We start from the raw sequence: 57,671 nt of genomic DNA on the forward strand, positions 1-57,671 counted from the left end.
GACAGTTTTTTTAGGCATAGCTGTAAATGTAGAATATGTATTTTCCTGTTTCGATTTTGTGAGGATCTCTCAGGGCTTGTCCGCGGGATCCAGTAATTATAAGCGAGCATTGGATCCTGCAGACAAGTCTCAGGACCGAGGAAAAAGCGTAAATCTCTTAACTTAATGGCAGGCTTCTTCGCCGCAGCCGCACAGAATTATACTTTTTCTTCTATTTCATATTTCTGAATTAATGCAGGATTTTCTGGTGATAAAGTAAAACTGACTTTAAGATTGGCTTTTTCTCCTTGGATAATAAAATATCCTCGTAATTGATTTTCTGGGATTACATCACCTACATGAAGGATTTTACCCGCTTTAGTGAAAAGATTTTGAGTTTTCTTTTGCAGTGAAGCAACCGGTGAGTCAAGAAAAAAATTCAGTGCGAACAACCCGCTTGTTTTTGCATTCTTCCATTCAGGAAGTAATTTCATCAATGCTTTTTGTCGTTCATGCAAAATTTTTGAAGGGGGTAACTCTCTTGGTTTCAATTGAGCTTCTTTAATAAGTTTATTCACAGCTTGGACATTAATTACCTCCGCGGCAGCATAAGTCACATTTGTTAATAGAACTACGCCCACCCCATACTCAGGCAACATGAGCCAATTACTACCAAAACCAGGAAGTCCACCACTATGTCCTACCGATATTTTTTCGTCACAATCTCTGGACCATCTTAAGCCATAACCGTAAGCACTCATTGTCGGACACTCTTTGCCATTTACTTTAGCCTTTGAATTCACAGCATAATATCGCCACGGTTGATGCATTTCACGTAGGGAACTTCTTTTTATTGGACCTGTTTCCGCATCATCACGAGCAGGCCATGCATATTGATGTAATGCAACATAATGACTGAATGATTCAATGGAGGTAATCATCCCTCCCATAGAAGCATAACTTCCATCATGTAATAAGGGTTCTTCTTGCCAATCTCCATTTACCCATTGATAACCATGTGCTAATTGCTTCGCAGGAACTTGTGCAAATTCCCATGCGGCCTGTTTCATACCTAAAGGCTGCCAAATATGTGCAGCAATATATTCCTGATAGGAAACCCCTGATACTTTTTTAACAATCAATCCCAGAAGTGCAAACCCTAGATTACTGTATTCAAATGAGGTTCCAGAAGTATTGGATAAAGAAATTCCTTGTTTTATTAGGTCGATTAATTCTTCATCTGTCTTATTTAAATTTCTATCGCCCCATGGATTATCTTCAGGAAATCCCGCAGAATGGGTTAATAAATCACGAATCGTAATCTCTGAAGCATCTTGGGTTAATTTCTGACTTTTTAGTTCAGGAATATAAAAAAAGGCTGGATCATCCAGTCTTAATTTACCCTCATCGCGAAGTTTTAAAACAGCCATAGCTGTGAAACTTTTAGTCATCGATGCGATGCGAAACATGGATTGAGTAGTAACCGGAGTTTTTTTTGCCACATCGGTGAAACCACCGCTTCCAGTATGCACCAGACGCCCATCTAAAATAATCCCATACGCATAACCAGGAACATGATTTTTTTCAGCATAGTTCTGGTACATTTTATCGATGGCTGGAAACACTGGCTGAATTTTTGTAAGCCTGTGACTCTCAATAAAAACAGGAGGAAGATAGGAGGAATTATTTTGACTAATCGCCGCCAAAGGAATCATTGCTGTGAGAAAAAAAAATTTTTTTACGATGAAGCGACACATAAAGAGAACCTTAATAATCCGATATAAAAGCACAATGAAGTATATAATATTTATTGACTGAAATTGACAGAAAATGAAAAATAGAATCCGGCCCTCTATTTTATATTGGAACTATTTGCATGAAACTCGCAACATTATTAAGAATGATACGGTTTTGGCCGCCTTTCTGGGGCGCAGGAATCAGTGTAAAAAAATTTCATTCTGATGGTACTTATATTGTCGTCCAAATGAAGATGCGTTTTTGGAATAAAAATTATGTGGGGACGCATTTTGGCGGTTCCATGTACTCTATGACTGATCCATTTTATATGTTGATGCTCATACATTCGTTAGGAAAGGGGTATATTGTCTGGGATAAATCCGCTTCCATTCGCTATAAAATCCCCGCTAAAGGTACCCTTTATGCACAATTTGAATTATCCCCAGAACACGTTGAAAGAATTCGACTCGAAGTCAATGAGGCAAAAAAAATTGACTCAGAATTTATTATCCCTATAACCGATGAAGAGGGAAAAATTGTTGCTGAAGTAAAAAAGATTCTTTCTATTATCAAAAAATAAAAACAGCAAAATCAGTAGTTTCTCTACACTTATTCTAAAGGGGAAATGTCATGCCAATACAGCCTTTTTCAGAGGAAGAACAGGCTCTCATTCTGGATAACTTCAACAAAACCAAGAATGATAATAATAAAATTCCATCATCCCTTCGCAATTACAATTCAGGTTGGCCACTCTTACAAGTAAGCCTGTTCACCATTGCCAGTGACACAACCGAACCAATAAAATATGAGCATGTTTTAGGTGGTGGAAATTGTCATTTTTTTCATATTGGCGCCTTTAATTTTGCAAGTCTCTTAACAAAAATCCCTGGTAATATGGACATTATGACGTCATATCCCATAACCCCGAAAAGAGAGCTCGTCAAAGCAGATAATGTACTTTTATTTTTAAAATCGTTTAGTGTGCATCACAAAAAATTGGGCATTAAAATTTCCAGTAAAGCCAATGCGTATGGGAGAAACCTACTTGTTGAGCTTCCTGTAGACAATTCAGCAAAATTTCGCGATGCATTGGCTGATAGTTTTTCATTTGCATTAAAAGAACATTTTTCAATCAAAGCAATTGGAGGATACAACGACTCTGGGTACACTGAAAAACAAATTATGGAGGCAATTAATCCCGAAGTTGCTGTTTTTATCAACGGGCAAATCTTTATTGACTTAGGAATGCTCTTAGAGCAACACGTTAAAGATAAAGAGATTATTGAATTATTTAAGCTTCTATTTAAGGTTGAAGCATTTTTGGAACTAAAAAAGGAATATGCGCAATTCAAACCTGCTTCAATCAAAAGCAGTGGAGCCACTCCAAAAAATCCTGCGCCTCCCTTCGAACTCCGTGCCGCAAACCCCGCCGCTTTCTTCCAGAAAGGAAAAGAAACAATACTTCTTGATGAACTAACAATCGGGAGTAGTTCCGAGCTGCACGCTTCAAAACCAAACATCAACTCCCAAAAGTAAACGTATATACTTTAACTCCAGGCTCACTCACTATAATCTGCAGGTAGCCACTGATAAATTTCTTTTCTGAAATCAACTCATAAATGGAATATTTATCAATTAGAATACTACGTTCCTGCAGTTTTTTACCTGATTGTTCATCAGTTAAAATTACTTTAACCTTAATGGGTTTAGCAATACTGTTTCCCATAACAGCATATACTTTGCGTGCATTAAAGTGTATTTTAATCGCCGCATTTGCTTCTTCTGCGACAATATTTTCCGCATTGATTTGCCATAATCCCTGCAAGCTCCAGGCATTAGCAGATAATTCATCGGAAAAATGGTAACGAGTGATTTTATCTTTTATGAGTTCGGGACTGTAATAGGAATCGGCCTTCGCATATCCCAAATAAATTTCTGGTGTTTGTGCGATACTCACCGAAGCATCTTTTAACGATTTTAAAGTGCTTAAGTCTTTGATTTCTAATAAAAAGCGAATGTTATTCTCCATAACGTCATATTCCCCTTCACCAAAACGCTTATAAACCACATCGCCTTTTTTATTAATTAAATAGTGAGCAGGCCAATAATGATTCTTATAGTTCCTCCAGGTAATAAACTGATTATCAAGTGCTACAGGATATAAAATTCCATATCGCTTCACCGCAGCTTTGACATTATCTAAATTTTTTTCAAAATCAAATTCAGGCGTATGAATACCAATAATAACAAGCCCTTTATCATGATAGCGCTTATACCAATCATTAAGATAAGGCAGGGTGCGCAAACAATTAATACATGAATAAGTCCAAAAATCGATTAAGACTACTTTTCCATGTAAATCAGTCAAGCGTAAAGGAGGTGAATTAATCCAGGCATCGATACCTTGTATCGGTGGAGCTTGATAAGTAAACCATAAGCCATTAATAAGTGAATTTGACGTTTTAATCCCTGTTTGAGGATTTACTGAAGAAGAAATCACTTCTCCTTCAAAGTAAACCATATAGATTACGCTTGCAATAATTACTCCCCCTAAAAATTTACGAAAAAGAGTGGCGCGTTTTTTAAAAAAGGAGAAGGTGTTTATTAACTTTTTTCCGTATAGGGAAATAATAAACATGGGAATTGCCGCACCCAGAGCAAACGCCATCAAAGTAAAAAAACTGATTATTGTCGTTTGCTGTACCGCAGTCTGCACGATAATCGCCGCCAAAATAGGCCCAGCGCAAGGGGTCCAAATGATTGCAATAATTCCCCCCAAGAAAAGTCCATTCCAAAATCCTCCTTCTGGTTTATTGGCTGAAGAAAAAAAGGTACTTATTCGAGTAAATCCCTGAGTTATTTTGCCAAATTGCTCTGTTAAATAATTCGAGATCATGATGGCCCCCAAAAGGAGTAAAATGACATAACCAATCTCGCGAACTAAATTAAAATCTACATCTAAGTAACGTACTAATTGATGGGAAAAGAACACCAATAAGGAAAAAAACAAAGTAAAACCGACAATAATCCCCATCGGTCGTTTTTTGGATCCAGTCAGTGACCCTGCTAGAAAAATAGGTAAGATAGGCAAAATACAAGGAGAAATAATTAGAGCGAACCCTTCTATAAATCCCAATATAATATTAATAAAATTCGTTTCCATTTTATTTCCGGAAATCGCAATTTCAACTTCGTTCGCTATTCGCTAGCTCACGCAATCATTGTTTTTGACGTAATCGATCAAGACTCATTTTTTGTCCTATTGCAAAAAATGAACTCCAAACAATGGCTATGTTTTACAAACGCACATGAGCACCACTTTCTTGTAACCGTTTGGCAACAACCAACTGAATGTTGTCGCGCGCACGCGCAGGAAAATATTGATAAACTGCCAAAAAGTCACTTGCGCTAATCGTCAGAAACTGGCAAGGAGTGATCGTGCTAATACGCGCCGTTCTGCGAATATTGCGTAAAATGGCAATTTCCCCAAACACATCACCGGCCCCCAAAGTATTAATGCGTTTCCACCCCATGGACTGAGTTTTTATAGAAACTTGCACAGTACCTCGAATAATAATATAAAGCTTGTCCCCTATTTCACCCTGTTCAATAACGATTTCTTCAGGTCTATAGTTTTCAATAACACACTTATCTGCAAGCATTTTTTGCTCAATGTGACCGATGCCTGTAAAAATAGTTGCATGAGAAAGTATGGGTATTAAATCTAATTGAGTTTGAGATAAATGATTACTCGGCTCCATATCCTTTCTCCCTATTCAAAACGAATTACCTTATAAATGAAATATCTTACAATTATAGTATAGTTGTTTTTTCTAAAGTTTTTTAAGACCGGAGTAATCGCGTAATTGATCACAGAATAATTGACCTAAAAAGAGTAAGACACTGATCAAATCTGCTACTCCTCCTGGACTAATCCCTGTTTCAGAAAAAAGTTGATGCAACTCCAGTGCCTTTTTTTGACGCGTGTGAACACATCGAATTGTTAATAATTCTGCTACCCTGTTTTTTGCATAATCCAGCGCTAGCTTACCTTTTCTATAAAGAATATTCGTATCATCCATATGCAGTAAAAGCTCTGAGTACGCAAACAAACAGACGGTATCCAGTGAATGGGTCTCAATAAAAAGCGAAATAAAATCAGGAAGTAATTGGAAAATTAAATCATACCCATGTATTGCCATTTGCTTGGCATCAACAACCTTATATCTTTGTCGTACTAAAGCACCATGGCTTTCAGGACTCCCAAGATGGTTCACCAAATGCCTTGGCCAGTCTTTCAATATTTGCCGACGAACATCCTCAGGAGTGAATTGCATTTTTTCCTGAGCCAGCCTTATTACAGAAACACAGACTAGACCCAAAGCAAAAATAGCACCGCGATGGGTATTTACTCCCTGGGTTTTTCCAAGCATGCGCTGTTCTGCATCAATAGCTACTTGTTTTAACTCTTCAAAAGAATCATTTACTAATCCTTTTTTTGTAATTTGATAAAAATAATGACGTAAGGTAAATAAACTACGATAAAATGTTTCACCATTCATGTCATGATGCGCGCCTGCATCGGTAAAGCTGACCAAACCTGGCTTTGGATATGCTTTGACTTCAAAATAAAGTGCTCTAACCGCCATTTTGGCAAGCGTTCTTTCACAGCAATGGATAGTATTCATAAAGCTCCGTTCTTGATAATAACGTAACTTTGTCTTTACTCTTACACAACAGTTTTTTTGCAGATAAATCGAGTAATTCTTTGATCGGAATATCACCAAAATCAGGGAAGCGAACTTCACCATCAATAGTTCGATTAAATTTTTTTGTTAAAACGCTCACTGATTCATATAAATCTGCCAAAGAGTGCCCGCAGTAATTGATGAGCAAATCAAGATCCGAATCATGGTCAACGAAAGAGTACCCTGATAAATAGTGAAATAAAAATGAGCCGTATACAGCAATATCAGAAATTGGATACAACTCAATAATACGATTTAATCCGTTTATCCCATAATTGCATGAAAAAAAATCCTGCATCTCGATGAGTTGAGGAAGTAACTTTTGATTTTGCACACAGGATGGTGCGACCCGTAAACCAACCCGGTGCTTTTTATTAGCATACAAAAGTGTTAACCCCAGATTCATTGTTTCTTGATGCCCCCCTTGTTTGGCATAAATACAAGGCAAGCCTTTTGCAAGCCAGAGGGATACGTGTTCTTCAATCATTTTTTTATCTTCATGAATCGAAGCAACAGCAAAATCTGCATCAGGCTGAAGATAAATTAAATGATGTCTTTGTAAACTCATAAATGATTGGCTACTTTATTGATAATTGAGTATGCAAGCGTTCTACCCCCTCGCTTACTACCCAAGAGCGCGCGATCATCTTGAGTACTTTTCTTTTGGATTGCCCAATCGATTTTTTCAGCAATTTCAGATGGGCTTACAATCTCGTGTATTCCACCAAGCTCGTAAAAATTTTTTACGCCTGGTGCAAAAACGGGAAATGTCTTACTGAGTTCTTGAAGGGTACTTAATTCTATTTTGGTGACCTTTGCAATACCTTCCAGCCACATCACAGCCAATGCGGCATCGGGTAAGGCTAAAATTGTATCTGCCATCAAGCCGTAGGCAATAAAAGCACCACCTAATGCTTGATTATACACCAGTGATATCAAAGCATTTCCCTGTAGGCGTAAGCACTCCAAACATTCAAGTAAATGGCCAAAATATTGTTGCATCCCTAACCATTCATCACGCATTGTTAACCCTTGTCCAGCAACATCAACTAATAAAAGGACTGGTTCTTTTGATTGACGCTCAAGAATGTCGATTACATATTGTGCCATAATCAACGCTTGCTCCGCCCCTAAAAATGTTGATTCCTTAACACCAAGAATATGTATCAATTGATTATTTAACATCGCTTGCCCAGATACAACGGATTGGTTCTCAGTCAATTTGACTTCCTGAGAAAAGATCTGTTTGAGAAGCTCTTTTATTGCAACCATTTTCTTATTCCTTTTGTATCATCGCCGACTCAATGCTTCGTAGCCTGGGTGCAGCGCAGTGGAACCCGGGATCGGTATGATTACATTCCCGGGTTCCGCTGCGCTGCACCCAGGTTCCAATGAATTACGATTTACTTTTTATATTTTTTGCTGCTTTTAAAAATTCTTGCTCGTCCATATCAAAAAGAGTCGCGGCATATTTTGGAGCAACTTTATTGAGATAAGCTCCCTCTTCCCGATACCCTTGAGTATCCTGAAAACGCTTTTTTAATAATGTTTGCTTTTGTTTTAGGGAATTAAGATCCAAGGGAACATTCTTATCAAGAGCAGAAATGAGTTTCGTGCGTATCGCTGTAACATCAGAGCCCACATAGCTTTGAGCAACATTCTGTAAATAGCGAGTTTTTCCACCATATACACGCCACACTAGAGCCCTATCCTGAGAGTTAAATGCTTTGACACCAGCAACTGCCTGGATCACTTCAGGGCCGGATACTCCAATACGTCCTACTTCATTAATCACAAGATAATCCAAACATGCAGAAATAATTCCCATGCCACCAAAAGCACCATTTTTCCCACAAATAACACCTACAGTAGTTACTCCATGACGCCTTGCTTCAAAAATAGCACGAATCGTTTCTGAAATTGATATTTCTCCTGCATTGGCTTCATGTAAACGCACACCACCACTGTCAATGAGAAGAATTACCGCCTTGGCTTGGGTTGCGATCGCGGCTTTAAATAAACCCGTAAGTTTTGCTCCATGAATTTCACCCACTGCCCCACCCATAAAATCCTTTTGCTGGGCTGCAACAAGTACTTTACTCTTTTGTAACAGGGCTGAACCAATAACGATGCCATCATCTGCTTCCCCTGGCAAATTTAAAGCAGCTAAATAGGGGCTATACAGCTTTTCATCAGCAAGCCACTCAATGAAGGAATCTTTATCAAAAATGACCTGGACTCGTTCCCGTGCATCAAGTTCTTCATAATTACTTCCTATTTTGTAATTACCTTGAAACTCTTCCATCGCCTGGGCTAAGCGCAATAAAACAACCGCGGGTGTCGCCCCATTATCATTAAGCGTAAATTGCAACCCGACAGGTTTGTGTTGATCCACGAAATCACCAATCACCATTTTCCAAACTGGTTTATAATGGTCAATTGCAGTCTGAATCACAAAAATTGTTTCAGAAGTAGTGTTTTCTTCGATAATGACTTCTAAATTCCCTGAGCCAACAACACCACAAACCGTTTTTTTGCCTTGCAAACGTTTTCCGGGAAGTGTAAAACGAAACTCCATGTTTTCCATATTCTTTGCCCTACCTCACCAGTTTCTAAATTTTACAGGTGGCTCATATAAACCCTTTGAACAATCAACAAGCTCACGAATTGACTTAGCTGCCAATAAATCTCGGGTCGCATCGGACACTTTAATTCCTAAATCCTCAGGGCGATTAATGACTCCTCGATGACGCAATTCCTCAACTTTTTTCCTGTCGCGCATTATTCCGACCTCTGTATATCCTGCGATTCCGCGAATGGCTTGTTCGCGCTCTGCGAGATTGCGACACATCAAAAGATTGGCGATACCTTCTTCGGTAACGACATGACTCACATCATCACCATAAATCATCACTGCAGGCAAATCGGCATTCATCGATTTTTGCAAGGCCCAGGCATCCAGTTTTTCTACAAAGGTAGGTTGTGCTGAGCTTTGGAATGTTTCTACCATTTGAATCACTAACTTTCTTCCGCGCGGCATTTTTGTCCCCAGTGCCTCACTACGTTCTTGGCCTGCTTTCAACCAGGCATAGGAAGAATGACGTCGGCCAGGAGCATCACAGCCCATATTGGGAGCACCACCAAAACCCGCAATACGTCCTTCAACTGCTGTAGAGCTATTTCCCTCAAGATCCATCTGCAACGTTGCCCCAATGAACACATCACACGCATAATGCCCTGCTAACTGACCTAACATACGATTCGAACGCAAACTCCCCTCTTTTCCTGTAAAAAAAATATCGGGACGAGCCGCTGCGTAGCGATTCATTCCTACTTCACCCCCGAATGGATAAATTGTTTTTACAAATCCTGCTTCGATGGCGGGTATTAAGGTAGGTAAAGGATTAACAACCCAGTACTGACATATTTTTCCCTTTAACCCCAATGATTCGCCATAAGTAGGTAACAGTAATTCAATGGCACATGTGTTAAAGCCTACGCCATGATTTAAGATATTTACTTGATAAGGGGCGTATATCCCTTTGATCACCATCATGGCCATTAATATTTTCACTTCATCTATTTGCGCAGGATCGCGGGTAAAAAGAGGTTCCATGTAGGATGGTTCTGGACCTTGAACAATGACATCAACCCAATCTGCAGAAATATCAACTCGCGGTAAATGCTCCACCACCTCATTGACTTGAACAACAACCACGCCGTTTTTAAAATTGGTCGCTTCAATGAGTGCTGGGGTGTCTTCTGTATTTGCCCCGGTAAATAAATTACCCTGCTTGTCTGCCTTATCTGCCATCAACAAACAAACATTTGGCGTCAAATCTGCTACTAATCGTCCAAAAAGTTCATTATAGGTATGAATATTACCGATTTCGATCTTTTTATTTTTTACCATATCAGCAAGACGGGTTGATTGTGGACCTGAATAGGCAAAATCAATTCGGCTTGCAATCCCTTTTTCAAACACATCAAGATGCTCTGGTAACGCAATAGCTGATTGGATCATATGTAAGCGATTTATTTTAGCAGGATTTAATTGAGTCATGGCGGCAGCCAAAAAACTAGCCTGCTTTTGATTATCTCCTTCAATGCATACTCGATCACCTGAGTGAATGAGATGTGAAAGGATTGTTATTATGTCATTCGCCGCAACAAATTTATTGTTCTTAAGGTAAGGCTTAATCTTGGACAGACGTTTTAAATATTCTTTTTTATTCTGATCCCACATTATTGCTTCCTACCTTATAATTTTTCGATTTTACTTTATACCATTTTTTTGCATGAAACAAAGAGAAGATGGAACGTCGGATTTGAGTTCAGGTTGAATGAAAAAATACGCTGAGAAAGCGCAGCGTACGTCAGTATGTAAGCATTTATCAGCGTATTTTTTCATTTAAGATGAACCAAATATGGCATTCCAGCCCTTAGTGCAACTTAAGTCTCGGCTTCACTCTACGACTTAACAAATTCGATAGAGTGAGCAAACAAACCCGCCACCAACCATATAAAGAAATTTGATGTTGTTTGTATAAAGACAAATAAAATAAACGCGCCAGTTTGCCTTCTATCATTAAATTCTTAGTAATTTTACCCATTAAATTACCCACTACATGGTGACTTAATGTAACTAAGGAGCCATGATCTCGATAATGATATACAGGTAAAGGCTTACCTTCTAAATATTTATCCAAATTTTTATACAGAAAACGGGCTTGCTGATGTGCTGCCTGTGCACGAGGTGGTACCGTTTTATCCGAATGAGTTTGTGGGCAACTCGCACAATCACCTAAAACAAAAATAGAATCATCCAAGGTTGTTTGTAATGTTTGCTTTACTAATAATTGGTTGATTTGATTCACCTCCAAGCCATCTAAATGACGCAAAAAATCTGGGGCTTTAATACCAGCAGTCCAAACAACCAGATCAGCAGGAATAAATTGTGCTGATTTAGTATGCAAGCCTTTTTCTGTCACTTCATTAACTTGTTCGTTAACACAAACTTTTACACCCATACGCGTTAGTTCTGCAAATACATTTTCTGAGAGCTCTTCCGGAAGCGCAGTCAACAATCTGCTTGCAGCCTCGATTAGAGTAAAAGAAATAACTTCAGATTGAATACCAATTCCATAATTTATAATTTCGTGGATTGCATTATTCAATTCTGCGATTAATTCAATCCCGGTAGCACCGCCACCTACGATGACTACATTAAATTGACTCTGTTGTGATTGCTGGGAAAGAAGCATGAAATGATTTAATAATTCGCGATGAAAATAGACTGCTTGATGAATGTTATCTAAAAACAAACAATGTTCACGCACTCCGGGGATATTGAAATCATTAGCAACACTTCCCACGGCAATAATTAAAATATCAAATGAAAGTGCTCGCTTTGGAAGAATTTCTCGTTCATGGCTGTAAAATGGAGATAAATAGATTTCTTTTTTACTCCGGTCTAACCCTTCAAGCGCTCCTAAAACAAAATGAAAATAATGCGTAGCAGCATAAGCAAGGTAGTCAATTTCATTTTCATTGGTAAACAAACTCCCTGCAGCAACCTCATGTAACAGCGGTTTCCAAATATGAGTAGGCGTACAATCCACCAGAGTAATGGCAGCTTTATCCCCTTTTCCATATTTATTTCCAAGCAATGCAGCCAGTTCCATTCCTCCTGCACCACCACCTACAATAACGATATTGGGTACATGAATTTTATTTGGCATAAAAACGCTTCCTTGGAATAAATCATTATTACTATAAATATACCAACAATTTATTACTTTTTAAGTAAGTATTCAGCTTATTATTAATTTATATTGTTCCTGGACGTAGGCGAAAAAAATTAAAGACAGCTGCTACTCATTCGCTATCAAGTACGATTACGTACCACAGGTAATTCAGACCAGCATGTAGTGTAACGAGGCGAGCGCATTTGTAAACGTGCATCCCAAGGCTTACCGTTGCACCCTTCTGCAGCAAGATATAAGGTATTTCTACCGAATTTTTGATTCACTTTATCAAAAATTCCCATAAAATCTTCTGTTGCTTGCAGCTCCTTATGACTGACATCATGAAATAAATCCAATTGACGTGATTCTTTGGAGATAAGATCCACAAGACACACCCCTGTCTTTTTATAATAATATCCTTGCTTGAAGATTTGCGATAACCCTTTTTTTGCCAGATGAGTAATTATTCTCAAGTCATCAGTAGGGTAAGCAAAACGCACTTCAATGGATTGAGTATGTTGCGCCATGTCTTCTCGGAATCGATTGGTGTAGATAAAAAGATGCATACCGTGTGTTAATGAGCGTTGCGCCCGTAATTTTTCAACCGCCCGTGCACAATGACTGCTCAGAGCTTCTGCGACCGCTGAATATTCAGTTTGCATCGTACCAAAACTTTTTGAGGATAAAATACTTTGTTTGGCTTCCTGTACTTCCAAATCATGACAAGGAATACCTTGCAATTCCAAAGCCGTTCGCATCATAACCACATTAAACTGCTTCTTTAACACATGTATATTCGTTGTTGCCAAATCAAACGCTGTACTCATACCATAATCAATAAGTTTCTGACTCCACTTTCTGCCAATTCCCCATACTTCGCCAATAGCAACTTTTTTAAGCCATTCCTGTTGACCATTCATATTAAAAACAGGCGTTTTTAATACTTTTTTACACAAATGATTCGCAAACTTTGCCAGAGTTTTAGTTTGACCAATACCTATAGAAGTAGGAATACCTGTATTCTTTAAAATCTTTTTTTGCAACATCATACAAAATGAATCATGCAAATGCGTAGGCATACTGCTTAAATCAAGAAAAGCCTCATCAATGGAATAAATTTCCATATGCGGCCATTCTTGCTCTATGGTCGACATGACGCGCTGAGATAAATCACCATATAAAGTAAAATTAGAAGAAAATACCTGAATCTGATGCCGGGTACATAAAGCCTTAACCTTAAAATAAGGTTCCCCCATGCCAATACCCAAGGCTTTGGCCTCATTAGAGCGCGCAATGACGCAACCATCATTACTTGAAAGCACAATTATAGGCTTCCCTCGTAAGTCAGGACGAAAAAGACGCTCACAGGATGCATAAAAATTATTGCAGTCAATTAATGCATACATGTTTAAGTACTTTTGATTTGTGTACATAAATCAAAATATAGGCTGAATGAGATACCTTTGTAAATTATTATTTTGAGAAAATCTTAGAATCTCTTTACATTTCGCTAGCTTGAGCCAAAATGGCCTGATTTTTCGAGCACCGAAGCGCAGCATACATAAAGTATGTGAGCATCGGAGCACAGAAAATCAGGGCAGTTTGGCCAAGATGGTAGAAATGTGGATAGAATCTAGTCAAATTTACACTCATGCAAAGGTATAATTCTGGTCTTTTTTATCCATTTATGTCCGATCCAGATCATTAAAAAAAGTGGCACACCAATATAAGAAATAAGCAAACCATACCAATCTTTGGGAGTTGTTGTTAAAGCAGAATAATTCTGGCCACTAATCACAATCATACATACACCAAAAGCAAACAAAGGACCAAAAGGATATCCCCTAGCCAAATAAGGAAGTTGAGCTGGGTCTTTTCCTTGACGCAAATAGGCTTTGCGAAAACGATAATGACTCATTGCTATTCCCATCCAAGCAATAAATCCGGACAAGCTTGTTGCATTGAGTAACCAAAAATAAACGGTACCATTACCAAAAATAGAAGATAAAAAAGCCAACATCGCAACAACACTTGTTAAGGCTAAAGCATAGATTGGTATTCCTCTTTGATTCACGACGGCAAAAATTCGAGGAACATGACCTTCCTTGGCAAGATGCCAAAGCATTCTGCTGCCAACATACATGCTTGAATTGGCTGTTGATATAATTGCAACAAGAATCACCGCATTCATAATCATTGCCGCAAAAGCTTTATCATATTGTTGAAAAACCAAGGTAAAAGGACTCGTTACTACATCAGAACTGATTAATTGTGACGAAGTATAGGGTATTAAAAGACTGATAATAAAAAGTGATAAAATAAAGAATATTAAAATCCGCCAAAAAACCATTTTTATCGCTTTGGGAATTGTTTTATCAGGATGAACACTCTCTCCTGCAGCAACGCCAATCAACTCCGTACCTTGGAAAGAAAAACCTGCTGCAACAAAAGCGCCAAGAACACCAATCCATCCACTATGAAATGGTGCATCGCCAATACGCCAATTTTGGAATCCACCTGCTTTATAATCTGTGAAACCGAGAGCAAGCAAGGATCCGGTCACAATAAATAGAACAATGACCGAGATTTTAATAAATGAAAGCCAATATTCTACTTCACCAAATGCTTTGGTTGATATCGCATTAAATCCTATGATCAGAAAGAGAGAGACTGAGCACCAAAGAAATGAAGAACTCTCAGGAAACCAAAAATGCATAATCAATGCAGAAGCTGAGATTTCTGAAGCAATATAAATGGCGCAACTATACCAATAATTCCATCCTAGCGCGTATCCTAAGGAGGGATCGAAAAAACGAGCAGCATAAACATAAAATGATCCACTCGTTGGCATGAATGCCGCCATTTCACCAAGACCCGTCATCAAAAAATAGACCATGATCCCCATAATCAAGTAGGCAAGCAATGTACCACCAGGACCAGCCAAGGATAAAGCACTGCCACTCGCTAAGAAAATGCCCGTTCCAATAGAACCACCCAATGTGATCATTCCCAATATACGTGCATTAAGCTTGCGTTGCAGCGAAGGCTCTTGAGCTAAATCATGCATCATTCAATCCTTGAATTTGGGAAAAGAGCAGTCCCCACCCTACCATTAACATCTAATCCTTAATGACGCCTTCCGGATGCCCTCTAACAGTTATTTTAAGATATAAGTTTTGGAGGATCAGAGCGAGTCTCACCGTTTTGTGACAGCGGCAAACTTGCTGTGGAATTTGCTCCTGATGCTTTTGTTAGAAAAGCATGTCTCATTAATTCCTTCCATCTCTTTATTGCAGCCTTTCTTCGTTCTTCAATCGCATGTAATTCCTTTGTAAATTTTTCCATATCGATAGTTGATTGCATTGGATCAACGCGTATAAAATCAAGGTTCGCATTTCTTGCCATTTCTCCATCTAAATCATCTCTGTCGCCAACATATGCGATGGGTTTATCTTTTACATTGTACATTTTGCGAAACTCATGAAACATTGCCGGATTTGGTTTTTTCGGTAAATTATTATCGTGATTAATGTATCCATCAATATCAACTCCATAAACTTCTTTAATCTTAGGAACTTTACTCTCGAAAGCTGAACCATCGGTTATGATACCAATTCTATATTTATTTCTTAGAATTAAAAAATCTTCTTTGCTCATTTTGGGTGCAAATGGTTCCGCATTTTTATGCTCTTGATACGTTTTAGTTATTTCTTCGCAAGAAATTTGAACGCTAGGATTATATTGTCTTATGAAATCTAATAGCATCTGTTGATATTGATATTGTCCACTATCTTTCAAGGCTTGACGCTTTTCTTTAATTGTTTCAATCGGTATTTCTATGCCAGAATATATTTTTATAATATCTTGAAAAATGATAAAAGTACTATTATTCAAGTTATGCAGAGTATCATCAAAATCAAATAATAACCAAGGGAGGCCCGCCCTTTTGTCGATTTCTTTTCTAATATTTTGTCCCTCTTCATCTGATAGCACAATTTGTTTTTCGTACGACACCGTATACCTGCCTTTTTTTATTGCTGCCAATAACTCACTTTCAAAATGTGCGAATTCTACTTTTGGTTTTTCAAATTCTTCCATTAAGCTATCTTTTTGATGTTCAAAAAGCGAATGATTAATCTTGTCTGATGCATCATATTTTTGAAGTAACGTTTGAAAAGCTGATCTATGTTCTGGATTATTTGAGTCAGACAGAATTGAGATTAATATCATACCTTCAATATTAGTCAATGTTTCAATACCTAATCCGACAAGTCTTAGTATTTCGTTTAATCGAGGAAGATCTTTTGACGTATTAGGTAACAAACTTATGATAAATTTTTTAACGTCCGGCTGTATATTAAAAAACAGATTATTTTTATGTGCTGTGATACAGACTACGCTAAGCAAATTTGCGTTGTTATCCATAATTTCATCCGCTGCACAGGATATAGCTGAACCCGCTTGAATGTGATCGTCTACCATAATCACTTTTTCATTTGGAATTATTTTTTCTTCAATATTTCTTGATTGGTAAAGAACTAATGCCTGTTGTGCAATTCGATGGATACCATAAGATTCGGCACGCGATGTGCGCTGCTTTAAAGCAAGTACTCTATCTAATTCTACTTTCCAAGGATCATTATTTTGAGCAATTTTCTTTCTTAATTCTGTAAGTAACAAGGTACTGAATTCTGCAGTTAATCGATTTTTACCAGACTCCGGCTCAGAAAGATCCCGTTCCATTGTAGCGAAATGAATCACTTCATCTTGACTCGGATAAGAATTTTTTATTATCTGGTATAATCGATTTACCATTATCTCCAAATAAGTATTCTCGTTATTCTCTTTAGTTGGAGCTTTTAATACTTTTTCCAAATAGGCATTTGTTTTTGCTTTGAGAAGAGAAAAAAGCGCTTCATTTTGCATAATGGATACAGGAGACATTTGCCGTGGTTTTCCAAAAAGGGTAATGCTATTACTCGCAAGTCCTATGATTTTTGTGGTAGGTTGTTTGCCATTGTAGCCAAACAATTTTCCTTTTTTTATAAATAACTGCAGCCTGGAAAATTGTTTTTCTTCTTCAGCCATATTGAAATGATTTTCTGGCTGAGAAAGCTCTTCTGAAGTAGCAGCAATGATAATAGGTATTTTGGCCCCTATATCATTTAACCTAGCAAATAAAACCTGTTGTCTTTGATGAAATCCATTTTCTTTAGGCATTTTTATTTTCCTGATATGCGTTATTTTTAAAAGAGGCAATATGTGTCGCCTTAAGTAAAAGACATCCCCAAATGGCTGAAAAATTGATACGATTTTATGGTAAAAGTATTTAAAATTCAATGAGATAAATATATAAATGGAATAAAAATATATATGAAATAAACAAGACCTCTTCGCGAAGAATCGTACAATTTAACGCCATTGACCGAGTAGAAATAGGAGATAAGTCGATCATGAACATTTTAGCATTAAAAAAGTTACTCAATCTGTTGGATGCTGATGCTTTGAAATCAACTGCTGATCATATTGCAATCGGAAAAATCAAAGATTATTTAAAAGAACTAAATGATGAAGATGAAATAGAAGCAGCTTATCTATTCCAAATAGTGCAATTTATCTCTTTTGATGATCAATCCACATTATTTGCTGTGATTAAAAAAGAATTGGGGCATCACTTTCTTTTTGATCTATGCGACATATTATATGCCAATGATTGCCTAGAAGAACCTATCTTTAAATATGCCTACAATAATATGGCTGCTTTTGAATCTAATGAAGCAGATTCAAGAAGAGTTGAGTTCAAGCGAACCCTCGTTAATTTAGCAAATGCAAAATTATTAAATGAACATTCATTTAAGGCAGCTTTTGCAAGAATTACTGAAAAATCCCCCCCAGTTGAAGTCTTAACTATTCAGAAAGAAAGCAGAAAAGACACCAAGGAAGCTCGCACTCATATCAAATCAATCGATGGAAAGTATAATTTTTTTATGGGTGCTGATAAGCAAAGTGTAAAAGGTGGGTTTAGTGTGGTTAAAAAAGGATATGACACGATGACCACCAATGAGGCTTCTTATGGAATTAAAAAAATTACGGGTTCGGTACGGCGTGAAAATGACGATGGACATCGCGATGCGGCACGAGAAGTTAAATGCAATCGATTACTAATGCGTGATGCTGATTATTATGCAACTCCTGATAGTAGTATTTCTCGCAGCCATTTTTACCGGGTGATTACACCCTGGCAAGAAGGGAAAGATTTAAGAAAATATACGCCGCTAGAACTCAAGCAAGCAACATATGAGGACAAATTCCAATGTCTTTCTCAGGCGCTTGAAGAACTCAATACATTACACCAACATAATCGTATTCATGGTGATCTAAAACCAGCAAATTTTATCTTAAATTTAAACGCAAAAACGCTGAAAATAATCGACTTTGGAGGATCAATTAAATTTGGTTCGGGTAAAAAACCCGCTCATACCCGATTTTATGGTGATCCTCATAAAGATGCTGCACATTTTTATTCTGATGTTTACTCTATGGCTGGGATAGCAAAAATTTTATTTCCCGAATTATATTTTTATGTCAATCAATACAGCAAAACGTTTTTACCAGGTGAGTTTGCTACTTTTACTCTTGTAAAAAAAGACCATTTATCAGTCATTGAAAAAGCCATCATCCAATTAATTGATGCCATGCAACATCCAGATACAAGTCTTCGCTGTACTAGTGCAGATGCTGCTGGGTATTGTAAAAAAATACTTGAGAATCTGTCCGAGCTGGATGAGAATATGTTGCGTGAAATTACAGAATCGACTATTGCGCGGACAAATACGACAGTTGAAGATATTTTGCGTGAAGCCAGAATAAACCAATACTCGTTTAAATGAGAAATATACTGAAGCAGGAAAACGTTCCGGCGATGTCGTGCTACAGCAAGCCTCGATCAATGGGGTCAGACTCGATTGTTTAGCAACTTTTCCCTCTGTATCAATCGAGTCTGACCCCATTGATTCTGTGTCAATAAATTAAGGAAAGTTATGATTGTTATCTTCGTCCATGGCTGGAGCGTCACACATACCAATACTTATGGAGAGCTTCCTCAATGGCTTGAAAGTCAGAGCAAGGACGGAAAGCTGAATATTCAAGTTGGTAATATCTATCTTGGACGCTATATCAGCTTTGACGATACAGTAGCAGTCGACGATATAGCACGTGCATTTGATCATGCAATGCGCGATGAAATTGCTGATAAACTGCGAGATGGGGAGCGTTTTGCTTGTATTACTCACTCTACCGGCGGCCCCATTGTTCGTAAATGGATGGATTTATACTTTAAAAATAATCTTGCAAAATGTCCATTGAGTCATCTTATCATGCTGGCTCCCACCAACCATGGTTCTGCGCTTGCTCAACTTGGTAAATCCCGGCTAGGTCGTATAAAAAGTTTTTTTGAAGGGATTGAACCAGGACAGCATGTGCTTGATTGGCTTGAGCTCGGAAGCAATATGAGCTGGCAACTTAATGAAAGTTGGCTTGATTACGATTGTACTGCTGATGGCATCTATTCGTTTGTACTTACAGGCCAGAAAATTGATCACCAACTTTATGATGCTCTTAACTCCTACACGGGAGAAGCCGGGTCTGATGGAGTTGTACGTGTAACTGCTGCAAATATGAATTACAGTCTATTAAAGTTACATCAGGAGGGGAATAACGGTGAAAATCTTGTTGTCTCCAAAATGACACGCACAAAACAAATGGCATTTGGGGTTCTGCCAGGGTGTTCGCATTCCGGTAAAAAAATGGGAATCATCCGCAGCGTTACCATGGCCAATGCTGCTACTCATCCTACAGCTATATGGGTCTTGCAATGTCTCCAGGTAAGAAACCGTGACTCCTATAGTAAATTGACAAAAGATCTAGATGAGCTTACCAAAGAAACCCAAAAAAATGAGCATATAGAACGTGTGAAGACATTTATGCATCAACGTGAATATATCACCAATCGCTACTCTATGATTATATTCCGACTTATTGATGATCGCGGCAATCATCTTGACGATTATGATCTCTATCTAACTGCTGGCCCCAAATATAGTGAGTATGCGCTTCCCGTAGGTTTCTTTGCAGACCGTCAGCGTAACCAACATGATCGGGGAAAGCTGACTTATTTTCTTGACTACGATATCATGGAATCCGGGATTAATACCCCAAAAATGCAGGGTAATCTGGGGTTTCGTATTAAAGCCTACCCTGAGTCAAGTGACCAAGCCCTTGCCTATTACAAGCTACTTGATTTTCATTCCTCGCTCGCTGACATTAACAAAATTCTTCATCCGAATGAAACAGTAATGGTTGAAATCATGCTTCAGCGACGAGTAGATAGAACTGTTTCTCGCATCACCAACAACCTTAGCCCAGCAAAAATCAGTGCGAAACCGACTGGCGAAAAGGTAGATTAACATCCCTTCTGTTTTATGTATTTGTGATCAATCGAGTCTGACCCTATTGATCCAAAAAGATATAGCCTGGAAAAACGCTTTTTATTTTATCCAGGCTGCTCCCTGATTAAGGAGTAAGGTTTTTACCGACAATATCCTGGATTATTTCAGCTTTTTCAACTTCTCTACCAATATCCTCCATCCATATCTCAATATGATCATTTTTTGTCTCAGCCGCTTTACTTAAACGGTTAATCTCTACTTCTGACAACCCCTCGATCTCTTTGTAGTCGGCAGCAGAATTCTCATAAGTTCCCACATTTATAAATAACCTATCTTTCCTAACTTCAATTCTATTTCCATCTAGCCCGAGTATGGTTAGAGTATTATTTTGTGCCAGTGCTTTGGCTCCCTCAACTCCAATGTTAGGAAGAACCACACTTTCTCCACATATATAGAGACATTCCAGAGTATTATTTTGCGCCAGTGCTTTTGCCCCCGCAACTCCAATGTTATTACCACCCACATCGAGGTACCTTATGTTTTCATTTTTTGCTAATTTTTCGGTTCCAGTAGAATTAAGAAAAGTTCTAAACATATTGAGCACTTTCAATTTTGTGTTTTGTGCCAATGCGGTTGCTGCAACTGATCCACCCAGGTTATTCATGCTCACATCTAGCCATTCCAAGTGGCTGTGTTTGGCCAATGCTGCGGCTCCCTCAGACCTAATTGAGTTTAAACTAAGACCTAGCCTAATCAGGGTTGTATTTTCTGCCAATGCCTTGGCTCCCGCTTCTGTAATTTCATTAAAGGTCAGAATAAGCGTAGAAAGATTCTTATTTTTTGCTAGTATTTTGGCTCCTTCATTTTTAACTTTATTACGACTCGCATCGAGATAAATCAAGGTAGTGTTTTCTGCTAACGCCTCGAGCTCTTCCTTCACAAGTGAACATGCGCACAGATTGAGCTTTTTCAAGGTAGTGTTTTCTGCCAACTCCTCGACTCCTATCTGAAGGAAGTTGTAACTTAGATCTAACGATTTCAGGTTTTTGTTGTATGCCAGAGGTATGGCATTGTTAATGTTACAATTACTGAGATTAAGTGATTTCAGGATGGTGTTTTTTGCAAGTATTTGAGCTCCCACATCGCCAATTGGGCTGCCACTTAAATCGAGTGAATCCAAGCTTCTGATTTTTGCCAATGCCCTCACTGCTCCTGGACTCGTAATATGGCTTCCATGAAGATTAAGTATCGTAATTTCACGGTGCTTCTCTAAAAACGGAACAATGGAAAAGTAAACTTCTTCGTTCAATATAAATTGGTTAGATAAATCTAACTTATTTCCAGTGACAAACTTAGTATAATCGATATTTCTCCTTCCAGATTCAAAAAAGTTTGAAGACTTAAAATAATAAGCATCAGCTGCTGCTTTTTCTTGCTTTTCTCTGTCCTCTAAATGAAAAAGTTCCTCCTTCATTCTCTCCAATTCCGAGGGATTCTCTATCTCTTCTTTTATTAATGTTTCAATGAGCTTAAGCTTCTTTTTTGTTTTTTTCATCGATGCCATTATTTCAATATTTGGTTCATATCCTAAAATGGCATATCGTGTTATAGGGTCATGGGTTTGTTTAGTTCTTTCATATTCATTTTTAGTTTTTAAAGAAATTACTGTTTGAACTTTATCGCCAGTCAAAATAGTATAAGCAGGATCGTCGACTGAAAAACAATCCAAACTGATAGGACAAGAAAATGAATACTTAACTTTGTTTTTAAATCCTAGAAGTAGATCATTTAAGTAGTCAGTCGTGTCTTTACCAAATCTGGTGCTTGCAATTAGATTTTCTATGTCATTTATTAGTTCTTCTAATGTTCTCTTTTGTTTATGTGCTTCTATTTGCGCTTCTATTTCTTTATCTATTATTTTCGCTTCCATTATTACCTCGCTTTTTGAGCATAAAAATATAAAAATTTATTGTAGACCCTACATTTTTTAGATAATGGCTTTCATTTCTCGCTTTCTGTGAATACCATCTCTTCCTTTTAATTGTCTGAAATGGACGTGCCGTAATTCATTACTTAAAAGGGTGTACAAATGTAATACTGGGCGTTTATTACAACCGGAAAATAGTAATATTTTTGACTTAACTGATCATTAATGGCTCATGAAATTATGTATTTAGTTCTATTCCTGATAATGAAAGATTTTTTGTATTCGGGGACACGAGGTGTGGACTTCCTAAATCCTGGTGATTGCTATTTTGGACAAAAACTTATTCCGCTACCGGTAAATGCGTAAATGAAAAGTGCCTTTCCAATTAAAAAGAATAAGCAAGTGAGCTAATTAAACAACGATAGTTTACAGTTTCACTTTTTTGAGGGTCTTTAATGCCTTTCCCATGAAAAGAAAAAAGGATTTTTCTCTTCCTGAATTAAAGTTTAGAGATGCACCTTAAAGCTTACTAGCTCAGATGCCTCAAAGTTAGTTTGGCTTATTATCCGTTTTAAACAAAACCATATCTAACATTCAATCAGCAATCAATTGGGCAGCAAATAGCTAAACCAGTATTTGCATTATACGCTTGTAAAGACAAAATTAATGAGGGTCTATATTTACCTATTTCCTTACCTTTAGTGGGTTCAAAATCTAATAAAACGATATCGCTTATGTCGGGTATATAATTCTATCCATTACTCTATCTCATTTGATAATGGATTGGTTAATAACTCAGAATGGGACGTTGTTTGATTTAAACCCTCTAATAACTGAGCCTCACTATACTATATTGAAAAAGATGGATTTTTTGAATAAAGATTTTTTTACTAAGAATCCCTCGTCAAAAATCTCCACCTATTCTACTTCTGTTCCTTCTTCAAAATGAGGAATATCACGCATTCATCCACTGACGCTTAAAGCAAGCCCATTTCCCCATTTTTGAATTTTAGTGTGAATTATCATTATCACTCCGTATATACTATGTATCTACATTGTCAATAGCGAGGAAGGATAACGGGTGTAAACAGCCAAATTAAATTGCCGACACTGGCCACATTATTTTGCCGTTCAATAAACATTTCTGCTTCTAAAATCCCCATAAAATAGTCTTATTAATATTCAAGAAAAATAATTAATGTACATTAAGTTTGTTTTTTTTATATAATACGAGCTTATCATAATTCATGAGCTAACAATGGCTAAATCAAAAAATAGTTTTTATACTTTTTTTACACAACAAAAAATACTCTCTCCTCAATCATTGAGAAATTCGCAAAGTAGCCGTTGAAAATGATGGGTCCCCTGTTCTTTTGTGGGAGAAAAACGACCTGCTTCATAAAAACGGGAACGAATTCCCCGTTGAACCGACTCCACAACTGCTTCATCTTCACGCTCCACTTTATCCAAGTCACCACCCGCTCCTTTACCTAACTTAGTTTCATCAAGCACATAAGTTAAAAATGAAACTTTTGTTAATTCAGGTCCTAATGGCTTCACTACATTTACAGAACATCCCCAAGGATAAAAATTAAGCATTGTGTTTGGAAAAATCCAATAATAATAAGCCGCTACGTGTTTGCCATAGTCAGGAGAGTCTTTGGGTAAGGCAAAGCTCTCTTCTCCATGACTGGCTAAAGCTAATTGCAAATTACAATAACGATAAAGCTCTGTGGTATAAGTGGTACAATCAATCACCTTTCTTAATGAATGATGGACAAAAGGGATGTGCAATGCTTCAAGATAATTTTCGCAATACAACGCCCAATGCGCTTTTACTAAATAGTCGCGTGAACGATTTAGATCGAGACGCATTTTTTCCATGGGCAACCAGAAAAGACGTTCTTTAATATCAGCAAACACCTCCTGAAAAGGTACTTGAGGTGATAATGAGGCGAAAAGAAATGGCTCAAGACAATCAAATGGAATTTGCGACAAATTGTCCTTTGCGGTTGGGAAATTGCAAGTCTTTTCAAATTCGGGCATATGCAGGAATTCGCCGCAAAGATTAAATCGACGTCCGTGGTAGGAGCACTTAATTTTCTCAGCAGAACACGGTGCCTCAATCAAAATATTACCTCTATGGGTGCATACATTACTGAGGCAACGAAAGCGGTCTTGTTCATCACGAACAAATAATAAAGGTTCATCCAACAATCCTGGCAATAACGTAAAAGGCACCAATTGCCCATCCAATCGCAGGCTTTCTGTACTGCAACAAAACTGCCAAGTCCTGGCAAATATTTTTTCTTTTATGTGCTCGAAACACTCCGGAGATGTATAAAAATGTGCAGGTAACGTGGAGGCTTTTGCTATATCGGGATCTACATAGAACTTATACATGATCAACTTCCTTTTAAATATTCCAAAAACAACTTTGGCGATATTAAATCACCAATCATTCTTGTTATCCATATATCTTATATATTCAGGAGAAAACACTACTGACAAAAACTGTCAGCATGATCTTTTAAACTCAACTCTCCGTTAAATTAAAAGGAGTTCTTTATGTATCTTGATCCCAATTTAATTATTTTGTATGTTGATGCTCCTCTGATTAGTGCATCGTTTTATGAGCAGTTACTCAAGAGTCAACCTGTTGAATCGTCGCCTACTTTTGTCATGTTTTTATTAAAATCCGGTATGCGTCTTGGTCTATGGTCAAAGCACTCTGTTGAACCTCGTGCAACAGCTCTTGGTGGTGGAGGAGAGCTTTCATTGCAAGTGCAAAATGATCCCATGATCGACGAACTTTATACGCTCTGGCAACAACAGGGGATCCAGATTGCACAACCCCCGACGATGATGGATTTTGGCTATACTTTTGTAGCACTTGATCCCGATCATCATCGTCTTCGCATTTTTTCATTGAATCCAGAGAAAAGTGTCTCTTAATCCAAACTTAGTCTGAACGATCCTTATAAATTTTTTCACCCTATCTACCGCGCGCATCAAGCGCGGTACGTAGGGGATTATAAAAAATTATCGATTCTCTTTAGAAAGATGAACCGGCTGAAAAAAAGCCCCATATAAATTATGATGGTATCATTGAGTAGATGATTAAGGATCTGCAATGAATGTATTGGTTACTGGTGCTTCAGGTTTTATTGCGTCACATATTGTGAGCAGGCTTATTGCGACCAATCATACAGTGACATGTTGCGTGCGTGATGTGGCCTTCACCAAAAAATTGTTTCCCGCAGCACAGGTGATTCCTTGTGATTTTATCAATGACAAATCCATTAGCCTCTGGTTTGAACGTTTACAAAAGATTGATGTAGTGATTAATTGTGTAGGAATTCTCTATCATCCCAATAATAAAGTAATATGGTCAATTCATTATGAGACCCCACGGGTATTATTTGATGCATGTGTGAAAGCTAAGGTAAAAAAGATTATTCAAATCTCGGCTCTTGGGATAGAGACCTCTGATGTCGCATATGCTCAAAGTAAGAAAGCAGCAGATGACTATTTGCTTACGCTACCGATTCAATCCATTATTTTGCGCCCATCCCTAGTTTATGGTCGAGGTTCGTATGGTGGCACCTCTTTATTTCGTGGTCTTTGTGGACTTCCCTGGATTACTCCTGTACCCGGTAAGGGTACCCAGGAATTTCAACCCATTCACGTTGAAGATTTATCCAAAGCAGTGAGCCAACTTATTGATCTACCCTCAGATAAAAATGTGCTGTTAAACGCTGTAAGTGCAAAACGCATCAATTTAAACAATATTCTAATCCAAATGCGATCCTGGCTTGGTTTCGCCAAAGCAAAATTATTTTTTGTGCCTGCAGGACTTATCCGACTCGCATCGCTTGTCGGAGATTTTATCCCTTATTCTGTCTTAAATACGAACTCTTATAAATTACTCATTCAGAATAATACAACGAGCCCCGAAGAGACCCAAAAATTCCAAGATAAAATTGGTTTTACTCCCCAAGAGTTTACTGAGGGAATCTATCGTTACCCCAGTTCGATTCAAGATCGTTGGCATGCTCGACTTTATTTTCTTAAACCCGTTTTAAAGTTTAGCATTGCGTTTATTTGGTTATTTACTGCAATAAGCTGTCTCTTTTTTTATCCCAAAGCGAATTCCTACGAACTTTTGGCACAAATTGGAGTCAATGCATTCTGGCAACCTATCTTATTTTATAGCGCCAGCATTCTTGATGGAGTTATAGGTTTAGCCGTATTGTTTATGAATCACCTAAAAAAAGTGAGTTTCTTACAAATCCTAATCATTTTAGGTTATAGTTCCATTTTAACGTGGAAACTTCCTAATTTATGGTTTGAACCTTTTGCACCTTTAGCGAAAAATATTCCACTTTTGGCTGCCATACTTGTTTCTTTAGCCCTGGAGTCTGATCGATAATGCTCTACTTTTGGCTTAAATTTATTCATGTTATCAGTTCGACAATTCTTTTTGGTACCGGAATAGGAACTGCTTGTACGATGTTATATGGACACCGTACTGGCAAAACTCAGATCATTGCTGCTACGACGCGCTATGTTGTACTTGCAGATTGGATTTTTACTGGAACTTCCGGCTTTATTCAACCGGTTACTGGGCTTTGGATGGTTTATTTAGCAGGTTATGCTTGGACTTCATTATGGGTAATGGGATCGATTATTGGCTATTTAATTGCAGCTTTTTGTTGGTTTCCGGTAGTGTATCTCCAGATTAAAATGCGTGATTTTGCCGTAGAAGCCGAACAAAAAAATATGCCTTTACCCCCCATCTATTTTCGTTATTTTAAATACTGGTTTTGCTTAGGTTGGCCAGCATTTATTAGTCTGATTATTGTTTTTTATCTAATGACTAACAAACCTGCTGGTTTTTAAATATGTAGCCTGCAGCGAAGCGGAACCCGGGTTACGGCTTCACTATCACCCAGGCTACAATTGCAGTTTTGTGACCTACATTTCGGGTGTCCCGCTTCGCGTCCCAAATTAATAAGCCCACTTTACTCTTCTACGGTGATATTAATTTTTTTCTCAACTGCAATTTCCTTTTTAGGAATCGAAATTTCCAACACTCCTTGCTTGTATTTAGCGCTTATTTTTGTATCGTCAGCGGTTTGCGGTAAGCTAAAGCGACGATAAAACTGACCTTGTGAACGCTCCGTACGCGTGTAGCCATTTTTGTTTTCTGTTTTCTCGAAGTGACGCTCTCCGCGAAGTGTTAAGATATTATGTTCCAAGGATATTTGAATGTCTTCCTTATTCACACCAGGAATATCTGCCAGTACTAAAAAGCGCTCTTTTTCTTCTTTAATATCTACAGGAGTCGTCCATGTACTTGTATCTACTATAGAAGAATCTGATGATTGCCCTCTGAAAAAATTATCTAAGAATGAACCCAGTTCATTGTATACAGGAAAATAATCGCGTCTTACGATACTCATAAATACTACCTCCTAATCATTATTCTACATCCTTATAGATAGAGGCACTTTATTAAAATTCAAGGGATAGTGTATGAATTGTAAGTTTAAGTTATTATCTATAAAAGGGAACGATTTCTAATTAAAAAACGGAGTATCATAATGCAGCATCTAATAAAGATCTTGGCTTTAATATTGGGTTTTACGTGTACATTTACCGGCTTTGCAAGTTCTGCTACAGAGATGCCAATTTTAGGCAAAACAATAACTCAAGAAAAACAACAAAAAATGACTCCAAAAGAAGCCCTACACCGATTGAAAGAGGGAAATCAACGTTTTTTAAGCCATACCCAAATATCCAGAGATTATTTAAAGCAAGCATATCAATCTTCTTATGGACAATATCCCTTTGCAGTAATTCTCAATTGTATGGATTCACGTAGCGTTCCTGAATTCTTTTTTGATCAAGGTTTAGCTGACTTATTTACCTTACGTGTAGCCGGAAATGTGCTCAATGATGATATTTTGGGAAGCATGGAGTTTGCAACTAAAGTAGTTGGATCCCGCCTTATTGTAGTCTTGGCACATACCTCATGCGGTGCTGTAGTAGGTGCATGTGAGGGTGCTCAGCTCGGACATTTAACTGATGTCTTAGACAAAATTAAGCCCGTTGTGCAAACAAGTATGGAAGAGCAAGGAACAAAAAATTGTGCGGATCCTAAATTAATTGATGCCATCGCTAAAGCCAATGCTTTAAGAGTTGTCAAAGAAATACAAGAAAGAAGCCCGATACTCAGAGATTTAATTAGCAAAAAACAAGTAGGGATTGTAGCAGGTGTACATGATATCAAGACAGGTAAGGTACAGTTTTTTGAAGAGAAACGTTCTGTTCCCAATTAATATACTGTAGCCTGGGCCATACCGCGCTTTATGCGCGGTATCCAAAGACATCAATTACTTTTCTCTTCCAGCCATTGTATCGATTGTTTTCTAATATCTTTGAAACCTTTTTGGGCAGTGTAAAGTGCTTCGAGTGTATAATACAGAGGCTGTTTTTGATCTGCGTCGTTGATCAACCAAAACCCTTGTTGTTCATTATTTTCCACTTCATTATTATACATTTCCCAATAAAGTATAAACGGAACATTAGTCTGTAAGAACTTTATAAAGATATCACGATTCACTTTTTCATGTTTTTGGGGATTAAAACCAACACGTTTAGCTTGAATGCCACATTCACCTATAAAGACTCTGCGACCGCTAATACCTGCCTTTTCAGGTAATTTATCTTCAATATAATTGAGCGTTTGCTTTATCACATCTACTGGTTCTTGTTGTACATCGTAGCTTGAATAAGAAACATAATCCACATTAGTCTTAGGCAATACCTTATTAACCACGCGATCTTTGTTAAAAACCATCGCATCTCGCACCCGATTTACCTCAGCATACAGGTAAACCTTTGCTAAAGTATTTTTCCCCACATCATTGCGAGCATCTTCAACTGCTTTCTGTCTTATATTAAACCAATCAATCATTCCTTGTATTTTCTTTTGACTTGGTTCTATTGGATTTTTAGGGTTTATCAGATACCAATCTCCCTCCCAATTACCTAAATAGAATGTTTGCTCAAGCTGGGCATTACGAGTGAGCAATTTTTTGGCGAAATCATAAGTTGCTTTATATTCCTTTGCCTTATCAGACTCAGATAAACCATTCTCCCAGATTTTTCCATCAGAGCGCCACCAGAAGAAATAAATTTCGAAAGGCATATCCAAAATAGCATCGAGTACAGGTCCCTCTTTAGCGGATATTTTGATCATTTTAGAACCCATATCCAGAATTTTTTTCGCCTGCTCGACTACTGGATCATCGCTGGTAAAATGATATTTTGCACCAATAGCTTGTGTACCAATAATTTGTTGTTTTAATAAGGAATCTATCTCACTATCATTCGGAACTGCCTGGCTTTTAAATGATAATAATCCTAGAAACAATAAGAATAAATATCCTGACTTGCTCATATAAGTCTCCCCAGTTTAGATGTTTTTAACGCGTGATATAAAAATTAACCGTCAGCAATTCCCTGGGGTTAGCATAGATAAAAATAGAATAGGAGTGTTTAAGAGTCCTGATGAAGTTTTATCATATCGCTGAATTAAAAGCTCAATCAAGGTCCACCTTAAACCTTTCCTAATCCTTTATCTCAGCGACTTTAATAATTTATAACTAGTTGCTGAACCAGTTCTCCAAATTATCCTGTGGAGAAGATAAGCCGCGAACATTGCTATCATTTATAATCTCAATGATCAACAATCAGACAAATATAGGTGTAATTATAAATGTTTGCAAGTACACTTTGGGTTGATGCTGATACCAAACTTCTGATGTATGCAATCTCCCGAACTCATGATGAAGCCTCCGTTTCCACATAGAGTTTTTTAACAGTCAATACTGCGATAAAACAAAGAATTGCACTCAGAGTTAGATAAAAGCTGGGGGCTAGATTGTTGTTTAATGCGTCAATTAAATAAGTAGCAATAAAGGGAGTTAAACCTCCGAAAAAAGCAAATGCGAGATTATAAGAAATAGCAATGCCGGTGTAACGAATAGAGACTGGGAATAGTTCAACCAGTATGCTGGGATAAACCATGATGGCGCTACTTAAAATAGCAAAAATAAATAAGGCAACAATAAGTGATACAGTCGTTTGTCTGGATAAAGTAACAAATAAAATATAACTTAATAAAATAAAACCAGCTGATCCAATTAAAAGAATCAACTTACGACCCAAACGATCACCGCACCAGCAAAAAAATATAAGTAACAAGGAATAAAAACCCAAATTAATCGTATTGAATAAGGTCGCTTGCTGTTTTGGATAAGCAAGGATCGTTGAAAGATACGTAGGCATATATAAAAATAATAAATTAATCTTTACAGAACCCAAGCACGTTATACCAATACCTTGTAAAATCTTTCGCCAGTATAAAGTAATTGCTTCGACAAAGGGCATTCGCGTATTTTCTGTTGAATTCTTAAATGCAAGAAATAAGGGGCTCTCAGCCAATTGTTTACGAATATAGAAACTGAATATCCCAAGTAATCCACCAAGTATAAATGGAATACGCCAACCGAAACTTAATAATTGTGCGTTTGAAAGTTCATTCGTCAGAATCAAACTAATCATTGCGCCCAGAAAAATACCTACATTGAGGCAAGAAAAAATAACGCCGCACGCAAGTGCTCTGGAGCGAGGATTTACGTGTTCGCAAGTAAAAGTTAATGCTCCTGGAATTTCACCGCCAATCGATAATCCTTGCAATAGCCGTAAAAAAATCAAAAGGATACTCGAAAAAATTCCTATATGTTGATACGTTGGTAAAACGCCAATAAGAACCGTTGGAACAGCCATTAAGATGACCGAAAAAATAAACGTTTTTTTACGACCGTATTTATCTCCAAAATGGCTAAAAGCGACACCTCCTAGTGGACGAATCAAATAGCCAATGGCAAACACGGCATATACACTCATCAATGAAGCCAATTTGTCGGTTTCTGGGAAAAAAACCTGGCTGATTATCGGTGCGAAAATAACGTAAATGACAAAATCATAAAATTCCAAGGCCCCGCCCAAAGAAGCAAGAAAAATAATTTTTCGTTCACTGGGTTTTAATTTCAACTCATGCACCTGCAAATCCTTTTTCATGACAAAGCTGTAAAATAGCATAACTTTCAATTGCACACATGATTTTTTTAAATCAGGAGATTGTCACTCTCTTATTTAAGAAATGGCTCTTTATCTTGAGTTTTAGTAACATCAATGAAACAACTCATTTTTACCAAAGATGAAAAACCATTCTATTTCAGAGCAGATTATTCAGCGTGTTGAAGCAGTTGTTACTCAAGCTCAAATTAATGCTTATAAAAAAGATGGCGCGGTGTGTATTCGTCAAATTCTCAGTCCTGTAGAAATAGAACTACTTCGAACCGGCATTGAACTCAACCTGAAATCCCCTAGCCCTAGAGTTAAAATTGCAAGTAAGAATGATGATCCCGGGCGATTTATTGAGGATTTTTGCACTTGGCAAACGAATCCTCATTATCAACAATTTATTTTTGAATCACCAGTTAGCCTTATTGCCGGTAAACTCATGGAGAGTAAAAAAACAAGACTTTATCATGATCATCTTCTGGTTAAAGAGCCAGGTACGCGGCAACGAACCCCATGGCATCAAGATCAACCCTATTACAATATTGAAGGAATGCAAAATTGCAGTTTATGGATACCTGTTGATCGAGTACCTCATGCATCCACTTTAGAGTTTATTGCAGGCTCTCATTTGGGGCCTTGGCTCATGCCTCGTTCTTTTATGAATAACCAAGCAAAATGGTTTCCGGAAGGGAGCCTCGCTGATCTTCCTGATATTGACTCAAAACAGGAAAATTACCCCATTATTGGCTGGGAAACAACTCCTGGCGACATCGTTTGCTTTCATATGCTCACGCTTCATTCTGCAGGTGGAGTGAGTTGCAATCAACGACGAAGAGTATTCTCTGTGCGTTTTCTCGGTGACGACATCACTCATGCACCACGAAAATGGGTAACATCACCCGATTTCCCAGGGTTGAGCGAACAGCTTCCAGCAGGAGCACAAATGGAACACCCTTTATTTCCTGTCATTTGGGAGTATTGAGCCGAGTAGCTCCGAATCAGTTTAACATCCTAAAAAGATCTCCTGTATAAACCTCACACCAGAAATCCTGGCCCAATAGCTGATTCAAGAATTGTAGTCATTTAATCTCGATCTTCTTTAGAGAGCGCACCCGTTGCTGCATCAATTTTTATTTCAAATTCCTTCCCCTGAGTGTCTCTACCTGAAACTTCCCATTGACCATCATCCAGCTCAATTTCTCGGATATCTGTATATCCTGCTTTTTCAGCCGCAGAAAGCGCCTGTTGAATGCTCACTTTAGGTGGAGTTGAATCGGCAAAAACAGTTGAATAAGCCAAGACCATTGATGTTAGAATAATTGCTTTCGTTTTCATTTTAGTTCCCTTAAAAAGTGTTCCTATTAAAAACTAACATGTTTAATATAGCATGTGGAATTTTCAATTTCAGTAAAACTTATGAATTACATAAGTAACTACACCCCAAATCACTAAATCCTGCCCATCCGTGATATCAATCGGTTTATATTTTGGATTTTCTGGAAGAAGCCGTACACGATCTCCTATTTTAGATAAGCGCTTTACAGTCAACTCTCCATTGAGCGCGGCAATTACAATTTTTCCATCTTGTGCTTCAAGACTCTTGTCAACAATCAATAGATCGCCTGAATGAATACCTGCATCAGTCATCGAATCTCCTGTCGCGGTCAGAATGAATGTCGCTGCAGGATGTTTTATCAACTGCTGATTTAAATCTAAGTAACGTTCAATGTAATCATCACCTGGAGAGGGAAATCCAGCTTGAACTTTGCTGGAATAAAGAGGTAATTTATATGTCTTAGACTCTTTTTCCAATAGTGCATGAATTTCCGGAAGACGAGAAACGGGGATACGTATTGCTTTAGTAGATTCTAATCCGTATTTTCCTCCGCCTAAAGGCCGCCCAGCTCCTTCTCGTTTACCTCCACGTTGACTCATCACACCTCTCATTTGATTTTTGTTTCAAAAATCAATAATAGGAATAAATGAATGTATTGTAAATAATGGCCTAGCAATTATCGTGGAGCAGGACTCTATTTTTTTGATCCAACCACACAATCGGCAAAAGGTATACTTAATGAGTTATAAATTTTTGCACTAAAAATTCTGTTTTTTTTCTTAAAAATGAGCAATACTTCTTTCTGAATAAATCGTGGTAAAACCTATGGTTAAAATAAGACCTTTTCTCAAATGGGCAGGTAGTAAATACAACTGTCTGGAAAAGATTATTCCCTTTCTTCCTCCGGGTAAACGCCTCATTGAGCCTTTTGCCGGCTCAGGTGTCGTTTTTATGAATACGAATTATTCTTCCTATCTGTTGGCTGAGAGCAATTTTGATTTAATCCATCTTTTTACTACATTACAACGAAATGGAAACGCATTCATTAAGCAGTGCGAAACCTATTTTAACCCAGAATTCAACCGTAAAGAAAAATATTATCAACTCCGCTCTGATTTTAATATTTCCCCTCATTCACCAGAAAAATCTGCACTTTTTCTTTACCTAAATCGGCACGGCTATAATGGCTTATGCCGATATAACTCCAAAGGAATTTATAACGTTCCTTTTGGGCTTTACAGCAAGCCTTATTTTCCACACAAAGAAATGCAACTTTTTCATTTGAAAAGCCAACAGACAGAATTCGTCCATAATGATTTCAGAAAAACGTTTGAATATGCAGAGCGAGGTGATGTGATTTATTGCGACCCACCCTACGTACTTCTTTCAGAGAAATCACATCATTTACCCTACACCAAAAAACTGTTTACAACAGAAGATCAAATCGAGCTAACGGAGTTGGCTAAAGAAACAGCAGCTAAGGGTATTCCAGTTATTCTTTCTAACCATGATACTGAGTTTACTCGACACCACTATAGAAAAGCAGAAATTAAAAGTTTTCCCGTATCGCGTTTTATCAATTGTCAGGGATCGCTACGCCAGCCGGTAAAAGAGTTAATTGCAATATTTAATTAATTCATAATGTAGCCTGGGTGCAGCGCAGCGAAACCCGGGTTAGCTGACATGGGATCCCGGGTTTCGCTGCGCTGCACCCAGGCTACATTTAAAGACCTTTTACATTTTGGCCAAGATCGTAGAAATACAAGGGGCTGTTTACATTCCGCTAACTTGAGTCAAAATGATCTGATTTTCGAGCACCGAAGCGCGCATACATGGAGTATGTGAGCATCGGAGCGCAGAAAATCAGGTCATTTTGACCAAGATAGTAGAAATGGAAACAGCCCTAATTAATTGGATGATCTTTATGATCATGATCTTTAATAAAGAAAGCAAGGATAGTAACGAGTAATAATGAAAGTGGTAAAATCGATAAAGCAACCTGATAATCTACTACTGTATAGATATGCTCTCCCTCTACAATGCCGCTATCACCAAAAGTATCCAGTAACTTGCCAACAAGTGGTTGGAAAATAACACCTCCAAGGGTTACTATCATGTTTGTTGCTGCAAATACCGTACCTGATAATTGAGCACCACTGCATTCTTTGGCCATAATAAATACGATAATTTCTGTCGCACTAAACACACCATAAAAAAACAATAGAACATTCAAGCTAACGTAGGATAGGCCAGGCCAATATAATACGATGCTAATGCAAATCAAGGCTAAAATTGCGCCTAAAACCAAAGGCAACAAACGTCTTCCGGTATGATCCGATAAATATCCAGCAATAGGAGCACCAACAGCCCAACCCAAAAAAACGGCAGAGACAGTTCTGGCAGCTTCAACTTTAGTCAAATTATGGGCTTGCTCCAAATACGTTTTTCCCCACAACTCACCAAATACAGACAATGAAGTATATAAACAGGCTCCGACGAAACCAATGACCCAAACTTCTGGAGCCATTAACACTTTAAGAACATTTCTAAAGAATTCAGGTAAAGGATGTTTATTTGACTGATGCCCCTCAGGCCCATCACGAACCACGAAAAATATCAATACACTCAATCCAGCGCCTACAATGGCGATTAAGAATAATACATACTCCCAACCAATGCTCTCAGACCATTCAGTAATCTTCACTTCACCATAAACAAGCCCTAACATTCCTAAAGTAGTCATGAGGCCTGCGACTAAAGAAAAATAGCGTCTGGGCAACCAATGTAACGCAAGAGACAATACACCGACAAAAGCAAAGGAAGAGCCAAAGCCCACTAAAAAGCGCCCCGCCCCCACCAAAAACATGGATGAGGTCAGGCTAAACATCCAGGAGCCAACGGTACAACAGATACAGGCAAACGTTAAAAGCCGTCTGGGACCAAACCGATCCATGAGCATTCCTACAGGCATCTGCATCGGGGAGTACGCAAAATAATATAAGGCAGATATTTGGCCAAAAGTGGTCGCTGAAATATGCCCCAACGCAATGCTCAGTTCAGTCTGTAAAACTCCAGGAATAATACGTAAGATAAACTCATAGCAATAAAAAACAGCCCCAACAAAGCATATAAATATGCCAAAAAGCAATTGTTTCCTTGAAACGTTATCATTTAGGCGCATGAGCGTGAGTTTCCCTTAAAAAGAAAGTTAATAAAGCTGCAATAAACATACTGATCGGTATAAAAGCCAGAGCGATGCGATAATCAGTCATGTTATATAATCTATTAACATTATCCATAACCAACACTGAAGAAAGAGAAGCACCACTACGTAAGGAATAACTGAAATCTAATAAATGCCCTACTAAGGGTTGCAGCAACATACCACCGAGCATGACAATCATGTTAGTAAATGCCATAGCGGTACCAGCTGCTTCACCAGGGCTCAACTCCCTTCCAACAGCAAATACAATCGCTTGTGCACTATAAAATAACCCCAGGAAAAACATGAGTATCTGTACATTCGTTTCACTCAAACCAGGGAAATACAGGATAACCAACATGAGTACCGTTGCAACACTAGCACCTATAAACATCGGAAGCTTTCTGCGCGCTATTCTGTCAGAAAAATAACCCATCAGTGGCGCACCTATAGTAAAGCCTAAGAAAAGTAATGAATTCGCTAAACCCGCACCATGTGCTGATAGACCATGAGCATTTCTTAAATAGGGAATCCCCCATAATTCAGCAAAAACAGTTGTAGGTAGATAAACCATACAGCCGTACAATCCATTAATCCATATTTGTCTATTACTGATTATTATATTTAAATCAATGAGACCTGTTCTAAAATTAGAAACCGTACCGCTTTGTCTGTATCGTCCTTTTTTATCATGAATTCCTAACCATAATACAAAGGTTAATACGATCCCAAAAAAGGCAGTTATGTTTAAGGTTTTAATCCACCCTATTTGGGTAACAAAGAGCTCTAAAAAATTATCACCTAGCATGGCACCTACTGTTCCTAATGCTGAAGTAATGCCAGAAACCATAGCAAGCTTATTTTCAGGTAACCAAATTGTAGCAAGCTTTAATACCCCTACAAATGCAAATGCAGAACCTAATCCGACTAAAAATCGTCCTGAAGCTGCAACCCAAAAAGAGGTTGTCCCCGTAAATAGAAAAGTTCCAATGACACAAATCATACAAGCAAAAGTTAATAATCTACGAGGACCATATCGATCCATCATAATCCCTACAGGTAATTGCATCGGGACATAAGCGTAATAATATATAGATGAAATATGCCCAAAACCCGTGGCTGATAAATTAAAATGCTCACGCAGAGCAGTTTCCATAACACTAGGCGCTATTCGAAGCAAATATTCATAACTGTAAAACACGGCTCCAAGACCACAAATAAGCCATCCAATTAATGCGTAATTTCTCCGGTTTTCAGAAAGCAAAGTAATCTCCTTAACTATTTGGTTAAGCAAGGGGGCGCACTGTCATCAATGCAACAGTTGAACCCCTTGGCTGTATAATTCACCGATTATCCTGGGCGCACCCCGGCACATCTCATACGGCATACTGCTACACCTTGAGCCCTGTATTCAGGATGCTGCTTTTATTCTAAATTACTACTTACTTGATTTGCGCCGCTCGCTATTGCAGCCTGAGCTACAGCAGCAGGAACTCGTTCTCTTAAACGAGGATCTATAGGCTTGGGAATAATATAGTTAGGACCAAAATCCCAATATGTAACGCCTGGGTAATTATCCTTCACTACCTGAGGAACGGGCTCATGCACCAGTTGACGAATTGCCTCAACTGCAGCAATTTGCATTGATTGATTAATACACTTTGCGCGTACATCCAACGCACCACGAAAAATATAAGGAAAACATAACACATTATTGACTTGATTCGGATAGTCGCTACGTCCAGTAGCAATGACCAAATCATCGCGTACTTGAAAAGCCAATTCAGGCCTAATTTCGGGATCAGGGTTTGACAAGGCAAAAATAACAGGTCTAGGTGCCATTAATTTCAATAAATCGGCATCTAATAAATTGGGCTTGGCAACCCCAATAAAAACATCAGCATCAACGAGTGCATCTGCTAAAGTCCTACATTCAGTAGTCCGCGCAAAAGCAAATTTATAAGCATTTAAATCAGCTCTTCCAGAATGAATAACACCTTTGGTATCCAAAAGGAACATATTTTCTTTGTGAGCACCCAAAGCCACAAGCAATCGCATAGAGGCAATTCCTGCCGCTCCTGCTCCAATACACACAATTTTTGCTTCAGATAGCTTTTTTTGTTGTAGCTCAAGGGCATTAAGCAAAGCTGCCGCAACAACTATTGCAGTACCATGCTGATCATCATGAAATACTGGAATGTTCAATTGCTCCATTAAAGCCTGCTCAATTTCAAAACACTCTGGCGCCTTAAGATCCTCCAGATTAATCCCCCCAAAAGTGGGAGCAATCCGTTTTGCTGTAGAAATGAAAGCTTGCGAATCGTGAGCATCAATTTCTATGTCAAATACATCAATGCCAGCAAAACGCTTAAATAAAACTGCCTTACCTTCCATTACTGGCTTACTGGCAAGAGGTCCAAGATCCCCCAAACCCAATACTGCAGTGCCATTAGTCATAACAGCGACTAAATTTCCTTTATTCGTGTAACGATAAGCATCTTCAGGGTTTTCTGCTATTGCAAGCACAGGAGCAGCAACACCAGGTGTATAAGCCAGCGACAAATCACTCTGAGAGTCAGTTGATTTGGTAACATGGACACCGAGTTTTCCAGGAGTTGGAAACTCGTGATAATCTAATGCACATTGCTTTAAAACTTCATTATCCAAAGTACTTACTCTCTTTCACGTGAAATAAAACTTAAGTAAGGTTTAAAATCCTACTATTCATTGCCAATTCATTCTTATCCAAAGTACCTACCACAGGCACACAAACATCTGGCTACACACTCTTAACGTTACTAAGAGAAACAGCCATGAAATGATGGGATTGGGACAAGAATTGGACGTCAAGAACCTACAAGTACCGCAAATTAGCATTGCAGGAACAATCTGTCAATAAATTACACTTCGAGTGAAGTATAATAAAAAGGCGCAAAGATAACGCGCCTCTATTTCTTTTCTTCTTTAGCAGCTTGAGTAGAACGCTGGCTATAACGATCGCGGAACTTCTGAACTCGACCGCCAGTATCCACCAATTTTTGCTTACCAGTATAAAAAGGATGACATTGTGAGCATACTTCAATGTTCAAATCTTTACATAATGTTGAACGGGTTTCAAATACCTCGCCACAGCTGCATGTTACCTTAACTACTTTATAATCTGGATGAATTGATGCCTTCATAATACTACTCTCTTAGTTTTAAATGAGTATCGCCACCTGAACCCAACGCCAAGCACCATACTCGATACAAATGACGCAAAACAATAGCAGAAAAATTTCTGTAAATCAATTTTTATCAAAAACTGCTCATCTTCCATTCTTTGTTTCAAAGAACGACTTACGATCAAATGAATCCATAATTAATGATAGCACTAAGAGGATGAATTACCCTAACACACGTCACAAAACGTGATTATCTTCTAATCTCTTATGCCCTCAATTATTTTTTGCATACAAATGAATATATTTTTATCAATTTGCAACAAATTAACAATGATTGGTCTACGCTTATAAAAGCAAATCCATTTAACAGGAGTTAAAATGAAAAAACTAGCACTTTATAGGCTTGAAACACCGAATGACCTTGATATAAAAGATCGTCGTAAAATCGCCGAGGCGGTTAACCCACTCTTAGCTGATACATTTGCGTTATACGTTAAAACCAAGAATTTCCATTGGCATATGACGGGCCCCCATTATCGTGATTATCATCTTTTATTAGATGAACAAAGCGACCAAATTTTTGCAATGATTGATGTTTTAGCAGAGCGTGTGCGCAAACTTGGAGAAAAAACAATCCATTCTATTGGCCAGATCAAAGAATTGCAAACACTTAAAGATGTTAATGAAACCTTATCAGCAGATGATATGCTGAATCATCTTCTGGAAGATAATAAGAGTTTTTTAAAAAATATGAGAAAAGTTCATGAAGTGTGCAGCAAGAGAGATGATTTTGCCACTACCAGTCTCTTGGAAGTTTATATTGATGAAACAGAACGACGAATTTGGTTTTTATTTGAAACATTACAAAATAAATAAAAATGAATTATCAAACGAGCGTGCAGAAGCGGAGTAGAAAAAATCTAAGCTAATCTATTTTTTCTTCAGACTCCGCTCGCTTCCGCACACTATGAATTTACATTAAAATCCAGTTCGACCCAAACAGGCGCATGATCAGAAGGTCGTTCTACTTTACGCGGTTCTTTATCAATAACTGATTGCTTGCATAATCCATTAAGTGCTTTACTCAACAAAATATGATCTATACGCAAACCTCGATTGCGTCTGAAAGCACCCGCCCGATAATCCCACCAACTAAATACCTGCTCATCCTGCATAAAATTTCTAAAACTGTCATGCAATCCAAGTTGTAATAATTGAGTAAACGCTTCTCGTTCAGCGGGACTTACTAATACAGAACCGACCCATTCAGCCGGGTCATGAACATCCCGATCTTCGGGAGCGATATTAAAATCACCTACTACAGCCACATTAGGAAAAACACTCATTTGTAATTGAATAAATGCTGTAACTTTTTGCAACCAATTCAGCTTGTATTGATATTTATCCGAAGTGAGCTCCGAACCATTGGGAACATATAAATTGATCAAGCGAATACCGGCAACAGTCACAACCAAAATGCGCCGCTGAGGATCATTAAAGTCAGGGATATCTGTGAGCACATCAGAAAAAGGATATCGACTGATTACTGCCACACCGTTGTAAGTCTTCTGTCCTGAAAATGCAACATAGTAGCCTTTCTCAGTAAACGCGGTCACAGGAAAATTTTCATTAAGCAACTTCGTTTCCTGTATGGCAAGAACATCCATCCGCGTCGAATCAAACCATTCTAATACTTGCTCCAGTCTTATTTTCAATGAATTCACATTCCAGCTTGCTAATTTAAGCACACCAGTCTCCTTTATATTCAATGAGTAAAGGAGCATGATCAGACAAGCGTGCTTCACGAAATATACGACTGCCGACTACATCCCCAGTAAGACCAGGAGTTACTACCTGATAATCAATTCTCCATCCTACATTTTTTTCCCATGCACGTCCTCTAAAAGACCACCAGGTATATTGGTCTTCTTCTTGATTATGCACTCGAAATGCATCAATAAAACCCATAGTTCCAAACAACTCATCCATCCATGCGCGTTCTTCAGGTAAAAATCCTGAATTCTTCTGATTACCACGCCAATTTTTCAAATCGATTTTTTTATGAGCAATATTATAATCCCCACACAAAATTAACTCTCGTCCCTCATTTTTTAATCGCATTAAATGTTCGGCAAACTGTTCGAGAAAATTGTACTTCACCATCTGGCGTTCATCGCCACTAGTCCCTGACGGTAAATAAAGGGAGATAATACTGAATTTAGGATAATCAAATTGAATATAACGTCCTTCATTATCACAATAATCAAAGCCCATACCTTTCACGATACGACTTGGTTTGTGACGGGCATAAATTGCCACTCCGCTGTATCCTTTCTTTTGAGCTGAATAATACTCACAAAAATAATCACGAGGATAATACAGCTCTTCCGGAATTAACTGCTCAGGTTGGGCCTTCGTTTCTTGGATACAAACAAAATCAGCATCTTGCAGTGCAAGCCACTCGTAAAATCCATTACGGGCTGCTGAGCGTATACCATTGGCATTAAAACTAATTACTTTCATTTTTTTCACTCAATTTTATTATAGTCTGGATGAATGTGAACTTTGGAAATCACGGCACGTATTCAGGCATTTCGCCTCGGGACCAGGCTCAAATAAATCACTCATTTTTTTCTATTCAACTGAAGAGCAGCTCGTGCCAAACGCTCCCCTAAATGCTTGGCTAAATTAATTTCATCTTGACTCAGAGGTCGATCATTTGCCACACCCGAAACATGAGTGACTCCATAGGGTGTTCCACCGCTAATCGTATCATTTAAAGACGGTTCAGAATAAGGTACCCCTAATAAAATCATACCCTGATGCAACAAAGGCAACATCATACTTAACAAAGTAGTTTCCTGACCACCATGCATACTTGCAGAAGAAGAAAAAACACATGCAGGTTTATCTATTAAATCACCTGCCAACCACAAAGATGACGTACTATCCAAAAAATACTTCAAAGGAGCAGCCATATTTCCAAAACGAGTAGGGCTCCCTAAAGCAAGACCAAGGCAATGTCGTAAATCATCCAAGGTAACATAGGGTGCACCATTATCCGGAATTGCCTTATCAACCGCTTCACACGTAGTTGAAACAGGTGGAACCGTTCTTAAGCGTGCTTCAATACCCTCAACACGTTCTACACCACGTGCAATATATTGTGCTAATTGTGCTACAGAACCGGTTCGCGAGTAATATAAAACCAAAACATAGGGATTAGACATCAAACAGCTCCATTATCTTAAACCTAAAAAAAGTAATGAATTCTACCAAGCAAGCTAAGGTGGCCGCTACGAACTCAACTGCTTCTTTTCGGTTAAAATTTAAAATCATACTTTAATTGGTCTTCCAATTTTTTTTCAATAAATTTAATTCGTTGATACAAAGATCCTCCTTTTTCAGGTTTTAGTGTCTTCAAATCAGAAACAATATCATCAGCAGAGTCATAATAATTCTTAAGGGAGATATTCGCGATAATTTTACTTACTGCCCTGATATGATGTCTATTCCAATGTCCTGAAATCATTCGCCCGATAAACGAACCGAAAAAACAATCTTCTTTGGTATAATCTATAAGCAACGCTTTGATTCTTCTGTGATTGGAATCCCCTTTGATTTTACTCCAAATCTTTGCATAAGCATCTGGGAAATCTAAAGTAGGTTTTGAATGATTAAAAAAGGAATATAATTTTACATCAACACGCGAAAAAGAAGAATGAGAATCATAAGTTACTGTATCATTTACTCCCTTCTCTATAAGGTCAAGATCCGCACTGATCATTGTAGCAATAGAACTCGAATTATGTGACATTTTTTTCTCCTCCGTGAGAACATCTGTTCTTATGACCTACAGTTTAATCACATACCAAAATTCCAATTGAATCAAGCCCCCATCAAAAACTGAACAAGAGAAGACAAATTATCATAGGGTCTGCTTAAATTTCGCTAGCTTGGTCAAAATGCTGATTGTCGAGTACTGAAACGCAGAAATCGTAGCCTGGGTGCAACGCAGCGGAACCCAGGATTTATGTCGATTGGACTCTTAACCCTGGGTTCCGCTGCGCTGCACCCAGGCTGCTTTAGTTTAAAGAATATAGCGAGCTAAATCTTCATCCGCTACGAGCTGTCCGAGATTCTTCTCAACATATGCTTTATCAACATGAACAGACTCGCCTGATTTATCTGTTGCTTCAAATGAAACAACTTCCAATAATCGCTCCATAACAGTATAAAGTCTACGTGCACCAATATTTTCTGTACGCTCATTCACTTGCCATGCTACTTCGGCAATACGTCGAATTCCTGTTTCATCAAAAGTTAACGTTAGACCTTCGGTAGCCATTAACGCACTGTACTGCAGTGTCAATGATGCTGTAGGTTCAGTAAGAATACGTACAAAATCATCAACAGAAAGAGCAGATAACTCAACACGTATTGGCAATCTACCTTGCAATTCTGCAATCAGATCAGACGGCTTAGCTACATGGAATGCTCCGGATGCAATAAATAAAATATGATCTGAACGAATCATGCCGTATTTGGTAGTCACCGTTGTTCCTTCCACTAAAGGCAATAAATCTCTTTGTACGCCTTCACGAGAAACATCTCCGCCTCCTCCATTTTCAGCACGTCGTGCCACTTTATCCAACTCATCAATAAAGACAATACCATTTTGCTCCACATTCTCTATGGCACGAGTCTTAATGTCATCTTCGTTAATTAGTCTCGCAGCTTCCTCTTCACGTAAAATTTGCATGGCCTTGCCAATAGTCATTTTACGGGTTTTCGTTCGATGAGTGCCCACTTGTTGAAACATTGACTGTAATTGGCTTGTCATTTCTTCCATGCCTGGGGGAGCCATAATTTCGATGCCTATTGGTGTTGCTGAAACCTCTATTTCAATTTCATTCTCATCGAGAATGCCCTCACGCAATTGCTTACGAAAGACTTGCCTGGCTGTACTGTCCTTTTCACTTGGTGTTAAGCTGCCCCGTGCAGGAGGAAGTAATACATCAAGAATACGCTCTTCAGCTGCGTCTTCAGCCAAATGTTCTACCTTCTTCATGGCAAATTCACGTTCTTGTTTTACTGCAATATCCGCTAAATCACGAAGAATAGAGTCCACATCCCGTCCGACATATCCTACTTCGGTAAACTTTGTTGCTTCTACTTTGATAAATGGAGCACGAGCCAATTTAGCTAAACGCCGAGCAATCTCTGTTTTACCAACACCAGTTGGCCCAATCATGAGAATATTTTTGGGCATAATTTCATTGCGTAAAGCAGGATCTTTAATGTTCATGCGCCGCCAACGATTACGTAATGCAATTGCCACCGCTCTTTTCGCATCATCCTGGCCAATAATATACTTATCCAATTCTTGGACAATTTCACGAGGAGTCATCACCTCTCGGATAATCTCACGAGGAGTCATCGCCTTATTGTTATTTGTTGCCATGATTTAATTCTTCTATAGTTAAATTGTTATTGGTATAAATACAGATATCTCCAGCAATAGTTAATGCTTTACGCACTATTTCCACAGCAGATAATTTTGTATTTTCCATCAATGCTCGCGCAGCTGCTTGTGCAAAAGGACCACCCGAGCCAATAGCAATTAAGCTATGCTCAGGCTCGATTACATCACCATTACCTGTAATAATTAGGGAAGATTTGATGTCTGCTACAGCGAGTACTGCTTCGAGTCGGCGTAATATTTTGTCTGTTCGCCAATCTTTAGCAAGCTCAACCGCAGCACGAACTAAATGGCCTTGATGCATTTCCAGCTTGCCCTCAAAACGTTCAAAAAGAGTAAACGCATCCGCGGTACCGCCAGCAAAGCCAGCAATTACTTGATCTTTGTAGAGGCGTCGCACCTTACGTGCATTACCCTTCATCACAGTATTACCTAAAGTTACCTGACCATCACCACCGATAACTACTTGATTTCCGCGTCTTACTGAAAGTATGGTTGTCCCACGAAATTGTTCCAAAATTAAATCCTCAAATCAAACCAGAACTCCATACATGGGGATGATAAACAAAAAAACAAGGGGGTTCAAAATGAATAAATTGGAACTATTTATGCAATGACATCAGAGTATAGCCTCGGTGCAGCGTAGCGAAACCCGAGATTTATGAAAATGAATAAATTTCTTAATCCCGGGTTTCGCTACGCTGCACCCAGGCTACAAAACTATATAGAGATTAGATAAAAAAGGATACCCCATGGGATAAGTTTTGTAACCCAAGATGTTGTGCAATGCTTTGTCCAACATCAGCAAAGGTATCACGACGTCCAATAAAACGGCTTTTAAGACTTGGACCAAATATTAATACTGGAATATGTTCCCTGGTATGATCTGAACCAGGAAAAGTAGGATCACAACCATGATCCGCAGCAATAACAACCAGATCATCAGGCTTTAATAAGGCATGAAGCTCCGGAAGACGTGCATCAAACTCCTCAAGCGCATGTGCATAACCAATTACATCACGCCGATGACCGTATGAGGAATCAAAATCTACAAAATTAGTAAAAACCAAACTTCCATCAGGTGCAGTCTTCATTGCGGTTAAAGTAGCATCAAATAAAGCCATATTACCGTCTGCTTTAATGACTTGAGTGATACCCTGATGTGCGTAAATATCGGCAATTTTCCCTAGAGCAATAACTTCACGACCTGCTTCTTTCAAATAATCAAGTAAGGTTTTTGCAGGAGGTAGCGTTGCATAATCCTTACGATTTGCTGTTCGCTTGAATGCTCCTGCTTGACCAATAAATGGACGAGCAATTACACGGCCGATCTGATATTCATCCACTAAAGTACGAGCGATTTCACAAATATCATACAACCGCTGCAAACCAAAAAGTTCTTCATGAGCTGCAATTTGAAATACACTGTCTGCTGAAGTGTAAACAATTGGCTTACCACTTCGTATATGTTCTTCGCCTAATTCTTCAAGAATGGTAGTCCCCGATGCATGCTTCTCACCAAGTACTCCTGGTAAACCGGCACGTTGAATCAATGCATCGATTAATTTTTTTGGAAAACAAAAGGGTTGCTCGGGGAAATAACCCCATTCAAAAGTAACTGGAACCCCAGCTAACTCCCAATGTCCACTTGGAGTATCCTTACCTAAACTCTGTTCTACTGCATAACCATAATAGCCCATAGGCTCAGGAAAAGTGGACAATTCAACAAAACGCAACCCACTACTGGCTAAGGCTGCATGATAAAGCCCTAATTTAGCCAGATTGGGCAAAGTTAATGGCCCTTGACGCAGCCCTTCCCTGTCACTTTCACCGCGCTCACACGCTTGATGAATATGAACAAAAGTATTCGCGCCGGCATCCCCATATCGAGATGCATCCAAGCTCGCACCGATTCCAAAGGAATCCATGAGTAATATACAAACTCTCCCTGCCATTTTAGCCCTCAATATGTTCGCACCGTGTTTCTTTTAAACCCAAAAGCATGAGAAAAGCAATTAATAAACCTATAGGTAAAATAATTGCGGCATATTGATATGCACTGAGTAGGTATATGGGAGTACCTTTTACCATCTGCATCCCGCCATGGCTCGTTAACAAATAACTGAACATATTTTGATATACAATATAACCGCCTTGAGTCAATATTGAAATGACACTTACAGCAGTTGCAGTCATTGCAGGCGAACTACTTTCAGCCACTAAAGCATAACTAATCACTTGTGCTGACGTAAAGAAACCTAAAAGGAAAAACAAAAATGCCATTGTACTATAAGAAACCGGGAGGTAAAGCACTGCGAGCAAAGTCAATAAAGAAGCAATCACCCCTATTTTCATGGGTAAAACCCGCAAACCCATTCTATCAGATATCCAACCTACCAGAGGTGAACCAATAATCGCCCCCAAAAATAACATGCCATTTACCATAGACGCTTGTGCAGAGCTAATATCTAATCGTTGCACCAGATATAAAGTACCCATCATGGCACCAAATACAGCGATGGCCATATTCATTAAACTGGCATAGAATGCTGCCCGCAAGTATTGGGTATTTAAATAAGCTTTTTTAGCAGCCGAAATAACATTAATTGGTTTAACAGCTTGCTTTAATGCAACTTGCGGTCTTTCTTTTATCCAAAAAAACATCACAACCAACATGACGAAACCCAGGATTCCCACATTTTGCACTGCCTGACGCCATCCAACCAAAATCACTAATTGAGTCAATGGATATTGAGCCAACATGCCTCCAGCCATTGCCATAGTCACTATAGCTCCAGTTACCAAAGCCATGCGCTTTGGTGGAAACCAATGAGATGCTAAGCGTACGGGACCCAAGAAACAGAAGGCACTACCTATGCCCGTAATAAATCGGCAAAATAAAGCCATATAAAATGAATGGGAGTAAGCCAATAGAAAAGTACTGGCCACACACAAAAACATGGCGATTAACAATGTATTTTTAATCGAGAACCGATCAAGCACCATTCCCGCAACAAAAAGAAACAATACATTGGAAAGATAGTAGATACTTGATAACCAAGCCATTCTATCGGCCTGTATCTGAAAATCTTGCATGATGTTTGCAGCGATGGACGCAAACATATTCCCCTGAATAAACTCATAAAAAAAGAATAAAGTCGCAGCAAAACATACCATCCAGGGCAATAATGACGATTTAAGCTCGTTATATCCTTGAAACTCATCCACCACTTGCATTTTTACTCCTCAGCTTTACCGCTTGCAATTTGTTTCGCGGGTTAATAATACGGCGATTAAAGCCAAAACTGTAGTTATAGGGAACATCCACATGGCATATTGAAAATCAGCCACAGAATAAGTTGTCACTACCGCATCAGCATGATGCGCGATCAACCAACCATAGAGCACCTGTCCTACGCCTCCACCACCCATAATAATTACTGAGGCAATACCTGTCGAAGCACCTGTGTTTTCAGCAGAATTACTTTCAGCAATTAAAGGATAGGAAATTACCTGTGTGCTTGTAAAAAAGCCTAAGGCAAAAAATATAACACTCAAAGTCGTTTGTGATAAAGTCACATCTAGGAATAACGGAATAACTGTAATAAGTGTCGCAACGGCCCCCAATACCATCAAGGGCTTACGCCGGCCTTGGGTATCAGATAACCATCCTGCCAAAGGACAGCCCACGACACTACCCATAAAAATTAAACTGACAACATTGCTGGCAGCCATGTCAGGTAAATGATGTACTGCTTGTAGGTAACTAGCACCCCATAACGCACATAAAACCATAATCGGCAAATTAAGAAAGGACGTATAAAATCCTGCTAACCAATTTTGTGAGTTGGATAAGGCCTTAATAAATCCAGAAATTACTTGCTCCTGATTGGTACATGCTTTCATTGGTGAATCTTCAGGTTTATCGCGAACCATCCAATAAATCCAAAGCAATAATCCAGCGCCTACTGCACCATCGATTAATAAAGCGTTACGCCATCCAAATAACTCATAGAGATAAGCAAAAGGTGTATGAGCCATCATGCCGCCAACAAAAGCCATAGTCACTAAAGAACCAATGACAAGAGCCTGTCTTCTTGGTGGAAACCAATGTGATACCAATACCACACAGGATAAAAAGCAAAATGCATTACCTATTCCTGAAAGAAAATGACAAAATGAAGCGACAATAAATGAATGGGTTAAAGCAAAACCTACTGTACCTAAAACACAAATAAACATCGCGCTTAAAATCACTGTACGTGTAGAAAAGCGATCCAGGATAATCCCTGCAGGAAGAAGAAATAGAATATCTGCCCACAAATAAGCGCTGGACATCCAGCTTAATTGAGTCGCATCAATATGGAAATCATCGCGCAAGGGCTGGTTGATTACATCAAAAATATTGAGCTGAAAAAATTCATAGAAAAAAAATAATCCTGCTGACAGGCACACAACCCAGGCCATGAAGTCACCACGGGGCACAAAAGTTCTTGAATCCACTGCAAGAGATTGCGACACAGTTACTCCTTATGGGCATAAAAAATTGCGCCCGAGTATATCAAAATTCTAAATGAATTGGTATCTTTCTTGAACAAACCGAGAACCAAGTACAGCAAAGAGAAATTCATTCAAGGCCATCATATTTCTGGTTTGTGATTTACTCCACTACCTTAGGTACTCTTCTTACAAAAATTCTTTACAAAAACCGGAATACGCATCAATAAATAAGGTCTGTCACCCGAATACACGCGTTGGATGAAGATCATTTTTGAAAACAAATCCGGCGAAACTTCCTGTATATCGTGCGGCCTAATTGCTAAATAGTTTTCTCGGTTATTGTCCAGTAATGTACAAAGATCTTCATTATGAAAAGCAAATTTTCCTCGCCCTCTTGAGTAAAATTGAGCCGAGAATTCAACTTTGAAATCCCAATAAATAAGGTGACTTCCTGGAACTGGATGTTGTTTTAACCATGCGGCAACTACAGACTTTTCTGTTTTGGAAACCGCTTTGGGGACTATATTAAATGCCAGGGTTATCCCAAGACCAAATACACCAACAAGAACAGAAAGTCCGGTGATGAGTTTCTTTGCTTTGGCTACAACACCAACACGATCCCAGTATTCTACAAAAAAAACTGAAAAAGCAGGCAGGCTAGGAAAAACATAAGTGTAAATAATGTTCCTGGAAAACGTAAAAAAGAAGAGAGGAACTATCGTACAAAGAAAGAAAAAACTCAGCCATCCATCTTTGTCGATAAATACTTGACGTGGATTATGTCTGTATTTAATAAACCAAGAAGCGCCCAGCAGGCACCAAGGGAAAATACCAACCATTGCATAAACCCAAATCATCCCCCAAAGTTCTTGATGCGCATAGCCGTACTTATCACCCGTCCATCCTGGTTTTAAAAATCGATTTAAGTTCTCACCTACAATAAAATAATTTAAAAAACCTGGCGTGCGTATTTCTGCCCAAATATACCAGGGAAGCGCAATAACAAGCATCAATAAGATACCTTTTATCCAAGGTAATCGTTCCCATAAATTACGCCATTGATTCCTTAATAAAACCCAAAAAAATATCGGCATTCCTGATAAAACAACAGCAACAGGACCTTTGGCTAATAACCCTAATCCCAAACCTATAAAAAAAACATAGGACCAGAGCTTGCTTGCATCAACGATTGCCCGCCAAAAAGCAACTAAGACTAAAGTAATGCAAAATACTAAAGACGGATCGGTCATCACCGTTCCTGCATTAACGAAAAAATCCAAAGTTCCTGCAAGAACTAAAATTGTGATCATTGCAATCACAGATCCACTATGCTTTTTAGTTAAATCCCAAATAAGCCACAATGTTGCCAAAGATAAGAGTAAGCCAGGCAGACGCACTGCAAACTCATTAATCCCAAAAAGTTTCATTGAAAAAGCAGACAACCAGGTAGACAAAGGCGGTTTTGCCCAAAAAGGAACTCCATAATCATGCAGCGGAGTCACCCAATTCCCTGTTTCCAACATCTTGCGAGCAATCTCTCCATAACGGGCCTCAGACACATCGTTTAGAGGGATAAAACACATGGAAATAATACGACAGACAAGAAGAAAGAGTAATGCAAACCGTGCATTATTAAAAAATTGATATTTCAACTGTTTATCGTTTTCAATATTCAAAACAGACCTCGTTAAAAAATTTCCCCCTTGCACGTATGCAAGGTACATGAATACATGTGCTTATCCGCATTATCTATGATGAAGCACTTATCAAAAAATGACAGAATATTACCCATTATTTAAATTAATACAATTTTTTTATATCTATTGATAAAAAAATAAACCCATTTTAATACGCAATAAAGAAGATAACGTAATGAATTTTCTTATGTTTTATTAAAAGACTAAAATGTATAATGAAAATACATGACGAGCGGTTTACTTTAGTTTACACTGAGGCCTTGTAAGAAGAACTTACATTATCAATCCATTGGAAATTTGGAGGCTAACATGACGTTTGTATTAAAGGATCTAAGTGAATTAAGAAAACTTTTTGACCATGCCGTTAGTGTATATCTAAAACGTGAGAAAAAAGGAAAAATTGAAGACCTTTCTGACAGAAGAAAATTCGAACTTCAATTCCTGAGTTCCATCCTCGAAAAATTAGAAGAACAATCAAAAGAACATTCCGTCCCAACTGCAAATCTTGTCTTTTATGGTGCGATGTATACTGTATTACAAGACATCAGAAATAATCGGAAGACAGGGGAATCATTCGGATTACTTTATGATGACCTAAATGATATCATAGGTATCGGTGATGATGTCAAAGAAGAAGACAAACCTGACTTATATCAAATTGCTAAATTCTATACCGCTTTGAATGCATTCCTGAATCAAGTTTTTATAGAGAATGATTCTCGTAAAGGCTTTGCAAAAAACCATATGTTGACTGCTGTTCCCACCGAGAGCTTAAGCAAATTGATTCACACCTCTTATCAATTGGAAAATGAAGCTCAGAAAGCAATAGTTGCTTCCTTTACCACTGATGGACAAACTGCTCCCGAACTCAGCAAATACAAGGCATTTAAAAGGTCTCCAGTCTCTGCGACCGTCCGATTTGGCGGTTGGGATAAACTTAATGCGGATCTTGATGAGTTAATCAAAGATGAATTGGCGGATAAAAATGTTTCCAAGATTGAAAAGTTATCAAAAGAGCGTATCGCTCAACTTCATTCTTTGAACGCCATAAGAAATACCCTGAAAACATCTGCAATCGAAGAAGACGAGAAAGTTGCTATTCTTGCTGGAGCCATGCACCTAGTTCGTCAACAGATCATTATTGAGTGCGCCAGCTCATATCTTAAGAAAAAAGAAAATTCTGTTATTTTCAAAGGGTTAAACAAGCTTCTTGCAATCGATGTAGTAAGCTCACAAGATGTTGAGTCCTTGGTAACCTCAGCAACCCAATTTATACAATTTATGACCGTAGATCCGAAGAAAAATGGCAAAAAAGCAATTCGTAATAACCATATTTTTTCAGCAATTGCAGACTTTGATTTAAAAGCTACTTTTAATTTGTTGATTGACATGATCTTCGCCCGTCGCACTACGGCATTAGACGAGGTTGTTGAAGAGTTTAAAAAAGAAACTAAAGCAAAAGAAACTAAAGCACCTGAAAAAGCTAAAGGAGGTTACTTAGCTTCAGCTTTAGGTTATTTTAGAACCAAGAAAGAAGATGATTCGGAAGATGAAGAGGATATTCTAGAGCATAAAAGTAATGTTACTGCAAAGCAATAATTCTAGTCATCGCGTTTTTTAACTTGATTCTCCGATAAGGCGGCAAATTATTTTCATTTTCCGCCTTATTTTAATAAGCACTTCGCTTCAGATAAGCCATTTAGGCTAATTTTTTGTTACAATATCATTTTTTCCAACTTGTTTTACCGTGTACTAATGAAAATTAAATTAATTATTAAAGAGATATCGTTCGTCCTAATACTTTTAATAGTAAGTCAAAGTATCAGTTTTGCGTATGGGCATAGCTTTTCTGGGAACACGACTAACGATAGTATTACAAACTCAAAAAATCAATCTCAAGAGGAGCCCAACGATAAGAAAAAAGCATCCTCTCAAACATTACCTTTGGTACATAAAAAAACAGTCTCCATAACCATTGATGATCTCCCATTTGTGGGTGAGTCACGAAACTTTCATTTGAATATGATGATCGATACCATGACCAAGGAGCAAGTACCTGCTACTGGATTTATTATCGCCAGTGAAGTGCGCAAAAATAACTGGGAAATATTACACAAATTTCGCGATGCCGGTTTCGGATTAGGTAATCATACGCTCACCCATGCCAATTTGAACAAAATGGATACCGAAGGATACATTGAGGAAATTCAAGAAGCAGACAACATTTTACTTCCTGTTTTAACTGAACCTAAATATTTTCGTTATCCTTATTTAGCCATGAGTTCTGGACGAAAAAAAGAAGACATTCTCTGTTATCTTGCACAAAAAAATTATCATGTTGCCCCTATTACTATAGATTCCAAAGATTTTGTCTTTAATCAACGACTGTTATCAGTACCCGAGATAAAGAGACGTGCCTATCTTGAAGAATTGAAACCTTTTTATCTTGACTTTATTTGGCAACAAACACTTCGAGCTGAAGAACACAATCAATTTCATCAAAATACCGATCAATCGCAAATTTTATTGATCCACGCCAATTTACTTAATGCCTATGTTTTACCGGATATTATCAATCTATATAAACAAAATGGGTACGAATTTGTTAATTTGGAAGAAGCATTGAAAACCTTTAAATCTCCAGTTCAATGCTCTCGATCTCATATACTTGCACAAAACAAAAAAAGACATCCGCAGCGGAAGCTCACAAGTAATGCGAATATTGAGGCATTTATTGAATGGGATTAAACCTAAAAAAACACGAAGTGAAAAATAGATACCTTGTTGCAGGAACTATTCTATCCGTATTAAACTTTTCTTTTCATATAAACTCAAAAGTATAAGTTTTGGTAAAATTTTAGTCTTGACCTAAACTAAACATTATAGATACATAAAAACGGATTTGCTCAAATAGGGACAGAACTTTGAAATTCATGCTCGCTAAAAAGGCAGCGTTCACCTTAATTGAACTTTTGATAACCTTATTGGTATTTTGCATCGCGTTGGTTATAGCAATTCCCTTCTTAAGCAGTATGCTTATGAATAATCGCCTAATCGCTTATACAGATATGTTTGTGAATGCGCTTAATTATGCACGCAACAGCGCTCTTAATGGATCAATGAACGTCATGGTTTGCCCCTTTGGGGCAGTACAATCCACCACGTGTGGCGGAAATTGGAGCGCCGGATGGATAGTAGTAACCCAACCCACAGTAGGCACAAGCACCTTATTGAAAAGCCAACAACTCTCACCTTCAGATCCTGTCCTTTCAGGCAACGGTGCAAATGTAATTTTTGACTCTCATGGAGTGACTACTACCCCAAGTAATTTCAAATTTTGTGACAGCAGGGGTGGGGCATTTGCACGTTCTATTGCAGTGTTAGCCACTGGATATGTCCAATCAAGTACAACACCCGGACAAGCTGTTTGGGATAACAGTGCACTTACATGCCCTTAATGGAGATTATTATGAATCATTCAGGGAAATACAGCACACAACAAACAGGAATGTCATTAATCGAGGTTCTCGTTGCATTCGTAATCTTGGCCGTTGGGCTGTTAGGTATAGCTGGTATGTTAATCCTATCGAGTAAAGCAAATAACTCAAGTTATGCCAAACAACAGGCTGTACAAAGTATTTATGACATATTTGACAAAATCCGTGCTAATTCTCAAGCTGCAATTAATGGCAACTACAATATCAGTAATATCAACAGCAGCGGCTCCCCAACTTCGCCCTCTCCGCCGGGAGTTATGTGCAATCAATCTCCTTGTTCGAGTCCTCAATTAGCTGCATATGATACATGGTATTGGCTTGCCCATGATGTAAGCAAATTACCTAGAGGCAGTGGTTCAATCACTTCATCTCCTGCCCCTGGAACGGGTGGAAATACACTGATTACTGTAACCGTGCAATGGGATGACAGCCTAGCACAAAATCTTATTGGTGCAAGCAGCGCTCCTGCTCCTAACCCTAACTATGTCCAACTTATCGTACAAAGCCAATTATGAATAATTATAAAACACATCAACATGGTTTTTCCTTAGTCGAATTAATGATTGCCACAGTTCTTGGTCTTTTACTCAGTTATGCAGCAATACAAATTTATGTGACACAAACTCAAATCTATAGAGTGTCAAACTCACAAGCTCTGATTCAAAGTACAGAAAATGCTATTGCCAATCTAGTCACACCTGTTATTCGTTCTGCGGGGTTTATGGGTTGTGGTTCACTTAGTACCTCTATATCTAATTTAAATGGTGGTGGTTCACCCCCTATTGGCACACTCAATACCAACTCAATTTTACTTACTGGTTACAATCGAAATGGAACAACAATTTCAATTAGCCAAGGCAACCCTGCCAATGACACCAATCCAGGTAATTGGACGCCCTCCTTGGATGCATCATTAGCAGGAAATGTTCAAAATACGAGTGATGTCCTAGTGATTCTTGGCGCAGCTCCTGGCAGTTTTCCTGTCTCAATCACAGCGATTGATTCAAGTAGCGACTCCTTTACAGTGCAAAGCATGAGCGGTATTAATTTGACTTCTGGACAATTCGCTGCGGTATCTGATTGTATTAAATCCACTGTTTTTCTTGTGACTAATATAGCAGGAACAACGATTAGTCATGGATCAGGTACAGGACAATATGCAAACTCTTCTTCTACGTTTAGTTCAAACTATCAGGCAGGAGCCCAATTCACTCCGCTACAACAAACCGCTTTTTTTGTGGGACAAGGACAAGGAGGACAAAGTGCATTGATGCGGGGCATTTTAACTGAGACAGGATGGACTATCCAGCCTCTTGTTCCTGGAGTTTCAGTAATGAAAGTACAATATGGCATAGGAGGTAGCGGTTCAATTTCTCAGTATGTCTCTGCCAATGCGGTCTCAAACTGGACTCAAGTTTATGCGATTCGCCTGGGTTTTTTAATCGAGGGACAAGTTGCTTCCAGCAATCCGAATACGACTCAATATAATGTATTAGATACTTCAGTCACCGTTCCCAATGACAATCGACTTCGTCATGTATATGAAGTCAATATTACTTTAAGGAATGCGAGCTCATGAATCCTCTTTCTCAAAATACAAAGTCTGCTCTCTCCAACAGCGATATACCGATTTCCCAATTCGCTGTGGAGAAAGAAGTACACGAAGAAAAGAGATGTGGCGCTGTAGGAGTATGCATGCCAGTACATAAGAATTTTCAGGGAAAAGTAATTCGAGTACAACAAAAAGGATACATCCTGTTAATGACTATGATTTTACTTCTTGCTCTCATCGCCTTAGCACTTACAGCAGTGTCAATCAATACAACACAAACACGAATTGCAGCCAATGCTACTGATACTGAAATCAGTTTGGAAAAAACGGAAGGGGCTTTAAACGAAGCGATTAATAAACTGATAGATGGAACCTACACTACAACAAATTTCATGCAGAATGGAAATGGATTATACATGCTAAATCCAAATGACCCGCCTTTATGGAGTACAGCTAATTGGTCCAACTCTTCATCAGTAATCCACAGCTTCCAAGGGTATACCAATTCACAGGCGAGTTATATTATTGAGCAACTGCCCTCGATTGTTCAGCCCGGACAAGATATGAAAACACCCACCCGTGTATATCGAATTACCGCACGTTCGGCAGGTGCCAGTGGAAATACAATAGTGATGTTACAAAGTACAGTACAAATACAACAATAGGTAAAACGAATGATGAACAATGCACGAAAACAAGGATTTACCTTAATTGAATTAATGATAGCAGTACTTATTATAGCCATACTGGCTACAATAGCCTATCCGTCCTATCTCAATTTCGTGCTAAAATCGCGTCGTTCCGATGCTATGGCCACATTAGCACAAGATCAGCTCATTTTAGAACGGTGTTATTCACAAAATTTTTCTTATAATGCTCCTTGCGGCTCATTACCTGCATTTCCGCAAACATCGGCTCAAGGGTTCTACAGTATTGTCTTATCTAATGTAGGAGCAACAACATATACACTCACAGCAACACCAATTGGGAGTCAAGCTGAAGATACAACTTGTGCCAGCATGACAGTGGATCAATCGAACGCAAAAACCGCTGTAGATTCATCAGGAACTGCACAAACCATTTGTTGGAGTCCGACATAATAGGAATTCAGACCTTTCTATATGCGGATGGCCATGTTTTTGTTATATCGATATTACCCCAATAAAAAATTTACTTTACAAAAAAAACTCGATTCTCTACTATCCCACTCAACGGAAAGTCCAACTTAAAATAAAATGGAAATTTTTTGCTTTTTCATAGGCATACTCTATCTACATACCTTTAATCATTTTTTACTCATAATTACCTTGCTCTTCTTTTTTCTTAGTCCAAAGTATTCCTTAATTCTGTTTTTTATTTTAGGGGTTACGATGGCAGGAATGCATCAAGCCCTTGTTGCACCCAAAGGGATACCCAACGCTACCGTTCTACCTAAAGTAACCCTGCAAGGAACAATTGCATCGATTCCTAACCAAGATTTTACCAAAACCCAATTTT

Annotated in this window: 53 protein-coding genes and 1 pseudogene (1 of these 54 running past the window's edge); 20 read left to right on the forward strand and 34 right to left on the reverse strand. The window is 38.4% G+C overall.

The features are described 5' to 3' along the window. Positions 1-197 precede the first annotated feature (197 nt). Positions 198-1,736, reverse strand: coding sequence for a serine hydrolase domain-containing protein (locus Lani_RS15245; protein WP_019234293.1), 1,539 nt, complete (start codon positions 1,734-1,736; stop codon positions 198-200). Between the two features lie 119 nt (positions 1,737-1,855). On the opposite strand from Lani_RS15245, the gene Lani_RS15250 reads away from it, so the two are divergent. Together Lani_RS15250 and Lani_RS15255 are read left to right on the forward strand one after the other, a co-directional pair. Then, positions 1,856-2,296 carry a DUF4442 domain-containing protein gene (locus Lani_RS15250; RefSeq protein WP_019234292.1) on the forward strand — a complete coding sequence of 147 codons (441 nt, stop codon included), beginning with the start codon at positions 1,856-1,858 and terminating at the stop codon, positions 2,294-2,296. A 50-nt stretch (positions 2,297-2,346) separates the two neighbouring features. Further along, positions 2,347-3,252, forward strand: a complete 906-nt coding sequence (locus Lani_RS15255) for a hypothetical protein (protein WP_019234291.1) — start codon at positions 2,347-2,349, stop codon at positions 3,250-3,252. Here the strand turns inward: Lani_RS15255 and Lani_RS15260 are convergent. The 11 genes from Lani_RS15260 to Lani_RS15310 all read right to left on the reverse strand — a co-directional run bounded on the left by Lani_RS15260 (position 3,236) and on the right by Lani_RS15310 (position 17,431). Then, on the reverse strand, positions 3,236-4,879 hold the full coding sequence (locus tag Lani_RS15260; RefSeq protein ID WP_019234290.1) for a cytochrome c biogenesis protein DipZ: 1,644 nt from the start codon (positions 4,877-4,879) through the stop codon (positions 3,236-3,238). The two genes, Lani_RS15255 and Lani_RS15260, sit on opposite strands and share 17 nt — an antisense overlap. 133 nt (positions 4,880-5,012) lie before the next feature. Further along, positions 5,013-5,477 carry a cyclic nucleotide-binding domain-containing protein gene (locus tag Lani_RS15265; protein ID WP_019234289.1) on the reverse strand — a complete coding sequence of 155 codons (465 nt, stop codon included), beginning with the start codon at positions 5,475-5,477 and terminating at the stop codon, positions 5,013-5,015. A 72-nt stretch (positions 5,478-5,549) separates the two neighbouring features. Continuing rightward, complete coding sequence (locus tag Lani_RS15270) at positions 5,550-6,404, reverse strand: triphosphoribosyl-dephospho-CoA synthase (RefSeq protein ID WP_019234288.1); 855 nt, start codon at positions 6,402-6,404, stop codon at positions 5,550-5,552. After that, complete coding sequence (locus Lani_RS15275) at positions 6,382-7,032, reverse strand: phosphoribosyl-dephospho-CoA transferase MdcG domain-containing protein (RefSeq protein ID WP_019234287.1); 651 nt, start codon at positions 7,030-7,032, stop codon at positions 6,382-6,384. The genes Lani_RS15270 and Lani_RS15275 overlap by 23 nt, the downstream gene beginning before the upstream one ends. Beyond that, a complete protein-coding gene (locus Lani_RS15280) occupies positions 7,029-7,736 on the reverse strand; it encodes a biotin-independent malonate decarboxylase subunit gamma (protein ID WP_019234286.1) in 708 nt (235 codons plus the stop codon). The genes Lani_RS15275 and Lani_RS15280 overlap by 4 nt, the downstream gene beginning before the upstream one ends. Before the next feature lie 124 nt (positions 7,737-7,860). Continuing rightward, positions 7,861-9,051: a biotin-independent malonate decarboxylase subunit beta gene (locus tag Lani_RS15285; protein WP_019234285.1), complete on the reverse strand. Its 1,191-nt coding sequence runs from the start codon at positions 9,049-9,051 to the stop codon at positions 7,861-7,863. A 15-nt stretch (positions 9,052-9,066) separates the two neighbouring features. Then, positions 9,067-10,710 carry a malonate decarboxylase subunit alpha gene (mdcA, locus tag Lani_RS15290; RefSeq protein WP_019234284.1) on the reverse strand — a complete coding sequence of 548 codons (1,644 nt, stop codon included), beginning with the start codon at positions 10,708-10,710 and terminating at the stop codon, positions 9,067-9,069. 196 nt (positions 10,711-10,906) lie between these two features. Further along, positions 10,907-12,205, reverse strand: coding sequence for an NAD(P)/FAD-dependent oxidoreductase (locus Lani_RS15295; RefSeq protein ID WP_019234283.1), 1,299 nt, complete (start codon positions 12,203-12,205; stop codon positions 10,907-10,909). Positions 12,206-12,351: 146 nt separating this feature from the next. Then, positions 12,352-13,617: a Y-family DNA polymerase gene (locus Lani_RS15300; RefSeq protein ID WP_019234282.1), complete on the reverse strand. Its 1,266-nt coding sequence runs from the start codon at positions 13,615-13,617 to the stop codon at positions 12,352-12,354. 227 nt (positions 13,618-13,844) lie between these two features. Beyond that, complete coding sequence (locus Lani_RS15305; RefSeq protein WP_223499494.1) at positions 13,845-15,281, reverse strand: amino acid permease; 1,437 nt, start codon at positions 15,279-15,281, stop codon at positions 13,845-13,847. A 92-nt stretch (positions 15,282-15,373) separates the two neighbouring features. Continuing rightward, positions 15,374-17,431, reverse strand: coding sequence for an HAD-IA family hydrolase (locus tag Lani_RS15310; RefSeq protein WP_019234280.1), 2,058 nt, complete (start codon positions 17,429-17,431; stop codon positions 15,374-15,376). Positions 17,432-17,664: 233 nt separating this feature from the next. Between Lani_RS15310 and Lani_RS15315 the strand changes: the two genes are divergently transcribed. Together Lani_RS15315 and plaB are read left to right on the forward strand one after the other, a co-directional pair. Next, positions 17,665-19,101, forward strand: coding sequence for a protein kinase domain-containing protein (locus tag Lani_RS15315; RefSeq protein ID WP_058388699.1), 1,437 nt, complete (start codon positions 17,665-17,667; stop codon positions 19,099-19,101). A gap of 150 nt (positions 19,102-19,251) precedes the next feature. Continuing rightward, the gene (gene plaB / locus Lani_RS15320) at positions 19,252-20,676 is read left to right on the forward strand and encodes a phospholipase PlaB (protein ID WP_019234277.1); all 1,425 of its coding nucleotides are present in this window, start codon (positions 19,252-19,254) and stop codon (positions 20,674-20,676) included. A 106-nt stretch (positions 20,677-20,782) separates the two neighbouring features. On the opposite strand, the gene Lani_RS15325 is transcribed toward plaB, so the two are convergent. The 3 genes from Lani_RS15325 to Lani_RS15330 form a co-directional block, all read right to left on the reverse strand. Further along, a complete protein-coding gene (locus Lani_RS15325) occupies positions 20,783-22,588 on the reverse strand; it encodes a leucine-rich repeat domain-containing protein (RefSeq protein ID WP_019234276.1) in 1,806 nt (601 codons plus the stop codon). A gap of 595 nt (positions 22,589-23,183) precedes the next feature. Further along, complete coding sequence (locus Lani_RS21210; protein ID WP_081595187.1) at positions 23,184-23,330, reverse strand: type II toxin-antitoxin system PemK/MazF family toxin; 147 nt, start codon at positions 23,328-23,330, stop codon at positions 23,184-23,186. A 572-nt stretch (positions 23,331-23,902) separates the two neighbouring features. Continuing rightward, positions 23,903-24,988 carry an SRPBCC family protein gene (locus Lani_RS15330; protein ID WP_019234274.1) on the reverse strand — a complete coding sequence of 362 codons (1,086 nt, stop codon included), beginning with the start codon at positions 24,986-24,988 and terminating at the stop codon, positions 23,903-23,905. A gap of 165 nt (positions 24,989-25,153) precedes the next feature. On the opposite strand from Lani_RS15330, the gene Lani_RS15335 reads away from it, so the two are divergent. The 3 genes from Lani_RS15335 (at position 25,154) to Lani_RS15345 (ending at position 27,487) form a co-directional block, all read left to right on the forward strand. Beyond that, on the forward strand, positions 25,154-25,540 hold the full coding sequence (locus Lani_RS15335) for a VOC family protein (protein ID WP_019234273.1): 387 nt from the start codon (positions 25,154-25,156) through the stop codon (positions 25,538-25,540). Between the two features lie 178 nt (positions 25,541-25,718). After that, on the forward strand, positions 25,719-27,017 hold the full coding sequence (locus tag Lani_RS15340; RefSeq protein ID WP_019234272.1) for an NAD(P)H-binding protein: 1,299 nt from the start codon (positions 25,719-25,721) through the stop codon (positions 27,015-27,017). After that, on the forward strand, positions 27,017-27,487 hold the full coding sequence (locus tag Lani_RS15345) for a DUF2269 family protein (RefSeq protein WP_019234271.1): 471 nt from the start codon (positions 27,017-27,019) through the stop codon (positions 27,485-27,487). Before Lani_RS15340 ends, Lani_RS15345 begins: the two co-directional genes overlap by 1 nt. 122 nt (positions 27,488-27,609) lie before the next feature. On the opposite strand, the gene Lani_RS15350 is transcribed toward Lani_RS15345, so the two are convergent. Continuing rightward, positions 27,610-28,050 (reverse strand): Hsp20/alpha crystallin family protein, encoded by a 441-nt coding sequence (locus tag Lani_RS15350; RefSeq protein WP_019234270.1) that lies wholly within the window; start codon positions 28,048-28,050, stop codon positions 27,610-27,612. Between the two features lie 141 nt (positions 28,051-28,191). Between Lani_RS15350 and Lani_RS15355 the strand changes: the two genes are divergently transcribed. After that, on the forward strand, positions 28,192-28,929 hold the full coding sequence (locus tag Lani_RS15355) for a carbonic anhydrase family protein (protein WP_019234269.1): 738 nt from the start codon (positions 28,192-28,194) through the stop codon (positions 28,927-28,929). Between the two features lie 50 nt (positions 28,930-28,979). Here Lani_RS15355 and Lani_RS15360 read toward each other — a convergent pair whose 3' ends face one another. Then, the gene (locus Lani_RS15360; protein ID WP_019234268.1) at positions 28,980-30,053 is read right to left on the reverse strand and encodes a hypothetical protein; all 1,074 of its coding nucleotides are present in this window, start codon (positions 30,051-30,053) and stop codon (positions 28,980-28,982) included. A 383-nt stretch (positions 30,054-30,436) separates the two neighbouring features. Next, positions 30,437-31,720 carry an MFS transporter gene (locus tag Lani_RS15365; protein WP_223499496.1) on the reverse strand — a complete coding sequence of 428 codons (1,284 nt, stop codon included), beginning with the start codon at positions 31,718-31,720 and terminating at the stop codon, positions 30,437-30,439. A 157-nt stretch (positions 31,721-31,877) separates the two neighbouring features. Here Lani_RS15365 and Lani_RS15370 point away from each other — a divergent pair, with 157 nt between their 5' ends. After that, positions 31,878-32,726, forward strand: a complete 849-nt coding sequence (locus Lani_RS15370) for a phytanoyl-CoA dioxygenase family protein (protein WP_019234266.1) — start codon at positions 31,878-31,880, stop codon at positions 32,724-32,726. Between the two features lie 101 nt (positions 32,727-32,827). On the opposite strand, the gene Lani_RS15375 is transcribed toward Lani_RS15370, so the two are convergent. Next, on the reverse strand, positions 32,828-33,079 hold the full coding sequence (locus tag Lani_RS15375; protein WP_019234265.1) for a PepSY domain-containing protein: 252 nt from the start codon (positions 33,077-33,079) through the stop codon (positions 32,828-32,830). Positions 33,080-33,148: 69 nt separating this feature from the next. Further along, entirely contained in the window at positions 33,149-33,679 is a 531-nt protein-coding gene (locus Lani_RS15380; protein ID WP_019234264.1) for a LexA family protein, read from the reverse strand. Positions 33,680-33,905: 226 nt separating this feature from the next. Here Lani_RS15380 and Lani_RS15385 point away from each other — a divergent pair, with 226 nt between their 5' ends. Then, positions 33,906-34,715, forward strand: a complete 810-nt coding sequence (locus Lani_RS15385) for a DNA adenine methylase (protein WP_040522902.1) — start codon at positions 33,906-33,908, stop codon at positions 34,713-34,715. A gap of 268 nt (positions 34,716-34,983) precedes the next feature. On the opposite strand, the gene Lani_RS15390 is transcribed toward Lani_RS15385, so the two are convergent. The 4 genes from Lani_RS15390 to rpmE all read right to left on the reverse strand — a co-directional run bounded on the left by Lani_RS15390 (position 34,984) and on the right by rpmE (position 39,464). Beyond that, a complete protein-coding gene (locus Lani_RS15390) occupies positions 34,984-36,261 on the reverse strand; it encodes an MFS transporter (protein ID WP_019234262.1) in 1,278 nt (425 codons plus the stop codon). After that, the gene (locus Lani_RS15395) at positions 36,248-37,546 is read right to left on the reverse strand and encodes an MFS transporter (RefSeq protein WP_019234261.1); all 1,299 of its coding nucleotides are present in this window, start codon (positions 37,544-37,546) and stop codon (positions 36,248-36,250) included. The genes Lani_RS15390 and Lani_RS15395 overlap by 14 nt, the downstream gene beginning before the upstream one ends. A 161-nt stretch (positions 37,547-37,707) precedes the next feature. Beyond that, entirely contained in the window at positions 37,708-38,949 is a 1,242-nt protein-coding gene (locus tag Lani_RS15400) for a malic enzyme-like NAD(P)-binding protein (RefSeq protein ID WP_019234260.1), read from the reverse strand. A gap of 281 nt (positions 38,950-39,230) precedes the next feature. Next, positions 39,231-39,464, reverse strand: a complete 234-nt coding sequence (rpmE, locus tag Lani_RS15405) for a 50S ribosomal protein L31 (protein WP_019234259.1) — start codon at positions 39,462-39,464, stop codon at positions 39,231-39,233. 360 nt (positions 39,465-39,824) lie between these two features. Between rpmE and Lani_RS15410 the strand changes: the two genes are divergently transcribed. Continuing rightward, entirely contained in the window at positions 39,825-40,322 is a 498-nt protein-coding gene (locus Lani_RS15410; protein ID WP_019234258.1) for a Dps family protein, read from the forward strand. 89 nt (positions 40,323-40,411) lie between these two features. Here Lani_RS15410 and xth read toward each other — a convergent pair whose 3' ends face one another. From xth to Lani_RS15460, 10 genes are all read right to left on the reverse strand, one after another. Then, positions 40,412-41,194 carry an exodeoxyribonuclease III gene (gene xth / locus Lani_RS15415; RefSeq protein ID WP_019234257.1) on the reverse strand — a complete coding sequence of 261 codons (783 nt, stop codon included), beginning with the start codon at positions 41,192-41,194 and terminating at the stop codon, positions 40,412-40,414. Continuing rightward, on the reverse strand, positions 41,187-41,969 hold the full coding sequence (locus tag Lani_RS15420; RefSeq protein WP_019234256.1) for an exodeoxyribonuclease III: 783 nt from the start codon (positions 41,967-41,969) through the stop codon (positions 41,187-41,189). Before Lani_RS15420 ends, xth begins: the two co-directional genes overlap by 8 nt. A 101-nt stretch (positions 41,970-42,070) precedes the next feature. Next, entirely contained in the window at positions 42,071-42,676 is a 606-nt protein-coding gene (gene wrbA, locus Lani_RS15425) for an NAD(P)H:quinone oxidoreductase (protein WP_019234255.1), read from the reverse strand. Positions 42,677-42,768: 92 nt separating this feature from the next. Then, a complete protein-coding gene (locus Lani_RS15430; protein WP_019234253.1) occupies positions 42,769-43,263 on the reverse strand; it encodes a DUF5617 domain-containing protein in 495 nt (164 codons plus the stop codon). 273 nt (positions 43,264-43,536) lie between these two features. Then, positions 43,537-44,910 (reverse strand): ATP-dependent protease ATPase subunit HslU, encoded by a 1,374-nt coding sequence (hslU, locus tag Lani_RS15435; protein ID WP_019234252.1) that lies wholly within the window; start codon positions 44,908-44,910, stop codon positions 43,537-43,539. Next, entirely contained in the window at positions 44,897-45,445 is a 549-nt protein-coding gene (hslV, locus tag Lani_RS15440) for an ATP-dependent protease subunit HslV (protein WP_019234251.1), read from the reverse strand. The genes hslU and hslV overlap by 14 nt, the downstream gene beginning before the upstream one ends. A gap of 214 nt (positions 45,446-45,659) precedes the next feature. Further along, positions 45,660-46,883, reverse strand: a complete 1,224-nt coding sequence (locus Lani_RS15445; RefSeq protein ID WP_019234250.1) for a phosphopentomutase — start codon at positions 46,881-46,883, stop codon at positions 45,660-45,662. Position 46,884: 1 nt separating this feature from the next. Continuing rightward, positions 46,885-48,165 carry an MFS transporter gene (locus Lani_RS15450; protein WP_019234249.1) on the reverse strand — a complete coding sequence of 427 codons (1,281 nt, stop codon included), beginning with the start codon at positions 48,163-48,165 and terminating at the stop codon, positions 46,885-46,887. Between the two features lie 15 nt (positions 48,166-48,180). After that, positions 48,181-49,449, reverse strand: coding sequence for an MFS transporter (locus Lani_RS15455; protein ID WP_019234248.1), 1,269 nt, complete (start codon positions 49,447-49,449; stop codon positions 48,181-48,183). 152 nt (positions 49,450-49,601) lie between these two features. Next, positions 49,602-51,104 (reverse strand): ArnT family glycosyltransferase, encoded by a 1,503-nt coding sequence (locus Lani_RS15460; RefSeq protein ID WP_058388701.1) that lies wholly within the window; start codon positions 51,102-51,104, stop codon positions 49,602-49,604. 330 nt (positions 51,105-51,434) lie between these two features. Between Lani_RS15460 and Lani_RS15465 the strand changes: the two genes are divergently transcribed. The 9 genes and pseudogenes from Lani_RS15465 to Lani_RS15500 form a co-directional block, all read left to right on the forward strand. Beyond that, positions 51,435-52,724, forward strand: coding sequence for a hypothetical protein (locus Lani_RS15465; RefSeq protein ID WP_019234246.1), 1,290 nt, complete (start codon positions 51,435-51,437; stop codon positions 52,722-52,724). Between the two features lie 156 nt (positions 52,725-52,880). Beyond that, positions 52,881-53,873: a polysaccharide deacetylase family protein gene (locus tag Lani_RS15470; protein ID WP_019234245.1), complete on the forward strand. Its 993-nt coding sequence runs from the start codon at positions 52,881-52,883 to the stop codon at positions 53,871-53,873. A gap of 185 nt (positions 53,874-54,058) precedes the next feature. Next, positions 54,059-54,136, forward strand: a pseudogene (locus tag Lani_RS20920) (prepilin-type N-terminal cleavage/methylation domain-containing protein); the annotation flags it as partial. Positions 54,137-54,163: 27 nt separating this feature from the next. Then, positions 54,164-54,583 carry a GspH/FimT family protein gene (locus Lani_RS15475; RefSeq protein WP_223499628.1) on the forward strand — a complete coding sequence of 140 codons (420 nt, stop codon included), beginning with the start codon at positions 54,164-54,166 and terminating at the stop codon, positions 54,581-54,583. 11 nt (positions 54,584-54,594) lie between these two features. Next, positions 54,595-55,137, forward strand: a complete 543-nt coding sequence (gene pilV, locus Lani_RS15480) for a type IV pilus modification protein PilV (protein WP_019234243.1) — start codon at positions 54,595-54,597, stop codon at positions 55,135-55,137. After that, positions 55,134-56,201, forward strand: coding sequence for a PilW family protein (locus tag Lani_RS15485; RefSeq protein ID WP_019234242.1), 1,068 nt, complete (start codon positions 55,134-55,136; stop codon positions 56,199-56,201). The genes pilV and Lani_RS15485 overlap by 4 nt, the downstream gene beginning before the upstream one ends. 116 nt (positions 56,202-56,317) lie before the next feature. After that, positions 56,318-56,839, forward strand: a complete 522-nt coding sequence (locus tag Lani_RS15490) for a pilus assembly PilX family protein (protein ID WP_051045716.1) — start codon at positions 56,318-56,320, stop codon at positions 56,837-56,839. Between the two features lie 9 nt (positions 56,840-56,848). Next, entirely contained in the window at positions 56,849-57,274 is a 426-nt protein-coding gene (locus tag Lani_RS15495; RefSeq protein ID WP_019234240.1) for a type IV pilin protein, read from the forward strand. Between the two features lie 135 nt (positions 57,275-57,409). Beyond that, a protein-coding gene (locus Lani_RS15500) for a DNA internalization-related competence protein ComEC/Rec2 (RefSeq protein ID WP_040522858.1) crosses the window boundary here: on the forward strand, positions 57,410-57,671 show its 5' portion. It continues 1,958 nt past the right edge of the window; the window shows 262 of its 2,220 coding nt (coding positions 1-262); it begins with the start codon at positions 57,410-57,412; its stop codon lies beyond the right edge, outside the window.

It is taken from the genome of Legionella anisa, from assembly GCF_001467525.1.
GTDB lineage: Bacteria > Pseudomonadota > Gammaproteobacteria > Legionellales > Legionellaceae > Legionella > Legionella anisa.

Excerpts from the sequence above, each read along its gene's own strand:
- Lani_RS15245 (WP_019234293.1), bottom strand. The coding sequence starts at position 1,736 with ATGTGTCGCTTCATCGTAAAAAAATTTTTTTTTCTCACAGCAATGATT.
- Lani_RS15250 (WP_019234292.1), top strand. The coding sequence starts at position 1,856 with ATGAAACTCGCAACATTATTAAGAATGATACGGTTTTGGCCGCCTTTC.
- Lani_RS15255 (WP_019234291.1), top strand. The coding sequence starts at position 2,347 with ATGCCAATACAGCCTTTTTCAGAGGAAGAACAGGCTCTCATTCTGGAT.
- Lani_RS15260 (WP_019234290.1), bottom strand. The coding sequence starts at position 4,879 with ATGGAAACGAATTTTATTAATATTATATTGGGATTTATAGAAGGGTTC.
- Lani_RS15265 (WP_019234289.1), bottom strand. The coding sequence starts at position 5,477 with ATGGAGCCGAGTAATCATTTATCTCAAACTCAATTAGATTTAATACCC.
- Lani_RS15270 (WP_019234288.1), bottom strand. The coding sequence starts at position 6,404 with ATGAATACTATCCATTGCTGTGAAAGAACGCTTGCCAAAATGGCGGTT.
- Lani_RS15275 (WP_019234287.1), bottom strand. The coding sequence starts at position 7,032 with ATGAGTTTACAAAGACATCATTTAATTTATCTTCAGCCTGATGCAGAT.
- Lani_RS15280 (WP_019234286.1), bottom strand. The coding sequence starts at position 7,736 with ATGGTTGCAATAAAAGAGCTTCTCAAACAGATCTTTTCTCAGGAAGTC.
- Lani_RS15285 (WP_019234285.1), bottom strand. The coding sequence starts at position 9,051 with ATGGAAAACATGGAGTTTCGTTTTACACTTCCCGGAAAACGTTTGCAA.
- mdcA (WP_019234284.1), bottom strand. The coding sequence starts at position 10,710 with ATGTGGGATCAGAATAAAAAAGAATATTTAAAACGTCTGTCCAAGATT.
- Lani_RS15295 (WP_019234283.1), bottom strand. The coding sequence starts at position 12,205 with ATGCCAAATAAAATTCATGTACCCAATATCGTTATTGTAGGTGGTGGT.
- Lani_RS15300 (WP_019234282.1), bottom strand. The coding sequence starts at position 13,617 with ATGTATGCATTAATTGACTGCAATAATTTTTATGCATCCTGTGAGCGT.
- Lani_RS15305 (WP_223499494.1), bottom strand. The coding sequence starts at position 15,281 with ATGATGCATGATTTAGCTCAAGAGCCTTCGCTGCAACGCAAGCTTAAT.
- Lani_RS15310 (WP_019234280.1), bottom strand. The coding sequence starts at position 17,431 with ATGCCTAAAGAAAATGGATTTCATCAAAGACAACAGGTTTTATTTGCT.
- Lani_RS15315 (WP_058388699.1), top strand. The coding sequence starts at position 17,665 with ATGAACATTTTAGCATTAAAAAAGTTACTCAATCTGTTGGATGCTGAT.
- plaB (WP_019234277.1), top strand. The coding sequence starts at position 19,252 with ATGATTGTTATCTTCGTCCATGGCTGGAGCGTCACACATACCAATACT.
- Lani_RS15325 (WP_019234276.1), bottom strand. The coding sequence starts at position 22,588 with ATGGAAGCGAAAATAATAGATAAAGAAATAGAAGCGCAAATAGAAGCA.
- Lani_RS15330 (WP_019234274.1), bottom strand. The coding sequence starts at position 24,988 with ATGTATAAGTTCTATGTAGATCCCGATATAGCAAAAGCCTCCACGTTA.
- Lani_RS15335 (WP_019234273.1), top strand. The coding sequence starts at position 25,154 with ATGTATCTTGATCCCAATTTAATTATTTTGTATGTTGATGCTCCTCTG.
- Lani_RS15340 (WP_019234272.1), top strand. The coding sequence starts at position 25,719 with ATGAATGTATTGGTTACTGGTGCTTCAGGTTTTATTGCGTCACATATT.
- Lani_RS15345 (WP_019234271.1), top strand. The coding sequence starts at position 27,017 with ATGCTCTACTTTTGGCTTAAATTTATTCATGTTATCAGTTCGACAATT.
- Lani_RS15350 (WP_019234270.1), bottom strand. The coding sequence starts at position 28,050 with ATGAGTATCGTAAGACGCGATTATTTTCCTGTATACAATGAACTGGGT.
- Lani_RS15355 (WP_019234269.1), top strand. The coding sequence starts at position 28,192 with ATGCAGCATCTAATAAAGATCTTGGCTTTAATATTGGGTTTTACGTGT.
- Lani_RS15360 (WP_019234268.1), bottom strand. The coding sequence starts at position 30,053 with ATGAGCAAGTCAGGATATTTATTCTTATTGTTTCTAGGATTATTATCA.
- Lani_RS15370 (WP_019234266.1), top strand. The coding sequence starts at position 31,878 with ATGAAAAACCATTCTATTTCAGAGCAGATTATTCAGCGTGTTGAAGCA.
- Lani_RS15375 (WP_019234265.1), bottom strand. The coding sequence starts at position 33,079 with ATGAAAACGAAAGCAATTATTCTAACATCAATGGTCTTGGCTTATTCA.
- Lani_RS15380 (WP_019234264.1), bottom strand. The coding sequence starts at position 33,679 with ATGAGTCAACGTGGAGGTAAACGAGAAGGAGCTGGGCGGCCTTTAGGC.
- Lani_RS15385 (WP_040522902.1), top strand. The coding sequence starts at position 33,906 with ATGGTTAAAATAAGACCTTTTCTCAAATGGGCAGGTAGTAAATACAAC.
- Lani_RS15390 (WP_019234262.1), bottom strand. The coding sequence starts at position 36,261 with ATGCGCCTAAATGATAACGTTTCAAGGAAACAATTGCTTTTTGGCATA.
- rpmE (WP_019234259.1), bottom strand. The coding sequence starts at position 39,464 with ATGAAGGCATCAATTCATCCAGATTATAAAGTAGTTAAGGTAACATGC.
- Lani_RS15410 (WP_019234258.1), top strand. The coding sequence starts at position 39,825 with ATGAAAAAACTAGCACTTTATAGGCTTGAAACACCGAATGACCTTGAT.
- Lani_RS15420 (WP_019234256.1), bottom strand. The coding sequence starts at position 41,969 with ATGAAAGTAATTAGTTTTAATGCCAATGGTATACGCTCAGCAGCCCGT.
- wrbA (WP_019234255.1), bottom strand. The coding sequence starts at position 42,676 with ATGTCTAATCCCTATGTTTTGGTTTTATATTACTCGCGAACCGGTTCT.
- Lani_RS15430 (WP_019234253.1), bottom strand. The coding sequence starts at position 43,263 with ATGTCACATAATTCGAGTTCTATTGCTACAATGATCAGTGCGGATCTT.
- hslU (WP_019234252.1), bottom strand. The coding sequence starts at position 44,910 with ATGGCAACAAATAACAATAAGGCGATGACTCCTCGTGAGATTATCCGA.
- Lani_RS15445 (WP_019234250.1), bottom strand. The coding sequence starts at position 46,883 with ATGGCAGGGAGAGTTTGTATATTACTCATGGATTCCTTTGGAATCGGT.
- Lani_RS15450 (WP_019234249.1), bottom strand. The coding sequence starts at position 48,165 with ATGCAAGTGGTGGATGAGTTTCAAGGATATAACGAGCTTAAATCGTCA.
- Lani_RS15465 (WP_019234246.1), top strand. The coding sequence starts at position 51,435 with ATGACGTTTGTATTAAAGGATCTAAGTGAATTAAGAAAACTTTTTGAC.
- Lani_RS15470 (WP_019234245.1), top strand. The coding sequence starts at position 52,881 with ATGAAAATTAAATTAATTATTAAAGAGATATCGTTCGTCCTAATACTT.
- Lani_RS15475 (WP_223499628.1), top strand. The coding sequence starts at position 54,164 with ATGAATAATCGCCTAATCGCTTATACAGATATGTTTGTGAATGCGCTT.
- pilV (WP_019234243.1), top strand. The coding sequence starts at position 54,595 with ATGAATCATTCAGGGAAATACAGCACACAACAAACAGGAATGTCATTA.
- Lani_RS15485 (WP_019234242.1), top strand. The coding sequence starts at position 55,134 with ATGAATAATTATAAAACACATCAACATGGTTTTTCCTTAGTCGAATTA.
- Lani_RS15490 (WP_051045716.1), top strand. The coding sequence starts at position 56,318 with ATGCCAGTACATAAGAATTTTCAGGGAAAAGTAATTCGAGTACAACAA.
- Lani_RS15495 (WP_019234240.1), top strand. The coding sequence starts at position 56,849 with ATGATGAACAATGCACGAAAACAAGGATTTACCTTAATTGAATTAATG.